The 57,671-nt window shown below is 52.7% G+C and carries 53 protein-coding genes, 1 tRNA gene and 1 riboswitch (1 of these 55 running past the window's edge); of the genes, 24 read left to right on the top strand and 30 right to left on the bottom strand.

Annotated features, from left to right (window positions below; all coding sequences use genetic code 11):
- The 6 genes from rsxE to GX441_04710 form a co-directional block, all read right to left on the bottom strand.
- A protein-coding gene (rsxE, locus tag GX441_04735) for an electron transport complex subunit RsxE (GenBank protein ID NLI97949.1) crosses the window boundary here: on the bottom strand, positions 1-185 show its beginning. 457 nt of this gene lie to the left of the window's left edge; the window shows 185 of its 642 coding nt (coding positions 1-185); its start codon is at positions 183-185; its stop codon lies beyond the left edge, outside the window.
- Positions 182-799 carry an FMN-binding protein gene (locus tag GX441_04730; protein NLI97948.1) on the bottom strand — a complete coding sequence of 206 codons (618 nt, stop codon included), beginning with the start codon at positions 797-799 and terminating at the stop codon, positions 182-184. Before GX441_04730 ends, rsxE begins: the two co-directional genes overlap by 4 nt.
- Positions 796-1,815, bottom strand: coding sequence for an RnfABCDGE type electron transport complex subunit D (locus GX441_04725; GenBank protein ID NLI97947.1), 1,020 nt, complete (start codon positions 1,813-1,815; stop codon positions 796-798). Before GX441_04725 ends, GX441_04730 begins: the two co-directional genes overlap by 4 nt.
- A 279-nt stretch (positions 1,816-2,094) precedes the next feature.
- Positions 2,095-2,622 carry a GAF domain-containing protein gene (locus GX441_04720; protein ID NLI97946.1) on the bottom strand — a complete coding sequence of 176 codons (528 nt, stop codon included), beginning with the start codon at positions 2,620-2,622 and terminating at the stop codon, positions 2,095-2,097.
- On the bottom strand, positions 2,589-2,939 hold the full coding sequence (locus tag GX441_04715; protein ID NLI97945.1) for a carboxymuconolactone decarboxylase family protein: 351 nt from the start codon (positions 2,937-2,939) through the stop codon (positions 2,589-2,591). Before GX441_04715 ends, GX441_04720 begins: the two co-directional genes overlap by 34 nt.
- A 106-nt stretch (positions 2,940-3,045) precedes the next feature.
- The gene (locus GX441_04710; GenBank protein NLI97944.1) at positions 3,046-3,558 is read right to left on the bottom strand and encodes a hypothetical protein; all 513 of its coding nucleotides are present in this window, start codon (positions 3,556-3,558) and stop codon (positions 3,046-3,048) included.
- A 137-nt stretch (positions 3,559-3,695) separates the two neighbouring features.
- Here GX441_04710 and GX441_04705 point away from each other — a divergent pair, with 137 nt between their 5' ends.
- The 6 genes from GX441_04705 to GX441_04680 are packed head-to-tail and all read left to right on the top strand — an operon-like array spanning position 3,696 to position 6,798.
- Positions 3,696-4,067, top strand: coding sequence for a DUF134 domain-containing protein (locus tag GX441_04705; protein ID NLI97943.1), 372 nt, complete (start codon positions 3,696-3,698; stop codon positions 4,065-4,067).
- A gap of 2 nt (positions 4,068-4,069) precedes the next feature.
- Complete coding sequence (locus GX441_04700; protein NLI97942.1) at positions 4,070-4,291, top strand: DUF5320 domain-containing protein; 222 nt, start codon at positions 4,070-4,072, stop codon at positions 4,289-4,291.
- A gap of 20 nt (positions 4,292-4,311) precedes the next feature.
- A complete protein-coding gene (locus tag GX441_04695) occupies positions 4,312-4,515 on the top strand; it encodes a hypothetical protein (protein NLI97941.1) in 204 nt (67 codons plus the stop codon).
- A 12-nt stretch (positions 4,516-4,527) separates the two neighbouring features.
- Positions 4,528-4,908 (top strand): hypothetical protein, encoded by a 381-nt coding sequence (locus GX441_04690; protein NLI97940.1) that lies wholly within the window; start codon positions 4,528-4,530, stop codon positions 4,906-4,908.
- Between the two features lie 52 nt (positions 4,909-4,960).
- Complete coding sequence (locus tag GX441_04685) at positions 4,961-5,785, top strand: Mrp/NBP35 family ATP-binding protein (protein NLI97939.1); 825 nt, start codon at positions 4,961-4,963, stop codon at positions 5,783-5,785.
- Positions 5,786-5,829: 44 nt separating this feature from the next.
- Complete coding sequence (locus tag GX441_04680) at positions 5,830-6,798, top strand: M23 family metallopeptidase (protein ID NLI97938.1); 969 nt, start codon at positions 5,830-5,832, stop codon at positions 6,796-6,798.
- 35 nt (positions 6,799-6,833) lie between these two features.
- Here GX441_04680 and GX441_04675 read toward each other — a convergent pair whose 3' ends face one another.
- The 11 genes from GX441_04675 to GX441_04625 all read right to left on the bottom strand — a co-directional run bounded on the left by GX441_04675 (position 6,834) and on the right by GX441_04625 (position 14,195).
- A complete protein-coding gene (locus GX441_04675) occupies positions 6,834-7,298 on the bottom strand; it encodes an arsenate reductase ArsC (protein NLI97937.1) in 465 nt (154 codons plus the stop codon).
- A gap of 98 nt (positions 7,299-7,396) precedes the next feature.
- Entirely contained in the window at positions 7,397-9,655 is a 2,259-nt protein-coding gene (gene cadA, locus GX441_04670) for a cadmium-translocating P-type ATPase (protein NLI97936.1), read from the bottom strand.
- Positions 9,656-9,768: 113 nt separating this feature from the next.
- Positions 9,769-9,981 (bottom strand): heavy-metal-associated domain-containing protein, encoded by a 213-nt coding sequence (locus GX441_04665; GenBank protein ID NLI97935.1) that lies wholly within the window; start codon positions 9,979-9,981, stop codon positions 9,769-9,771.
- A 21-nt stretch (positions 9,982-10,002) separates the two neighbouring features.
- A complete protein-coding gene (locus GX441_04660) occupies positions 10,003-10,209 on the bottom strand; it encodes a heavy-metal-associated domain-containing protein (protein ID NLI97934.1) in 207 nt (68 codons plus the stop codon).
- A gap of 3 nt (positions 10,210-10,212) precedes the next feature.
- Positions 10,213-10,521 carry a heavy-metal-associated domain-containing protein gene (locus GX441_04655; GenBank protein NLI97933.1) on the bottom strand — a complete coding sequence of 103 codons (309 nt, stop codon included), beginning with the start codon at positions 10,519-10,521 and terminating at the stop codon, positions 10,213-10,215.
- Positions 10,508-10,960, bottom strand: a complete 453-nt coding sequence (locus tag GX441_04650) for a PAS domain-containing protein (protein NLI97932.1) — start codon at positions 10,958-10,960, stop codon at positions 10,508-10,510. The genes GX441_04655 and GX441_04650 overlap by 14 nt, the downstream gene beginning before the upstream one ends.
- Positions 10,960-12,462, bottom strand: a complete 1,503-nt coding sequence (locus tag GX441_04645; GenBank protein NLI97931.1) for a DUF438 domain-containing protein — start codon at positions 12,460-12,462, stop codon at positions 10,960-10,962. The genes GX441_04650 and GX441_04645 overlap by 1 nt, the downstream gene beginning before the upstream one ends.
- An 87-nt stretch (positions 12,463-12,549) precedes the next feature.
- Entirely contained in the window at positions 12,550-13,044 is a 495-nt protein-coding gene (locus GX441_04640) for a ferritin family protein (protein NLI97930.1), read from the bottom strand.
- A 1-nt stretch (position 13,045) separates the two neighbouring features.
- Positions 13,046-13,600, bottom strand: coding sequence for a ferritin (locus tag GX441_04635; GenBank protein NLI97929.1), 555 nt, complete (start codon positions 13,598-13,600; stop codon positions 13,046-13,048).
- Position 13,601: 1 nt separating this feature from the next.
- On the bottom strand, positions 13,602-13,985 hold the full coding sequence (locus GX441_04630) for a desulfoferrodoxin (GenBank protein ID NLI97928.1): 384 nt from the start codon (positions 13,983-13,985) through the stop codon (positions 13,602-13,604).
- Between the two features lie 15 nt (positions 13,986-14,000).
- Positions 14,001-14,195: a hypothetical protein gene (locus GX441_04625; protein NLI97927.1), complete on the bottom strand. Its 195-nt coding sequence runs from the start codon at positions 14,193-14,195 to the stop codon at positions 14,001-14,003.
- 375 nt (positions 14,196-14,570) lie between these two features.
- Here GX441_04625 and GX441_04620 point away from each other — a divergent pair, with 375 nt between their 5' ends.
- The 7 genes from GX441_04620 (at position 14,571) to GX441_04590 (ending at position 23,414) form a co-directional block, all read left to right on the top strand.
- Positions 14,571-16,109: a response regulator gene (locus GX441_04620; protein NLI97926.1), complete on the top strand. Its 1,539-nt coding sequence runs from the start codon at positions 14,571-14,573 to the stop codon at positions 16,107-16,109.
- A complete protein-coding gene (locus GX441_04615; GenBank protein ID NLI97925.1) occupies positions 16,106-16,492 on the top strand; it encodes a response regulator in 387 nt (128 codons plus the stop codon). Before GX441_04620 ends, GX441_04615 begins: the two co-directional genes overlap by 4 nt.
- Positions 16,489-17,961 (top strand): response regulator, encoded by a 1,473-nt coding sequence (locus GX441_04610; GenBank protein NLI97924.1) that lies wholly within the window; start codon positions 16,489-16,491, stop codon positions 17,959-17,961. The genes GX441_04615 and GX441_04610 overlap by 4 nt, the downstream gene beginning before the upstream one ends.
- Positions 17,962-17,968: 7 nt before the next feature.
- Complete coding sequence (gene fusA, locus GX441_04605) at positions 17,969-20,035, top strand: elongation factor G (GenBank protein NLI97923.1); 2,067 nt, start codon at positions 17,969-17,971, stop codon at positions 20,033-20,035.
- Positions 20,036-20,377: 342 nt separating this feature from the next.
- Positions 20,378-21,382, top strand: a complete 1,005-nt coding sequence (locus tag GX441_04600; GenBank protein ID NLI97922.1) for a radical SAM protein — start codon at positions 20,378-20,380, stop codon at positions 21,380-21,382.
- A gap of 239 nt (positions 21,383-21,621) precedes the next feature.
- Complete coding sequence (locus tag GX441_04595; protein ID NLI97921.1) at positions 21,622-22,398, top strand: hypothetical protein; 777 nt, start codon at positions 21,622-21,624, stop codon at positions 22,396-22,398.
- 260 nt (positions 22,399-22,658) lie between these two features.
- Positions 22,659-23,414 carry a hypothetical protein gene (locus GX441_04590; GenBank protein ID NLI97920.1) on the top strand — a complete coding sequence of 252 codons (756 nt, stop codon included), beginning with the start codon at positions 22,659-22,661 and terminating at the stop codon, positions 23,412-23,414.
- A 706-nt stretch (positions 23,415-24,120) separates the two neighbouring features.
- Here GX441_04590 and GX441_04585 read toward each other — a convergent pair.
- Positions 24,121-26,109, bottom strand: a complete 1,989-nt coding sequence (locus GX441_04585; protein NLI97919.1) for a TonB-dependent receptor — start codon at positions 26,107-26,109, stop codon at positions 24,121-24,123.
- 81 nt (positions 26,110-26,190) lie between these two features.
- Positions 26,191-26,379: riboswitch (cobalamin riboswitch) on the bottom strand.
- A gap of 229 nt (positions 26,380-26,608) precedes the next feature.
- On the opposite strand from GX441_04585, the gene GX441_04580 reads away from it, so the two are divergent.
- Positions 26,609-27,763, top strand: a complete 1,155-nt coding sequence (locus GX441_04580) for a Fic family protein (GenBank protein ID NLI97918.1) — start codon at positions 26,609-26,611, stop codon at positions 27,761-27,763.
- 87 nt (positions 27,764-27,850) lie between these two features.
- Here GX441_04580 and GX441_04575 read toward each other — a convergent pair whose 3' ends face one another.
- Complete coding sequence (locus tag GX441_04575; GenBank protein ID NLI97917.1) at positions 27,851-28,411, bottom strand: hypothetical protein; 561 nt, start codon at positions 28,409-28,411, stop codon at positions 27,851-27,853.
- A 302-nt stretch (positions 28,412-28,713) separates the two neighbouring features.
- Between GX441_04575 and GX441_04570 the strand changes: the two genes are divergently transcribed.
- From GX441_04570 to GX441_04535, 8 genes are all read left to right on the top strand, one after another.
- The gene (locus tag GX441_04570) at positions 28,714-29,073 is read left to right on the top strand and encodes a hypothetical protein (protein NLI97916.1); all 360 of its coding nucleotides are present in this window, start codon (positions 28,714-28,716) and stop codon (positions 29,071-29,073) included.
- Positions 29,074-29,190: 117 nt separating this feature from the next.
- On the top strand, positions 29,191-29,952 hold the full coding sequence (locus GX441_04565; GenBank protein ID NLI97915.1) for a hypothetical protein: 762 nt from the start codon (positions 29,191-29,193) through the stop codon (positions 29,950-29,952).
- Between the two features lie 20 nt (positions 29,953-29,972).
- Entirely contained in the window at positions 29,973-31,733 is a 1,761-nt protein-coding gene (locus tag GX441_04560) for a hypothetical protein (protein ID NLI97914.1), read from the top strand.
- 15 nt (positions 31,734-31,748) lie between these two features.
- Positions 31,749-33,509: a hypothetical protein gene (locus GX441_04555; protein NLI97913.1), complete on the top strand. Its 1,761-nt coding sequence runs from the start codon at positions 31,749-31,751 to the stop codon at positions 33,507-33,509.
- Positions 33,510-33,655: 146 nt separating this feature from the next.
- Entirely contained in the window at positions 33,656-34,972 is a 1,317-nt protein-coding gene (locus tag GX441_04550) for a radical SAM protein (protein ID NLI97912.1), read from the top strand.
- A gap of 3 nt (positions 34,973-34,975) precedes the next feature.
- Positions 34,976-36,304, top strand: coding sequence for a radical SAM protein (locus GX441_04545; GenBank protein ID NLI97911.1), 1,329 nt, complete (start codon positions 34,976-34,978; stop codon positions 36,302-36,304).
- A 99-nt stretch (positions 36,305-36,403) separates the two neighbouring features.
- The gene (locus tag GX441_04540) at positions 36,404-37,762 is read left to right on the top strand and encodes a radical SAM protein (GenBank protein NLI97910.1); all 1,359 of its coding nucleotides are present in this window, start codon (positions 36,404-36,406) and stop codon (positions 37,760-37,762) included.
- 214 nt (positions 37,763-37,976) lie between these two features.
- Complete coding sequence (locus GX441_04535) at positions 37,977-39,332, top strand: radical SAM protein (protein ID NLI97909.1); 1,356 nt, start codon at positions 37,977-37,979, stop codon at positions 39,330-39,332.
- A 149-nt stretch (positions 39,333-39,481) separates the two neighbouring features.
- Here GX441_04535 and GX441_04530 read toward each other — a convergent pair whose 3' ends face one another.
- From GX441_04530 to GX441_04480, 11 genes are all read right to left on the bottom strand, one after another.
- Complete coding sequence (locus tag GX441_04530; GenBank protein ID NLI97908.1) at positions 39,482-40,663, bottom strand: tetratricopeptide repeat protein; 1,182 nt, start codon at positions 40,661-40,663, stop codon at positions 39,482-39,484.
- Positions 40,660-42,042 carry a hypothetical protein gene (locus tag GX441_04525; protein NLI97907.1) on the bottom strand — a complete coding sequence of 461 codons (1,383 nt, stop codon included), beginning with the start codon at positions 42,040-42,042 and terminating at the stop codon, positions 40,660-40,662. Before GX441_04525 ends, GX441_04530 begins: the two co-directional genes overlap by 4 nt.
- Before the next feature lie 175 nt (positions 42,043-42,217).
- Complete coding sequence (locus GX441_04520) at positions 42,218-43,732, bottom strand: sigma-70 family RNA polymerase sigma factor (GenBank protein ID NLI97906.1); 1,515 nt, start codon at positions 43,730-43,732, stop codon at positions 42,218-42,220.
- Between the two features lie 37 nt (positions 43,733-43,769).
- Positions 43,770-45,254 carry a DegQ family serine endoprotease gene (locus GX441_04515; protein NLI97905.1) on the bottom strand — a complete coding sequence of 495 codons (1,485 nt, stop codon included), beginning with the start codon at positions 45,252-45,254 and terminating at the stop codon, positions 43,770-43,772.
- Between the two features lie 295 nt (positions 45,255-45,549).
- Entirely contained in the window at positions 45,550-46,284 is a 735-nt protein-coding gene (locus GX441_04510) for a TlpA family protein disulfide reductase (GenBank protein NLI97904.1), read from the bottom strand.
- A gap of 833 nt (positions 46,285-47,117) precedes the next feature.
- Positions 47,118-47,783 (bottom strand): glutaredoxin, encoded by a 666-nt coding sequence (locus GX441_04505; GenBank protein NLI97903.1) that lies wholly within the window; start codon positions 47,781-47,783, stop codon positions 47,118-47,120.
- 75 nt (positions 47,784-47,858) lie between these two features.
- Positions 47,859-47,942, bottom strand: a tRNA-Leu gene (locus tag GX441_04500).
- Between the two features lie 112 nt (positions 47,943-48,054).
- Positions 48,055-49,158 (bottom strand): DNA polymerase III subunit beta, encoded by a 1,104-nt coding sequence (dnaN, locus tag GX441_04495; GenBank protein ID NLI97902.1) that lies wholly within the window; start codon positions 49,156-49,158, stop codon positions 48,055-48,057.
- A 231-nt stretch (positions 49,159-49,389) separates the two neighbouring features.
- Complete coding sequence (dnaA, locus tag GX441_04490; protein NLI97901.1) at positions 49,390-50,712, bottom strand: chromosomal replication initiator protein DnaA; 1,323 nt, start codon at positions 50,710-50,712, stop codon at positions 49,390-49,392.
- Positions 50,713-50,878: 166 nt separating this feature from the next.
- Positions 50,879-53,422 carry a carbamoyltransferase HypF gene (locus GX441_04485; GenBank protein ID NLI97900.1) on the bottom strand — a complete coding sequence of 848 codons (2,544 nt, stop codon included), beginning with the start codon at positions 53,420-53,422 and terminating at the stop codon, positions 50,879-50,881.
- A gap of 60 nt (positions 53,423-53,482) precedes the next feature.
- Positions 53,483-54,781, bottom strand: a complete 1,299-nt coding sequence (locus GX441_04480; GenBank protein ID NLI97899.1) for a hypothetical protein — start codon at positions 54,779-54,781, stop codon at positions 53,483-53,485.
- Between the two features lie 490 nt (positions 54,782-55,271).
- On the opposite strand from GX441_04480, the gene GX441_04475 reads away from it, so the two are divergent.
- The gene (locus GX441_04475) at positions 55,272-55,820 is read left to right on the top strand and encodes a hypothetical protein (protein NLI97898.1); all 549 of its coding nucleotides are present in this window, start codon (positions 55,272-55,274) and stop codon (positions 55,818-55,820) included.
- Positions 55,821-55,900: 80 nt separating this feature from the next.
- Positions 55,901-57,436 carry a T9SS type A sorting domain-containing protein gene (locus tag GX441_04470; GenBank protein NLI97897.1) on the top strand — a complete coding sequence of 512 codons (1,536 nt, stop codon included), beginning with the start codon at positions 55,901-55,903 and terminating at the stop codon, positions 57,434-57,436.
- Positions 57,437-57,671 lie beyond the last annotated feature (235 nt).

The raw sequence follows: 57,671 nt of genomic DNA, 5'->3' as shown, positions 1-57,671 counted from the left end.
AGCGAAACCGTTATGCTCGAAAGCCCCAGCGTCAGGGTGAGCGCGAAACCCATGACAAGCGTGTTGAGAACGAGGTTGGTTACCGCGAGCGAGCTGCATATACCGAGAATCTGGCGGAAAACCGGGTTGTCGCCCCACAAACCGTCGGATATTATCTTGGACGCGCTCTTGGGAGACGAGTTCACTTTGCGCTCCTTCTCCAGGCGTCGAGCCTTGCGTTGACGAACTTCATGAGTCTGGTGGAGGTTTGCGTGGCGCCCGTTATAGCTTCAACCGAGCTTGAGTCCAGAGGCGCTCCGACCGGTCTTAGCTCGATAGGGATTCCGCTTTCCGCAAGCTTCTTCCCCTTGAACTGGTTCTTGAAATAGGGCTTCATTATTTCGCCGCCCAGTCCGGGCGTTTCGTTCTGCTGGTAGAAGGAGATGCCGATAACCGTTCTCCTGTCCGGGGCGAGCGCGATGACGCCCGAAATCTTGTCCCAGAAACCTGCGCCTGAGAGCGGAATGATGTATGAAAGTGTTGAATCGCTGGCATGATACACGAGGAATGTGTCTTTAGCGACCACGGTATCTTTAACGCGTAAGTTGTAAATCTTGTTAACCTCGATTCCGGATGCTCCCTTAGGAACCGTCTCGCCGACAGCTTCCAGCACCGACCGCTCAAAGGAAAGCTTCTGGTTTGCATCGACCCTTTGCCTGGTGAGGCCGGCGAGCATGATGAGGATTGCGCTCGCTATAGCGGTAAGGCTGAACATGAAGACTATAGAGAACCAGCCCCTCTCCTTTAAGGGTGTGCTCATGACGGTCCCCCTGCCGGCTGCTCTGCGGGCTTTGCTTCTGATTTCTGGCGTTCCTTTTTTCGCTTTGCGCGTTCCTTGAAGACGTAATCGATTATGGGGCCTAACATGTTTCCCAAAAGGAGCGCGAACATGAAGCCGCCGTTGAATACGGAGAGTGTTCCGATCACGGATGCCGCGGTTCCCACTATCGCGGCGTAGATAATCTTTGCCTGGGTGGTCTGCGGAGCGGATACGGGATCAGTAACCATGAAGAATGCGCCGAAAAGGAAGCCGCCGCCCAGCAGGGCAGGCAGTACGGGCATGGCTGTCTTGACTCCCAGAAGGACGAACAGGAAGTCGAACCCGGCGTACGCCGCGATGGTTGCGAGCGTAAGCCAGCGGTTTGCAGTGCCGGAGATGAAAAGGTAGAGCCCTCCTGCAAGAATGGCGATAACGCTGGTAACACCCATCGTGCCGGCAATGTTGCCGAATAAAAGGTCGAGGAGGGGCGGAGGGGGGGCGGCGCCGGCTTTGACGAGTGCGAGAGGGGTTGCTGCAGTAATTGCATCGGGAAGGGATGATGTGCTCCACATCTTGAGCGCACCCCAGGGGAAAGCGGCTGGCCTTGCCCACTGCGAAGTGAGAGCCACAGGAAAGCAGATGTAGACGAACGCCCTGCCTGCCATGGCCGGATTGAATATGTTGCGGCCGAAACCTCCGAAAACCATCTTGCCGAAGAGGATAGCGAATGAGATTCCTATCACGAGAACGTGCCAGGGCACGGTCGGCGGCATGATAAGGGCGTAGATGATTCCCGAGACGAAAACAGCCTCTGAGACTGGCTCCTGCGGTTTGCGCACCCGGGTGAATATGAACTCGACAAGGAAGGCGGTAACGCACGAAACTACAACCATGACGAGCGAGCGCCACCCGAAGAAATAAATGGATGCAAGCACGCATGGGATAATGGCGATAATAACTCGCCTCATGAGCACCTGTTTCGTAAGCAGCCTTACTTTCTTCTTTGTCTCATCCATATATATCCTTTCGGGTTGTTAGGATACCTAGCCTTTCCCAGTTGTCAAGATACGCACCCAATGTTAACAAGCGTTCGCTTCAGATCATCCTTCTCGTGATTACCCTGCATTCATGGGCTGTTCCGCAGACCTTTACAACGACTGAGCGTGCAGCTTTGAGATGGATTCGCAGGACCATTCCAGGCTGCTCGCCCGGACTCAGGGGAAAGTGCTTCCCTTTTAGTATTTCTTCGCTTCGCCATACACAGGAAGGAGTCAGGGAAAGGTGAAATAACCTTTCTATCCCCGAGCGCGGTAAAGGAGCCTGGACGCCGCAAGGCAGACCTTCAGGAGAAACGCCCTGTCCTCCTCGGAGAAGGCGTCAACAGTATGGGAGTCTATGTCAAGCTCGCCCATTACCTCGCCTTCTTTGAGGATAGGCAGTACTATCTCGGATTTGACTGTCGGACTGCATGAAAGATAGTTGGTTTCTTTTGAGACGTCGGGCACGACGTAGGTCTGCTTGCGTTCGGCAGCCTGTCCGCATATCCCCTGACCGAAAGAGATGCGCACGTGTTCTGTGGGTGCGCCAGCAAAAGGGCCGAGAACAAGCTCTCTTTCAGCGTCCGGATTGGTCAGGTAGAATCCTACCCAGTCGTAGTACGGAACTTTGTCCTTGAGAAGATCGCAAACTGACTTCAATACTACTCTGGGGTCTTCTGAGCTCCGCGCCGCGGAGCTAACTTCGTGGATAAGGGTTGAGAAAAGCATTTTCTTTTCTTCTTCGGTGAGCTTCAACTTTCCTCCTCTGGATTCATTTCGTACCATTCATCAACCGCTTTACGGAGATGAGGAATAACGATAGAACCGCCTACCATAAGCGCTATCATCATTGCCTCCTCAAGCTCCTTAGAGGATACCTTCTCCTCCTTGCACCTTGAGAGGTGGTAGGTTATGCAGTCCTCGCAACGAAGAACAAGCGAGGCAACCAGCCCCATCATCTCCTTGGTCTTCGCGTCCAGCGCTCCCGGACCGTAGGTCTCGAAATCCAGATGATGGAACGCCTTCATGTTCTTTCCGGCGAACTCCATTACCTTCTTGTGAAGCCGCTCACGTTCTTTCTTGAAATCTTCGATGTCATTCATCTCAACAGATCTCTACAGCTTGCTTGTTTCCAAGGGCATGGCTGAATCACAAACTCATATACTTATTCGGGGTCTCCAAGAAATTCCCGTGGAATTTCTTGGAGTATTATTTATCCCCATAGAGATCGAACTCTCTTAGGCCGAACCAGTAGCTCATTCTGCCTACGGAGTCCAGCTCCGCTTGCACGAGCGCCAGATGGCCTTCTTCTATCTCGACGAAGTGCGCGAACATCTTCTGCGCCTCGCCTGCAAGTTCGGAGACCATCTTGCGGTAGAAAGCGGAGGTTACCTTCTCGGCCTCGAGCGCCTCCTCGAGCATGTTAATCTCTTCTCCGTAGTCCCTCTTGCTTACCTGGGCTTGCATGGCCTTTGCGCCCTCTTCGATTCTCTTTCTGGACGGCAGGGCCGTTCTGAGGCCCTCAATGGTCAATTCTCCGGATGCTTGCCACTTCGCGAGTTTCGCGTAGAGGTAGTCGAGATGATGCTGTTCCTCTGACGCCATCAACGAAAAGATACGTTTGCCGTCCGGATCGGTCGCTTTAGACAAAGCCTCGTTGTAAAGATCCCGGACTTTGGTCTCGTATTCAATAGCCGTCTTGATTGCTTCTTCAACAGTCATTCATTCTCCTTTAGTTTTGGGATATTCTAACCCATATAAACGATAACGCAAGACCAGGAGATCTCCTGGATTTAGTGAACCTTGACTTCGCGTTCTTGATTGTTATAATGAACATATGTTCATAATGAGAATTTGCGATGCCCCGCCCCTGTAAATGCAGAAGAATAGCTAGCGAGTACGGAATAGGTTTCTTCGGGCCCAAGGGAATCCCGATGAGGGAACTCGAGGTTGTGATAGTAACACATGATGAGCTCGAGGCCTTGCGCCTGGTCGATATGGAGGCAATGTATCTTGAGGAAGCGGCCTCGAGGATGGAGATATCGAGGCCCACCTTGTCGAGACTTCTGGAGATTGCACGCAAGAAAATCGTTAGTGCGGTAATAGATGGCAAGGGCATCGAGGTAAACGGCGGCAATTACCTTGTAGAATCGGCCGCTTCGGGTTTTCACGGTCGGCGCAGATGCTGGGGAAGGAATGCGGTTAAAAGTTCAGAAGAAAGAAAGGAGTAGCTATGCCTTGTGGAGATGGAACAGGTCCTTTATGGGGCAGGAGATTATCAAGATCGAATATGGGATATCGCATGAGAGGATACAGGTGCCTCGGTTGGGGAATCAAAGGATTTAGTGGGGAGACATCAGGAGAAACCGACACGGAACTGCTTAGAGAGCGTTTACGTTTTGTCGAAGCCCAGGCCCGCAGACTAAAGAAGTTAATAGAGGAGTTGCAGGCCTGACAAAATGAAGGAGATGGATCATGCAATCGGAAAGGCTGCATCTGAAAATAAAAGCGCTTTTCGCGATGGGCGAGGCTGTCAAAGCCGCAGAGGAAGTTCTGAACCGGGAGCGTATAGCGGGAACCGCAGGTCACAAACTCGATTGCATAGTAGAACACGTCGAAAAGATGCAAGCGCTCTACGATGAATGCATAGAGTGCTGTCTCGATGACATAAACGAATAACAAGGAGAACATGTGAAAATAGCGCTACCTTCGGATGACGGAGCAACGATTGCCCCCCATTTCGGCAGGGCCAGGTATTTTATTATATTCGAAGCGGAAAAAGGTAAAATACTTCAAAAGGAACTTGTCGAGAACAACCCGTACCACAACGATCACGGTCACGATTCCGCTCACGAGCACGGCGTCCACCACAGTCACGAAAGATTCGTTGCCCTCCTCGCTGGTTCAGAGGTCATAATCGCCCGCGGGATGGGCAGAAGAGCTGTAGCGGACCTGGTTGGAGCCGGAATCAAGCCGGTTTTCACCGAGACGGAAAACGCCGAAGAGGCCGCTCGCGCCTATTCGAACGGCACGCTTAAGGAGTGCAGTCAGCCAGACTGCGGACACCACTAGAAACAGGAAACTTCTCCGAAAAAAGCTGATCAGGAGCCAAGGAGATATTCAAATGATACAATCCGAAGAACAGATGAGGAGACAGGAGGAGCTTGACCGCAAACTCGAGGCGAATCTCGGACGCATCAAAAGGAAGCTGCTCGTGCTTTCGAACAAGGGCGGGGTCGGTAAGAGCTTCGTGGCTACGAGCATCGCGCTCATTGCTGCGGAAAAAGGGCTTAAGACCGGGATTCTGGATGCCGACATCCACGGACCGTCCGTAGCGCACCTTCTTGGGTTCGAGGGAATGCCTTTGGGCGTATCGGAGGACAATACCATAGAACCCATAACCGTAATGGATAACCTGGTTGCCGTAAGCACCGCATCTCTCTTGAAATCCAGGGACGATTCGGTGATATGGCGGGGACCGTTAAAGATGGGCCTCTTGAAGCAGTTTCTTGCCGAGGTGCGCTGGGGAGAACTCGATGTTCTTGTGATTGACTCTCCGCCTGGAACAGGCGACGAACCGCTGTCGATTGCCCAGCTTATCCCCGATATATCTGGCGCGGTGGTAGTAACGACTCCCCAGGACGTGGCTCTTCTTGACTCACGCAAATGTCTGAGCTTCCTGAATCAGTTGAACGTGCCGACACTCGGAATTGTGGAGAACATGAGCGGACTCGTTTGCCCGCATTGCGGGAAGGTGATAGACGTCTTCAAGCAGGGAGGCGGCAAGCAAGCGTCTCTGGACCTGGCGGTTCCTTTCCTTGGAGCAATACCCCTTGATCCTGAGATAGTTAAGGCTTCCGACGGCGGAAAGCCCTACGTGCTGGAGCACCCGCAAAGCGATGCGGCGAGGATTTTGAATCTTGTAGTCGAGGATGTAGCCAGGCTTTAGTTTCCTGATCGCCTTTGACAGCCGTCCGGTTAGATGTATAATTTATGATGGTGAAGCGTGTTAAAGATATAATAAAAAGAAAGATAACGATTATAGTCGATGCCGGACCAAGGTTAAGGTCCTTAAGATTTTCCGCTCCGATGTGGGCTCTCTTTTGCGGAGCTTTATTCCTGTTTTCGTTCTTTGTGGGAGGCGGCGAATCCATTCTAAGCTGCGCCAGCAAACAAATAGCTGGTTCTCAACTGAAACATCTTGAAGAGGAGAATCTCGAACTCATGGACCGCTTCTCTTGTCTCAGAGAGTACGCGGATTCTATGTCTATTATGCTTGCCTTCATGGAGTTCCACGATGCCCAGATTCGCACATACAAAGGCATGGATATCGCATTACCGGATGAACGTTTGCTGGGCGTCGGCGGTCCCGCTGTAGAGAAACCTTCTATGGAGGAGCTGCGCATGATGGGCAGCAAGCGTTACGAGGAAGTTTTCGATATCGAGCAGTCAATAGATAAGCTTTCCCGCAGGGCCCTTTTCCTTGAGAAAAGCTTCGGAGAAGTCGATGGCAGGCTTACCACAGACCAGAATCTGCTGGATCATACGCCTTCGATTAAACCTACTGAGGGTTACGTCTCGAGCGGATTCGGATTCCGCATAGACCCATTCCTGCACACGCCGGCTTTTCATCCGGGAATCGACATTGCCAATAAAAAAGGCACGCCTGTAATGGCAAGCGCCGACGGAACCGTTACGCAAGCAGGCGAGCTGTCGGGATACGGAAACGCCGTCGTAGTCGCACACGGAAACGGCATCGAAACCGTTTACGGTCATCTTGATGCATTCTTAGTAAAGCCAGGTCAGAAAGTACGCCGGAATGAAGCCATAGGCGTGATGGGTGAAACCGGACGAACGACAGGGGTCCATCTGCATTACGAGGTAAGGATCGCCGGCATTCCCGTCAATCCTAAAGGATATTTCCTGGAAAACGAGTGGCCCACAGAGTGGTCGACGGAATAGGCCTTACCGAGATCAATTATTCGAGGAATTCCCGACTAATCCGGACGTTTAACAAAGAAATCGGGGCTGCGTGATACAAAAGATTCGGGGTTTCCGACGAACTCCTCGATCTTCGCTTTAATAGCATCCCTGACTCTGCGGAACCCTTTGAGCACGTCGTAATCGCTTCCTGCGGCACCAACCGGGTCAGGAAAGGGCCAGTGAAGGCTTGTACCTGTCTTGCCGATAAAGGATGGGCAGTTCGACTCGCCGCATAAGGATATTACGAAATCGAAAGTCTCGCCCGCGAACTCCGAAACGTGCTTTGAGCGATGCTGGGAGATGTCAATCCCGAGTTCAGCCATGACCTCTACCGCTCTCGGGTGGACGAAGGATGGAATTGTTCCCGCCGAGCGGGCTTCGAACTTTTCTCCGCCGAGACGGCGCAGCAGTCCCTCGGCCATCTGCGAGCGGCAGGAGTTGCCCGTGCAGAGAAATAGAACGCGCATTTTTTCAGGCATCAGATTCTCCTTTTTAGAAAGCCTTAAGACGATTTGCTCCCTTTTTGGAGCGCAACAACCGCGTTGTTGCTTTGCTATGTTTTTTGGCAGCGAGACGCTCATTGTGGTTCATACTCTACCTTCTTTCTTGAGAGTCTGAGGCTGTTCAGTACTACCGTGACGGAGGAGAATGCCATTGCCGCGGCAGCAAGCACGGGATGCAGGTCGCGTATTAGGGATGGCAGCCACGCGAACCAGTGCAGCGCGCCCGCAGCAACGGGAACGAGGAGGATGTTGTAAAAGAAGGCCCAGAAAAGGTTCTGCCTTATGGCGCTCATGGTGGCTTTGGAAAGTGCTATCGCCCGCACGACATCCCGGAGGTCGCCCTTCACAAGCGTAACATCAGATGCCTCCAAGGCGATATCCGACCCTGTGCCTATCGCTATGCCTACGTCGGCTCGAGTTAGCGCAGGCGCGTCGTTAATCCCGTCTCCGACCATGGCAACCTTCCTTCCCTTATCCAGTTCTTCGTGCACGAGTCTTTCCTTGTCACCGGGCAGAACGCCGGCCCTCACTTCGTCTATCCCTACCTTTGAGGCTATTGCATGGGCAGCCTCGCGGCTGTCGCCTGTGAGCATAACGGTCTTGAGACCGAGGGCGTGCAGGGCCGAAATAGCCTGCCTTGAGGTTTTCTTCTCCGAGTCTGCTACGGCAAGAAGCCCGGCGATTCGACCGTCTATCTCGGCGATCATGACCGTCTTGCCCAGAGAGGCAAGTTCGTCCGACATTTCCTTTGCATCCTCACTCAGCTCGAACCAGGCGCGCTTGCCCACGCGCACCTTCCTGTCCGCGATTAGAGCCTTTATCCCGAATCCTGGTTCCGCCTTGAAATCCTGAGGCTCCTTGAGATGCAAGCCTCTTGCACGGGCTCCCTCGACAACCGCTTTTGCAATCGGGTGCTCGGAGCCCTGCTCGGCGGATGCGGCTAAAACAAGACCTTCATCGCCGGAGTCAAGCGGAATCCAGTCCGTAAGAACTGGCTTGCCCTCTGTGATTGTGCCCGTCTTATCGAACATGACGATATCGAGTTTGTGAACGGTCTCCAGCACCTCACTCGACTTGAAGAGTATGCCCATTCCGGCTCCTCGGCCGGTTCCGACCATTATGGCCGTTGGCGTGGCGAGGCCGAGGGCGCAGGGGCACGCTATAACGAGAACGGCAACAAGGCGCAGCATGGCAGGCGCGAACTGGCCTCCTGCGAGCCACCACAGGATAAAGGTAACGAAGGCCGTTGCGATTATGACCGGGACGAATACGGCTGAAACCCTGTCCGCCAGCCTCTGGATTGGCGCCCTTGAAGCCTGAGCGGCCAGAACAAGCCTGACGATTTGCGCAAGAGCCGTATCGGAGCCGATGCTTTCGGCTTTGATTTTTACGAGGCCCTCCAGATTGATAGTCGCTCCGAACACCTTTGCTCCAACGTTCTTGTCCTGGGGCATTGACTCGCCGGTAAGCATGCTTTCATCGACCGAGGATGAACCCGATACCACCTCGCCGTCCACCGGTATGCGCTCTCCAGGTCTGACAACAACTATATCTCCTGGCCTGACCTGCTCTGCCGGCACCTCGCGTTCGAGTCCGTCGGACATCACAATGTGCGCAACCTTCGGAGCCAGATCCATGAGCTTGCGGATAGCCCCTGAAGCGCGACCCTTAGCTCGTGCCTCGAGCATCTTGCCGAGCTTGATGAGAGTGATTATTAAAGCCGAGGTCTCGAAGTAAACGTGATTACCTGCCTGGGGAAAGATGGTGACGGCGGCGGAGTAGATGAACGCGACCGAGGAACCCATGGCCACGAGGACGTCCATATTCGCAGAACCCGAACGCAGCGACTTAAACCCTCCTTTGTAGAAACCAAAACCCGTATAGAACTGAACAGGCAAAGCAAGGCCGAGGAAAACCCAGTTAAACCATAATGCGTGCGACCAGTGCCCCAGCGCCCCGAAATCGCGAAGCATGCTCAGGACGAAGAGCGGAGCGGCAAAGGCAACGCCTGTCCAGAAAGCCTGCCTCTCCTTTCTTTCTTCCCTGTCGCGGGCGCGCTCTTCCTCGTCCCTGGATTTCTCGGTCGGAAGTATCGCCTTGTAACCCGCACTATCTATGACTTCTGCAATGAGTTTCGGGCTCGCGAGTCGGGGATCGAACTCGACCGATGCTCGTTGGGTGGCAAGGTTGACTGTGGCGGATATTAAGCCGGGAACTTTTTTTCGAAGATTACGCTCGATTGTAAGCACACAGTTGGCGCACGTCATACCTATAATGGGTAGTTCAATGCGCTCCTTCACGGTTTCTGTTTTGCCTGGAACTTTCTCTCCCATTGCCCGATTATCCGGATTCTTTTTATCCAACTTCATTTCTTTCACATTTTACTATTCATTCCCTGTCCTTCCACTCTTCCTTCGGTTCAAGGCTCCTCTTCTTACGAAGTCCTTCAATCTAAAAAGACAGGCTGGTAACCCATCCGTGTCAGCTCAAGCTCGAAATCGTTCCATGTCGCCGGAGCGTCCCATAAAACCCTTATCTGTTTTGTCGTGATATCGACCTTTACGTCCTTGAATCCTTCTATCTTAGAGAATTCGTTCTTGAGTTCAAGGTACGTGGAGAAGCCTTCAACTTTTTTCACCTTGAATATCTTCTTTTCCATAATTACCTCCTCGGTAATCTTCTATGCTTCGGGCGGATATCCAATCTCCGCAAGTGTCTGGGCTATCAGCTCCCACGTAAGTGGGGCATCCCAGACGATGAGTGCGGTCTTTGCCTGTTCATCGACTTCGACGGAGCGAATGCCCGCAAGCTCCGAAAGCGCGCGCTCTATGGTCATCTTGCAGTGATGACAGCTGATTGCAGGTATCTTTATTTTTCTTTCTTCCATAAATCAGTTCTCCTTCGGCGGATACTCTATTTCCTTGAGCATTCGCACAATTGCCTCCCACGTAGCGGGAGGCTGCCATTCAACAACGACCTCTCTCAAAGGCAGGTTAACGACAACTACCTTGACCCCCTCTATGGTTTCAAGCTCTCTTTTGATGAGCCTGGAACAGTAGGTGCAGCTTATAGCTGGAATGGTAACCCTGCGGGCGCTACGGGCGCTACCGGCGCTGCTGGGGCTGCTGGGGCTGCTGGCGCTGCTGGCGCTGCGGGTGTTACGGGTGTTACGGGTGTTACGGGTGTTACGGGTGTTCATTGTTCCTCCTTGACTGCTCAAGGAGCTCCCCGAACTCCGGCGGGACATACGGGGTCTTGATGTTGCAGGCCTCGGTGATATCCTGAGAGAGTTCAAGGATTCCTTTATAGTCTCCCTTTTCATCACGTAAAGGGATATACCGCACTTCCAGCCAGCGGCCTTCTTTTAAGTTAACGAACCTGTAGGGTTCGTTTCTTCCTTTCCTGAACGCGCCTGTAATCTCCTTGACCATTGGCATTGATTTTTCTGAATGACACTCCTCAAGGTTCTTGCCGAGCTCGTCTGTCGATAGCTTGAATAGCCTGTCGCCGTTGGAATAGTAGCGAAAGGCGTCATTCTCATCGACGTAGTCGATATTGAGGGGCAGGGAGCGAAGCATCATTCTCAGCTCTTCGAGAGTGAGCGTTCCCGAACCAAGGTCTAAGGCGGCTTTGTCCACTATTCCTTCCAATCCAGAAGCCTTTTCTGTCCCTCGAGTTTGCGGATTCCTGTCACGTCCTGCGACACCTCCAGGGTGCCGCGGTAGCGACCATTACTGTCCCTCATTGCGAAGTAGCGTATATGGATGAACTTGCCTGAAAGCTCAATCCAGAACTCGGCGACATCTTTTGTCCCCTTGCGGAATTCGTCTATAATCTTTTGAACCACGTGCACGCTCTTGGGCGGATGGCAGTTTTGCACCTTGCGGCCTATGACTCCGGGCGTGCGCGTGAAGATGCGTTCGGGCGTGTCGGAGTAGTAGCGAAGCTCGTCGTGCTCATCGACGAACGATATGTCAACGGGAAGATTTTTGAGCATGAGGTCTATCTGTTCAAGCGTAAGACCGCCGACGCTGAGCGGCAGTCTCGCATTTTTCTTGAGATTTTCTGCAAACTCGTTAAGCTCCATTGTTTCTCCTTGTTCTCCCAGATCTTTTTTTATTGAGCCGTCTTGAGCGCCGGGCTCAGGGGAAGTTTGAGGATTCCAATCCGCGCCCGGGGTTACAAGGCTGTAGCCGATCTCATCCTCCCCCCTCTTTATCTCGAGCCACTCCTGGGACGACAGGTGCTCAAGCGCCATAGGGAAAAGAATCTGCTCCTCTTTATATATCATATCGAGCACTGTTGCGGAAAGTTTTCTCGCTTTCTCGGAAAACTCTTTGACACTGGTTTTTTCGAGCAATCCCTTCGTTTCTTTTAATAGCGCGCGCACCTGGTCGTGAACGGCCCACATCACTTGAGGAGGAGCTGTCACGCCGTGTTTCTCAAGGCGCGGGAACAGCTCGTGCTCCTTCCTCAGGTAGTGCTTTTCAACAAGGCTGAGCGAAGAAAGCGTCTTTTCGAGCGCGGGCGCTTTTTCTTTAAGCGATGCCTTGCCCAGTTCCCTTGCAAGCCCGGAGAGCGTCCTTGCAAGCTTTTCGAACTCGCGGTTTTCAAGCCTTGCCGTATGCACGGGGTGTCCGGCAGGCATGTCGGGTGACGATTCAAGACCGGAGCGCATCACGGCAACGTGAAGGTCGCACATGGAGGTTATATCTTCGGGCGTCATTCCTTCCCGTACGAGCTCCTGCTCTATCTCGCCAATCTCGCCCGGGGTTATGTCCTTTATCTCTTCCGCGAAACGGCGCTCAAGCGACTCTCGTGAGGATGGGCCCTTCTCGTGCAGTTCGGCAAGAATGGACTTTATCTTTTTTGCTCTCGCTCTCAGCTCTTCGTCGGACATGATTACAAGCTCTTCGCCCGTGTTTTCGAGTATCGCTGTTCTTAAATCCTCAAGAAACCTTTTCAAATCGAGATTGTTGTTCTGGGCGGCCATCTCCAGAGTGGCGACCTTCGCAATGGTCGCGCGCGCCACCGGGTTAAGGAGCTTCTCAAAATGTTTATTATAGTCAGGCAGGAAGTCGAGGAGAAACGGGTAGGCGTCAAGAAGTTCGCCCACTCTCGTCTTGGGACTTAGTTTCACTCGTTGCCCCCGGATGAGGGGGAGGAGCCTGGGTGCTCCTCCCTTTCTCTTTCATGCAGGTCGTAGCGAGGCTTCATTCTGGCCTCGTTACTTCCCTACGGCTATGAGCTCTCGGGACAGGAGGCTGATGTGCGAGAGCTCTTCTTTTATTATCTCGTCGATGCGCTCCGAGCCCATATGCTCGGGGACCATCTGCCTGATTCCTGAGTAGAAGACCACCGATTCCTTCTCCATGCCGATTGCCGTTCTGAGAATATCGTCTATGGATTCGATACCCTTGAGGAGTTCTGTTGGGTCCTTGCGGTAGTCGAATACGTTGCCGTCGGCCACGTTCTTGAGGTATCCTGCGGCTTCGTTATCGAGGTCGTAGTCCTTGGTGCCGCGCTCGTCAGGGGAGAGAGAGTTGAGCATCCCTGAAAAATATTTCTCGTGCGCGACTTCCATCGCGGCAAGCTCCTCAAGAAGCTTTTTGTGTTCTTCGTTAGCGATGTTGGACGCCGCCTGTTTGTAGAACTTCTGGCCGTTGCGCTCTATCTGCACCGCTATTCCGAGTATCTCTTCCGCATTGAAGCTGATACCCATCTTACGCTCCTGCGTCGGCTGCAGCGCCGGCAGCGTTGGGGTTTATAATGAAAGCGGTCGTGACAAGAGGCCGGGCACCGTACTCCTTGTCTAGGAGGTAGAGCGCCTGCTTGTCGTCTCCGAGCATCTTGAGCCGGTCCACGGCGACCATGGTCTGCTCCTCTTCTTCGATTTGCTCGTTTACGAACCAGTCGAGGATTCCCCGCAGCGCGGCGTTGTCTTTTTCAGCCTGAGCAAGGTCAACGAGGTCGTTTATCATCTTCGTGACCTTTACTTCGTGCTCGTATGCTGCAGCAAACGCCTCTTGAGGCGTGTTCCAGGCGCCCTCGGGCTTTGCTATAGCCGAGAACGTGGGATGCCCGCCGCGGTTCAGAACATGCTTGTAGAAGCGCATGGCATGGCTCGTCTCCTCGAACGCCTGAGCCTTCATCCAATGTGCAAAACCGTCGAGGTTGCGCTCCTCGAACCACGCTCCTATGGCGAAATAGAGGTACGCCGCGTAAAGCTCGGCGTTAAGCTGCTTGTTGAAGCCTTCTTCTATCTTCTTCGAGATCATCTTATTCCCCTTTCCAGAGACCGTGAATGTTGCAGTGTTCGCGTGCGGTGACGGAGGACGAGGCAGGCATCAGGAACTCGGCCTCGGGCGCATCGCCCGGCCTGAGCTGTTTGCGGTAAACACGGCCCTCGGAGTCGGAGAGTTCAACCCATTCTATAAAGTGTTTTTCTTCCATAGGATGTGCCACGCTGCCTATCTTGACCTTGTATCCCGACGCGATCTTCTCGATGACGGGTACGTGTTTCTCCTTTGCCGCGTCGGTGGTGTTCTCCACCAGAAGCATCATGGGTTGCCCGTGGCAGGTGTAGTTGCCGCAACCTTCCTTTATGACCTCGATCATGTCTCCGCATTCCTCGCACTTGTATATCTTTGAGTGTTGAGCCATTATTCCTCCTTTGGCCTAAAAAGGGATTTTTTGACAAATTTTTACCTGAACACGCCGCTCCTTCAATCCTAGTATAGGATGGATATACGGCATGTCAAGGCGCATGTCAAGCTTTAATATGCGCTTATCGCTAAGTCCATTAATCTCGTCATCATATATCGATGGATTTTGAAACCTTTTAAAGGGACTTGCGCTTCTCTTTGAAATCATCAAGCTAATTATAGAAAAATACTAGGGTATGTCAAGACCCCGGAGGTCAATCTCGCTTTTTATAAACGACTAATGAGTCTAAGGCCTTATATTCAAGTCCTTAGATCATCATGCAACGGTTTCAGGGTTCCGGGCGATGGCGCGCTGACAAACGCATTTTATCGCGATGCCTACACGTTTATGAGATAGCGGCGACATCTGGAGGCCAGCGTAAGGCGATAGAAAATCCTTTGATTTCTGCAGAAGGTGCGGATGCAGATGTTCGCGTATCCGCGTTTTTTGCTGATCTTACAGCGCAAATCCTGCTTGACTTTTTGAAAAGACGGCTTAAACTTTAATTTCACGCAGGCTGTATGCATTCGGCAAGGAGGCCAGTTGAAACAGGACGAAAACAAGAAGGCGCAGGAAATAATAGAAGCCGCAAGGCTTAAGTCGCAGTTTCTTGCGAGCATGAGTCACGAGCTGCGCACGCCCCTGAACTCCGTAATCGGGTTCAGCGAACTGTTGATGGACGGTCTTGTGGGCGACCTTAATGAAAAGCAGCGCCACTACATAAGTATAATCCATTCCTCGGGCTCTCACCTGCTGAGGCTGGTAAACGACATCCTTGACTACTCCCGTCTCGAGGCGGGCATGCTTGAGATATTCAACGAGCCTACTGAGATCTCGACCGTCATCTGGGAAGTGCTTAAGGCATACAACGTTATCTCCGAACGAAAGGGAATAGAGCTCAAGGTCGAGGTTGAGCCTCTCGAAACGATTCTTACCGACCGCCGCAAGCTTGCGCAGATAGTGGATAATCTCCTCTCCAACGCCGTTAAGTTCACTGAAAAGGGAACCATAGTGATTAAGGCAGGTAAGGTGGGCGATAAATTGCTTGTTTCGGTATCTGATACCGGGATAGGGATAGAGGAGGAGGAGGTAAAGAAGGTTTTCGAGGCTTTCCACCAGGTGGACGGCACTACTACCAGGAGGTATGAGGGAACCGGGCTCGGTCTGGCGCTCGTGAAGAAGCTTCTTGAGATACAGGGAGGCTCCATTGACGTCAAGAGCGCTCCAGGAGCCGGTTCTACATTCACCGTAAAGCTTCCGTACGTACGCTTCGAGCAGCCCGCGCATCCAAAGGATAAGGAGGAGCTTAAAGGAAAGCTTCCGCCTGTCACGGATAAACCTATTCTAGTCGTTGAGGATAATCCCCTCGCAGCCAACCTAATGTCCGTGTGGCTGGGCGAAGCTGGCTACAAGGTGGAGGTCGCAACAACAGGAGAGGAGGCCTTGAGCAAGGCTTTGACCCTTATACCAGCGGCCATTACACTGGATATTCTGCTTCCGGAGATGGATGGCTGGAGGGTTCTGCACAGGCTGAAGGAGATTCCCGAGACAAAGGACATTCCGATTATCGTCGTTTCAATCGTGGAGGACAAGAGCTTCGGACTTTCTCTGGGCGCCGTCGACTACATGGTCAAACCTGTTGCCAGGGTAGAGCTTCTTTCAAAGATTGAAAAGCTAGCCAGATCGGGCCGGCGGACAAAGCGGGTGCTTGTTATTGACGATAACCCTGCCGATATAAGCCTTATAGAGGAGATGCTGAAGCTGGACGGCTACGAGGTCCTCAAAGCGGCAAGCGGGGTTGAGGGACTTAAAAAGGCTCGCGCAGACAAGCCCGATCTGGTTGTTCTTGATTTGATGATGCCCGATCTGGACGGGTTCGACGTAATGAGGCTCATGGAGTCGGATGAGGTAACGAAAGGCCTGCCCGTCATCCTTTTTACCGCAAAAGACCTGACCGAGATAGACAGGGCGAACCTTAGCCACAACATCCGCGATATATTCACAAAGGCCCAGCTCGACCGCACCTCGCTGCGCAAGAAGATTGGAGACCTTCTCGGTCATAAGGCGGAGGAAGAAACGTGAGCTCCATTCTCGTGGTTGAAGACAACGAGGGCAACCAGGAGCTCCTGCGGGTGCTTCTGGAGATGGCGGGGCACAAGGTAACGTGCGCTTCGAGCGCGGACGAGGGGCTAAGGCTCGCCCGCTTGATGCATCCTGACCTTATATTGATGGATATGCACCTTCCCGGCATGGACGGATACGAAGCGACGAGGTTATTAAAGCAGGATAAAGAGCTGAAGATGGTGCCGGTCATTGCCGTTACCGCAATCTCGGACAGGCACGACGAGGAGGTTCTTAGGGCATGCGGCTGCGACGGCTATATCTCAAAACCTATTGATACGCGCCAGGTGGCCCAGGACATAGCAGCAGTGCTCGAGCGCCACCTGAAGGAGCAGGGAAAGTGAACGCCAAGCCGCCTCAGCACAAGGTCCTCGTCGTAGACGACGACCCGCATCTCTTGAATCTTCTGGAGATAAGGCTCTCAGAACAGAGTTTTGACGTGACCGTGGCTTCGAGTGCGAACGTCGCGCTCGAGAAGGCGATTGCGAACCCGCCGGACATAGTCATCGCCGATATAATGATGCCGGGCATGGACGGCTACGCCCTGTGCGGAAAGATAAGGGCATCCGAAAACCTGCACAACATCCCCTTCATCTTTCTTTCCGCGCTCGCCGATACTCAGGACAAGGTTAAAGGTTTAAGATTGGGCGCCGATGACTATCTCACGAAGCCGTTCGAGTTCCGCGAGCTTCTTGCGCGAATCGAGATACTGCTCGACCGCTATTCCCGCTACCGCGAGACGTTCAAGCGCGAAGAGGAGTCCGAAGTTGCGACATCTGGAAGGATTGAGGATCTGGGAGTCATCGATCTCCTGCAGATGCTTTCCTTCGGCCAGAAGACCGGCGAGGTGAGCCTTGAATCGTCGGGCGAACAGGGAGCGCTCTATCTCGCGGCCGGGAGGCTGATAGCCGCCAACTACAGGAACAAGCACGGCCTAGCGGCGCTTCCTACGCTCCTTTCATGGTCGGACGGAACCTTCAAGGTCAAGCTTACGGAGAGCCTTTCCGTTATCCCGTCCATTGAGAACCAGACCGACGAAGCGATATTCGAGTCCTTAAGGGAGCTTGACGAGGCGGAGCGGATAAAGCAGGAGCTCGATATCGATGCTGTTCCCGCGCTCAAGCCCGGAAGCGAGCCGTCTACAGACGGAGAGCGAGTCGTTTGCGAACTGGCGGACGGAAAGATTAGCGTAAGAGAGATGCTTCTTGAGAGTCCCTTATCGGATTTCGATACGCTTGAGGCGCTGAAATCGATGATCGCATCGGGCGCGGTCGAGCTTGCAGGCAAGGCGGCGCATGAGAAGACCGAGGCGAAGGAAGAGGAAGAAGAGTCGTTCGACACGAAGCCGCAGCCCGTTACACACGTATTCAACCTCGTCGTGATAGGAACCGACCGCGATTCCCGCAACATCTTCATTCATACCATTTCGGGCGAGGAAGAGGCCGAAAGGCCGGAGGACAAGGTACTGAACTTCGGGAAGGTGATTATAGGCCCTTACCAGTTCAACATGTACGGCCTGCCAGGAGCCAAGCGCTTTGCTCCCCTGTGGCAGACATTCGTGGCTAAAGTCCAGGGGATGATCCTTCTTGCCAACTCCGCAGTCGAGGAGGAGGTGTCCAATCTCAAGTTCGCCCTCGCTCTCTTGAGGGAGCGCGTCTCAGGACCTGCCGTAATAATTAACACCGATCCGACAAAACCCGAAATAGAGCTGGGCAACGAATTCCGCGGCACCCGCACAATGACCTGCCTGCCTTCGGATCGCATCAAATCCGCAGGAATCCTTAAGGATTTAGCCAAGGAAATCGCCCGTTAACCTTACAATGGATCTGTCGAAGCTTCGCAACATAGGTATAGCCGCACATATAGATGCGGGAAAAACCACCACTACGGAGAGGATTCTTTTTTACGCTAAGAGGATACACCGCATGGGAGAGGTCGACGACGGCGCCGCTACAATGGACTGGATGCAGCAGGAACGCGAGAGGGGCATTACTATAACTTCAGCTGCGACAGTTGTTTACTGGAAGGACATAAGGATAAATGTAATCGATACGCCGGGTCATGTGGACTTCACGATAGAGGTTGAGCGCTCGCTCAAGGTGCTGGACGGAGCAGTAGTCGTCTTCTGCGCTGTAGGAGGCGTTGAGCCTCAGTCTGAAACCGTGTGGCATCAGGCGGACCGCTACCATATCCCGAGGATCGCATTCGTGAACAAGATGGACCGCACGGGCGCCGACTTCGAGCGGGTCATTGACATGATGGAGGCTCGCTTCAGCCAGCTCCCCGTCCCGGTGCAGATACCGCTCGGCTCGGAGCAGGGCTTCAAGGGCGTCATAGACCTGGTGGAGTGGAAGGCTATCAGGTGGAGGGACGAGGCCCAGGGTTCGGAGTTCATCGTGGAAGAGATGCCGGCCGAGCACGTCGCCGTTGCAAAGCACTGGCGCGAGAGGCTCGTGAACGTCGCATCAGAGGTGGAGGATGAGATTCTAGAAGATTACATGGCCGGTCGCAAGAGCGAGCCGGGACCACTCAGAGCAGCGCTGCGCTCGCTCACGCTTGAAGGAAAGATTGTGCCCGTCTTGTGCGGCTCGGCGCTCAAGAACAAGGGCGTTCAGCCGCTCCTGGATGCGGTCATCCATTACCTGCCATCGCCGCTGGACGTTGCAGCGCTCGAGGGTTCTGATCCTGAGCGCGAGGAGCGAAAGATTAAATTCAAACCCCTGCCCGACGAGCCATTATCCGCGCTCGTGTTCAAGCTCGCATACGACCAGCATATGGGTCCTCTTGCATTCACTCGTCTTTACTCCGGAACCGTAAAGCAGGGCGAGACCGTACTCGGTTTTCCGGGAGGCAAGCGCTCGAGGGTGCAAAAGCTCTTTCTCCCCCACTCCAATCACTTCGAGGAGGTTGCGAAGCTCGAGGCAGGCGAGATAGGTCTTTTGTCCGGTCTGCGGCACATAACCACAGGCTCAACGCTTTCTGACCAGAAGCACCCAATAGTGTACGAGGCAATGCGCTTTCCGGAGCCCGTCATCCACCAGGCAGTTGAACCGCACACGAAAGCGGACGAGGCAAAGCTCGGCCGCGCGCTAGAGATAATGCAGCTCGAGGACCCTACATTCGGCGTCCGAATAGACCCCGAGACCGGACAGACGCTCGTTTCGGGAATGGGCGAGCTTCATCTGGAGATTATCGTTGACCGGATTCAGAAGGAGTTCCGGGTCCCCGTGCGCGTGGGCAAGCCGCAGGTATCGTACAGGGAGACCGTAACGGAGAAGGTGGAGCGCAAGGCTACATTCGCGAAGGTCATTGGTACAAAGAGCCACTATGCCGCAGTCACGGTGAGGGTGGAGCCTCACGAGGGTGGAAAGGACGCGAGGGTCAAGCTGAAGGATGAGATTCCGCGCGAGTTCCTGCAGGCGATTGAGACGACGCTTTCAGAATCCTTCTCTGCAGGACAGCTTCTCGGCTTTCCTGTCGCGAACGTGCGCGCTACAGTCACCGAGGTCGAGTTCAGGGAGGAGGAAGCGTCCGACATCGCATTCAAGGCCGCGACATCGCAGGCGTTCCGGGAGGCGTACGAGCAGGCGTCGCCCGCGCTTCTCGAGCCGATAATGGACCTCGAGATAATAACGCCCGAGGAGTATCTGGGCGACGTCATCTCCGACCTGGGCTCGCGCCGCGGCAAGATTGAGCTTTTAGAGAACATTAAGGAGCAGAAGCTTGTTAAAGCGTTTCTGCCCCTTTCGCAGAGCTTCGGCTACGCGACCGCGCTGCGCTCCGTAAGCCAGGGCCGCGCCTCCTTCGCCATGCACTTCTCGCACTACAGCCTCCTGCCCGAGGAGGAGCGCAGAAAACTCTTCCAGTACCTGATACTAACCCCGTAAAAACACGGAGTATTTTTACGGGGCCCGCTTTTCGTCACAGCAATAACTAGTTCAATAATTCTTCTCCCCTCCCCCCGGGGGAGGGAGAAAGGGAGAGGGAGGGGGCTTGCTTAGTCATTCTGAGGACTGACGGTCGTATGACCGGAAGGACGTGAGAATCTCATGAAGGATGGGAAATCCCCCTTAATAATAAGTGGGACTTTTTTCGGCCCCCCCTTTCTATAAGGGGGGAGGGGTTCCCCGGATAAAGTCGGCCTGCGAATTTTTCAGGTAAAGGTATTGACAATCCACCGCTCCGCATGGATAATAGAAACAAGTGCTTGAAAAAAGGCGGAACCAGATATGGATTTTATCGACCAGTTGAGGGAACGCGTCAAGATGTCTGCGGTTTCTCGTGAGCTCTTTTACAAATTACTGAAGACGAAATCGCTTAACGGAAATTCCTTCTACAATTACTTTTACCGCCGCCGAATAAAACGGATCATCTCCGCGCACGAGGAATTTCCCGAAACGGTGGCCGTTGAATCATCCGCATACTGCAATTCCAGATGCATCATGTGCCCCTCCTCCACAATGAGTCGCACAAAAGGAATAATGTCATGGTCCCGCTTCGCCGATATCGCGGATGAATGCGCCGAGCACGGGGTCCAAAAGCTCTATCTTTCGGGGTTCGGCGAGTCGCTCCTCGACAAAGGGCTGGAGCAGAAGGTTTCCTACGCTCATTCCAAGGGGGTAAAAACCTCTATCGTTACGAACGCTTCTCTCCTCGACCGTTCGCGGGCGCTGGGGCTTATCGAAGCCGGCCTGGACGAGGTAAACATCTCGTTGGACGGCGCGAGCACCGAGGTTTACAACCGTATCCGCACGGGACTTGACTTTGATTCGGTCGTGGAGAATGTGCGAACATTGGCGTTTGCAAGACGAGGCGGAAGGCCAAGGATTCAAATCGAGATGGTGCTCCTGGGATCCAACTCATCCCAGATACCCGCTCTCCGAAGAGAGTGGGCTCGGGTTGCCGATTCAATCCTGGTTCGCCAGCCGCAGGACTGGCTTAAAAGCGTAAGTCTTGACCCCGTGGTTTACACCCCTCATCGCGGACGAGAGGGCGCGTGGCCGCCGTGTATCTACCCTTTTACGCAGCTCAGCGTCTACTGGGACGGCACCGTTCCCGTGTGTTGTCTTGATTACGATGCTGAGGGCAGCGTGGGCGTGCAAGGCAGCGAAAGCCTTTACGCGATCTGGCACGGCAAAAAAATGAAGTTCTATAGAGAAAGGCACCTGGCTGCCCGCAAGGTGGGCCTTTCCCCGCCCTGCGACCGCTGCTCGTATTTCTCCGTCTGGTGGTAGTTTCATCCCCGTAAAGATATCGAGTATTTCTGTGAGGACCCCATCTATGCGTCACTGCAATGACTATCTCCTGAGAGGAAATTGAATTCTCCCTCTCCTGGTGGGAGGAATCGAGGGAGCGCAGTATAAGGGGGACCCGTAATACCCCTCGCCCTTCAGGCGTCCTCCTTGATAAGGGGGGATTGACATCCGCAACCTAAATTATACTATAACTGAACCGTAAAAGAGGAGGAAAATTCATGCTTAAACCAGCTATTCCCGATATCCTAGAAAGGGTATTGACCAACGGAGTACCATTAGTGCAAAGTTCCCGTGAAATGATATACTCTCACATTAAAGAATTTGGTGATCATTTCAGTTCAATCGAAAATTCAATGCTCTTAATAAAAGCTATATCAACAATCCACAAACATAACAACGAAGACGATATTACTCTCTTAGGCCTAGGAACTAGCTTGTACAACGATTGTGCAACCGCATGGCTTCTAATGATGCAAGGATTTTATCAAATGTCTTTCATGCCTCAGCGGCATATGCTTGAATGCTCAATTCTTTTTGAGTTTTTTTCAATGGAACGTTCTGCGATCCAAGCTTGGAAAAAAGCAATCTATTCAACTAGGAGGGGGCTACTTTCCGATGCGTTAAGAAAAGTCAAAGACCGCTTAAGAATAAAGGAACATCCTATCGAAGCCACCCATGCACTTCTGTGTGATATGAACGTACACCCCACTTATCGCGGAATCGCGTTGATGTTAGGTGATCCTCACGGAAACTTACATCTAGGTCCTTATGTCGAGCAAATACCTCTGCAAAATGGTTTAACTTGGCTGGCCCGGATTTCATCGTATGCGACAAAACAACTGGTTAAGGCATACGGGGAAGAAAACCTAAAAAACGCCAATGAAGACTTTGGCATCGCTTATTCAAAATTCAATTCTTGGCTTTCAAAATGGTTGAAACTCTACAGGGATTTTCCATCATTTGGAGCTTTAAGAAATGAAGGGCACGATTTGTAAAAGCGGGCCGACCTGAAGGTTGGCCCCTACGTTGGCTATCCTCCCCCTCCGGGGGAGGGAGAAAGGGAGAGGGAGGGGGCTTGCTTAGTCATTCTGAGGACTGACGGTCGTATGACCGGAAGGACGTGAGTCCGCAGGGCGAACGAAGGGAGCCATCTCACGCTGACTGGATGAAGGTCCTTCCTGCGAGAGGGGGGAGGGGGGATTGACATCCGCAACCTAAATTATACTATAACTGAACCGTAAAAGAGGAGGAAGAAATGAGTATTGTGCTGCCCTTGCCGGAAAACCTTGCGAACATGCTGGAAGCCGAGAAAAAGATGCGCGAGCAAATCCTTATGGCTACTGGCGCGGATGATGAGTGCCAAGACCACTTGAAGATTCTGAGTGAATCCGTGGAATGGATTTGGAAGATTGGAATTGATCGGAAACACAAAACGGACGACGAGCTCGTTGTTTTGGGATTAATCGTAAGAACTTATAATGATGTCTCGGTCGCTTTTGGGTTGATTATATCAGGCTTTTACCAGGCTTCGTTAATGATTACAAGGGACATCCAGGAAAGTTCTTTGCTTATTAGAAGATTTGCCTTAGATACGTCAGCAATTCAAAGATGGAAAAACGGAAAAGAATTTTCAGCAGGCGATAATCGAAAGTTTTTGAAAGAGTATGAAAATGTGGTTACGAAAGGAAACGCCGATGATGAAAGAATCTTATACGGGCATTTTTCCACTTTAGGCTCCCACCCCACATGGAAAGGAATTCTAAGAATGCTTGTGGGCCAAAAGAATAATCTTATCTACTCTGAACCTTTCTTGGATATAGACAAATTGCATTTGGCGCTCATGACACTAACTTCTATGACTTTCAGTGCAAGCAACTCAATTGTCACCTGTTTTCATAACATAAACGCCCTTGATCTTGCGTTGGAAAAAGATTTCAGTCTTCGGTTCATTCAAACCGCCTTAGCTTGGCTCCAAAAATACGGAGCTAAAGGGAACTTTATTGACGAATGAAGCGGGTCGACTCGTTGAGCACCGAACACCAAAGGTGTTGGCAGATCATAAAGGCGATTCTCACGTCGCAACTACGTTGCTCCTCAGAATGACAGGCGGAGGAGCGAAGCACCTGACGCGCAGCGAACGCCAGAGGCGTTAAAGCTGGCCCCTACGTTTGTTCTCCCCATAGTCATTGCGAGACTTCCAAAGGAAGTCGTGGCAATCTCCTAGCACTATTTTAAAACACATGAGTCGATTCCACATGTTTTCAGATACTGCCTTGAGATGGTTCCCTCCGCTCACCCTTCGGAGCTTCATCCCGTCACCTTGGTTGCCTGCCGAACGGGAGTGCTAACAGCGCGAGTTCAGCCAAAGACATTTTTCTTTCTCCGACCCCTCTCCTCTGGCGATGGTGGGTAACATGCAACATGTTATCCTGAGGTTGCAGAGCATCCGAAAGGATTGCATTCCATTTGGGCGATTGCTTCGGTTGCTCGAAACAACCTCGCAATGACATTTTCGATTTTCCTTGCGTACTTCTCGAAATCTGGCCTTCTTCCATTAATCCTGACTCTTTTGAGGGTGAAATTTGTCCAAGTTTTGACCAACTTCTGACCAGCTTTTGTCCCACTTTTGACCAGCTTTTGACCAGCTTTTGTCACCCCACAAAGCTGCTCCGCAGCTTTGTGGGGACCCCGAGGGTTAACGGGGTCCCCAGGAAATCTTATCGATATTGAATGGACAGCTTGGCGTACAAGTTTCGTGAAGGCGTGGGATAGTTGAGGTCGGTATATTCCGTACCGAACTGCTCTGGCGTGCGGTCATCGGTGATGTTGCGCACGCCAGCCTCTATCGTAAGCATCTTGAAAAGCGTCTGCGAGATGGATGCGTTGAGTTTAAGCGACGGATTTATGCGCTTTGTGAGTACACCGACAACCGGGGAGGCGGAGTAGTCGGAGTAGTAGTTGACGCGTCCGGCGGTCCACGCGGCGTTGGCCGCTATCCTGCCGCCCTTCCACAGTCGAAGCGCCAGGTTAGCCTTAAGCACAAGTGGCGGAATAAATGCAGCTTGCCGCGTTACTGTGGAATCGCGGGTCTCGCCCGATATCCAGTCCGAATAGACCACAATGGTGCGAGTCTCCGCGGCGAAGTTGTACGCCGCACCGAGTGATGCGTTAACTACGCTGTCTGCGATCCTAAGTTTAACATCTGCGTCTGTTCCAAAGATCTGAACCCTGTCCACGTTCGTCGCCTTCCAGATGCCCTGCGAATCGGGCAACCACGAGATCATATCCTTTATATCCTTCCAGAAACCGGAAACATTAAGTTTAAGAAAATCGAGGGGTTGTGCATCTGCGGAAAGCGATGCGGACTGGCCTCGCTCGGGTTCCAGAGTGGAGTCGCCCATATAAGGCCAGTAGAGGTCGTTGAAAGACGGCGCGCGGAATGCCCTTCCGTAAGCGGCGGAGAGTTTAAGGCGCTCAGGTATGATAGTTACAGCAAGTCCGGCTTCAGGAGAAAGCGCCAGGTTGTACTGTGGCGAATAGTCGAGTCTTACGGCAATTGTCGGCGCAAACATTCCCAGCTCCGCAATGCCTTCAGCCCAGGCGCCCAGGTGGAGGTCTTCGGCGTTCCACGCCGAACGTGACACAGTATCGCCGGTTGCGCTGTCCTGTGCAAGGGTCAGGACGCCTACGGCCTCGTGCTCGAGATTAACCCCTCCTGCAAGATTGAGCCAGTTGAGTCTTCCCGATACAAGCAGGTCGGCTCCGAGCTTGGCGTCTTGATAATCGTCAATCTCCCTGATGACGTTCATCGAGTAGTCAAGGTATCTCCAGTCGAAAAAGGTTATCTGAGAAAGTCCGTAAAGCTTGAGCAAGGAGGAGAAGTTAGCTACAGGGTTCCAGCCTGCTTTGATATTAAAGGAGTAGAGATCGTCGAGTTCCCGGTCGTACAGGGAGGTGCAGGTGGAGTCTCCGAACCTAGGAAGTCCGGATGAAACATCGGGCAGAGGACCGGGCACGCCCATATCGCGTGATACTATCTCCAAACCGCCGCCAAGCATGAAGCCTTTTTTGAGGTTGAATTCAATACCCGCATGAGCGCTGTATCTTTTTGTAGAATCGTTGCTTCTGAGACCTGGAGACGTCAGGTAGGAACCACCAAGCCTGAGACCGGTGTTCTTGATCCGATTCGAGGTCGCAACAGCGGCGGAAAGACCCAGATGCTGATCGAGTTCGAGTCCTGCAGCGATACCGTTTTCGTAGGAGGGAATTATGTTCACCACGCCGCCTATCGCTGTGGAACCGTATAAGGCTGAAAGCGGACCGCGCACGATTTCTATCCGTGAACCCGGGGACAAAGGAAGCATGCCGAGATCGATGACGCCGTTTGTACGCGAGTTCATAGGAACGCCGTCCGAGAGAACGAGCACGCGCGTCGAAGTAACTCCTGCGAGAAAGAAGTAGGCCGGCTGGCCCGTAAGACCGTAGGAGCGTACGTCCGTTGCAGGGCTCTTCTCCTCAAGCACCGCCGCAAGATCGGGTTCATCGTCTGTTTCTATGACTTCAACAGGCCATAGCGATAGATTGGCAGGCAGCGAGAGCCTCGTCGCGGTCACGACGACCTCCGGCAGCCTTACGGCTCCAGTTGTCGATGTATCTGCCAGAGGCGCCTGCCCGAAAAGAAATGATATGATAAGGGCCTTGACCATTGTAAACCTCCAAGTTGTAAGAGTTAGGATAACCACACCCCCATCCTGGCCCGGAATGGGTGGTGCGGGATAGTGGCGGATAGGTCTCCTGGCTTACTGGTCTCGTTGCGTCTCCAGCCTTCCCATCTGCTTCCTGCAGATAGTGACTTGAGAAACGAGGACGCATCCTTGTTTCAATCTACCCGGAAGTTTTTTCGATGAAAACCCCGGAGGAAACGCAGTTTCCAGATCACAGTGGCGGCACCGCGGCCGATTCTCACGGCCTTCCCTGGCCTCCGCCTTTACACGCAAGTTGTTAGAAGATTATAGGGGAGGAGGTGGAGGTTGTCAAGGAGAATAGCGGAGAGTGAATCGTTACTTGACAATACCCAAAACGAGGACTATAATAGGGATATATTGTTAGACAAAAAAAGGGGATCATAAGATTACTTGTTGTTGTAACTTTTTATATTTACATATATATAATAATCAAATCAATTGGACATCTTTGAGGACATAAGTGCGGACATTTGAAAAGACACATCCGTGGTTGACATTTACACTCGACCTCGGCCGAGCTAGGCATGATTTGTGGTTAATGCTTGGTGAAGCGCAAGCCAAGTGCGAATATCTAGCAAACTTGCCGCTACGTCCAGCAACGGCTAAAAGATTGCATGAGTTATATCTAGCCAAGGGGGCTTTAGCTACAACTGCTATTGAGGGGAATACACTTACAGAGGAAGATGCCTTAAAACTTGTTGAAGGGAGGCTTAGCCTTCCTCCTTCCAAAGAGTATCTTTCTCAAGAAATAAACAATATAATTGAAGCCTGCAATATCATTGGAACTGAACTATTAACGGGGACCAATCGCGGGCTTCTATCTGTTAAGAAAATCAACGAGTTTAATGATCTGGTCCTAAAGAATTTAGAATTGCCCGAACAAATAGTTCCTGGTAAGATAAGAAACTATTCTGTCGGGGTTGAACTTGTCCGTTACCGTGCTGCGCCCCCAGATGATTGCGAATACTTGTTAAAACGCCTGTGTGATTGGCTCAATCAAGAACGTTCCAGGGCGCCCAAGGGGCACAAACTCGCATTTGCTTTGATAAGAGCTGTCCTCGCGCATCTTTATCTGGCGTGGATACATCCTTACGGTGACGGAAACGGCCGAACCGCAAGATTGGTGGAGTTTCAGATATTATTAGATGCTGGTATACCGACAATTGCTGCACATCTTCTAAGCAACCACTACAATCAAACCCGAAATGAGTATTACAAACATCTTGACCAAGCTTCAAAATCCGGCGGAAACGTAATACCCTTCATCCAGTATGCAATAGAAGGGTTTCTGGATGGGTTGGGCGAACAGATGCAAAAGGTTTCTATAGAGGTTTTAGATATCGCATGGAAGGATTATGTACACGAAGCATTCAGAGATAAGAAGGGGAAAACGGCTAGAAGGCAACGACAATTGGCTTTGGCTATTTCAAATAAGGGACAAATCATTCCGAAATCCGAAATTCGCGAACTCAGCCCCAGAGTGGCCGAATCCTATGCAAGTAAGACCGCAAAAACTATTTCTCGCGATCTTAATTCGCTTGTCAAAATGGACATCATCGAAATTAGAATAGAAGGGGTAAGAGCTAAGAAGGAAAAGATGCTCTCCTTCCGTTGAGAAAAAGATCTTAGTCTCAGGTCTTTTGCTAAAATTTCAATTCGTTACGAACATTAAAAAAAGTGGAGCGTTTGCGTGGGTATTTTGCTATTCCCAGCTCACTTCCCAGTGACAGGCGTTGCCGCCGTTGGCGTAGCGACAAGAGGTTTCTTCAACGCTGACCTTGCCGCCGCTCATAAGCTCGAACGTGCGCTCGAGCCAAGCGCGGATGAGCGCGCAGTGCATGGGTCCTCCGTCGTATCCTGAAAGACAGATAGAAGCCTTGTTCTCCGATTCCGAAACGAGAAGGATATTGAAATCGCCGCAGTCCATTGACCTTGACCAGAGAAAGGGAACCCGGGGAAGCACCCTCGGCATCGGCATAAAGGATGTTGTTGTCTTTGGCGCGCCGCCCATGTCCTCATCGGCCAGGAACCTTCCAAGCTGGTCTAGCGTTTCGCCGTTGCGGAGATTTTTGGAATCCTTCAGACTGAGGAGGATCTCTGATAGATACTCAAGGGGATACCACGACCACCCCTCAGGTTTCGTCAGAATGCGCGTTACTGGAGGCCTCATCGATGAGATTAACTCACGGTAATCCTCAACGCTCAGATTCTGACCCAGCCACCTGTTTATGGTGGCGAAGGAATTGCCTCTGACTCCAGGCAATTTGCCCTCCTTCCAGATAGTAATTTCACTAAAACACCACCGAAGACGATTTTTTTTATTGTCTTAGCAGGTCAGACAATCAGCCTTTTTAATTATAATCCTTGTAATTGTTTTAAAGGGGAAACCCGTCCACATGCTCCATTAAAGAAAGGTTCTTGTGTTCGGGCAGGACGCCCTCTTTAAAACAACTCCTGTTAAAATCTATTATTAATGATAGTAAATAATTCCTTTGTGTCAACCCCTCTTGCTCTTGGGATTCATGGTTTCTTTGACCTCGGGAACAAAATGCCTATAATAACGGCATGAGCTTGCCCGAACGCAGGAACAGGCTTATGCGCCTGAGTTTTTTTCAAGGACCAGTGCTTATAGCTGCGGCAGTGCTTCTGGCATTGGTTGTAACCATGAAGATACTCCAGAACCAATCGAAAGAGAAGCTGGAACAGGATACGCTGCGCGTGACCAAAGCTGGTCTGGCGCTTAACGACAGCGCCATAGATGTTGATTTTTTATGGAAACGTTACTCGGGCCAGAAAAAAGGTGCCATAGCCGTAATAATCGACACAAACCTTGCCTGGGGTAAAACCTGGGAAGTTTTAGATACTTTGAAAAAGCTCGCTGCAAAAAACCCAGGCCTCAAAATAGAAGGCCTAGAGGCATATTAGACTCTCTAAGCATACATTTTTAATAATCTTAAGGCAAGGATCCCGGCTTGACATATCTCGAGGCTCTTCTATAATTGTTCTTTTAAGCATTCACGACTCGTTTTTAGGAGGATAATAATGAATCAAAGTTTCAAGTTCAAGGCAGCCACAATACTATTCGGGCTGCTTCTTGCATTCACGATAGTAAACGCCGCGGCGGACATGCCCAAGGAGTTGCAGTTCCTAACAAGTGAAAAACCGCCCGACTACCTCTCAATAATGGGCACCCTGGAGGCAAAAGACAGCTCAGGAGTTTCGCAGATGCTCCTCCCCTATTTTTTTTACTGGGAAAAGGGCTCGTTCATATTCGATATTCGCTCGGCTGGCGGAGGTCCTGCGGGATTCTTCAAGGGCGTAGCCGATACCATATGGATCTGCGACTTCATCAGGGGCGTTAAGCTTACTACACTCCTGAATCAGAAGAGCGGCTACGGTGTCTCGATTCCTTTTTCTCCGGAAGATATACTTTCTGTTTTTAATCTCCTGCCCGGAGGCGTAGGCGACATCGACACATTTTACAATCAGGAAAACAAACTTGTCATTAAGGCCAAGTCCGGAAACGTTTACGAATACGACGCCGCGACCCATCAGCCTATAAGCATTCAAAATGAAGCCTCGAGGATCGTTTTCAAGGAGTTTGCCGAGTCGGGCAGTAAGACCTGGCCTAAGGAGATAGAGCTTTATGCCGGTTCCATCATTCCGGGCACGAATTTGACGGTCATCAAGACTACGGATGTAAATTTTAAGAGAAATAAAAACCGGGAATTACTTGAAAAACCTCTTCCATTCAGGATGAACAGGGAGTTCGACATTCGCAGTCAATTTATCCAGAATCAATAACATACACAGGTAACCCAAACATGTCGGTTCTCTTGCTTCTGCCTCTCTTGGGCAATGTCGAATACGAAACCGGTTTGGTTGTCGGCGGCGAATTCTCGTCCTCCGTAATGGATGGCGAGGCTATTTACATGGCTGACGGAAGAGGCTTTACCGCTTTCAGATTATCGGACATGCTTCGCCTTTCTGATAGACTCCTTCCAGGCAGGAATCATACCATTGTCCGCTACGACGGCACATTTTATGTCGCAGGTTCGAGAGGCATAACGGCTTTAACGCTAGACCCAGCCGATAAACAGGTCACAGATGCGGCAACAATCTTTGACGAAGCGGTGTCAGCAATGTCTCTTGATGGAGATACGCTGTGGTTCGCGGATGATTCACTGAGACTTTACGGAATAGACCTTTCATCGGGAGCGCAGATTGAGCCGTCTCCCGTGATGCTTGCTGCTCCGCCCGCGAGAATTGTCCCCTCGGGCGCAACGCTTTATCTCGCATCCGACACCGCAGGTCTTTATGCCGTCGACTTCTCTCAAAAAAAGGTTGAGTGCGTGAAGCTGTCTGTAGACGGCGACCCGGCCGTTCTCGACGTTTTTCCCGCGAACAATATCATCTATCTTGCAGCAGGAGACGAAGGACTGTGGGTAGTTGAACCCAAACGAAACTCCGCGAAGGTAGTCGCGAAGGTTGAAGCGAAAGGAGAGATAAGAAGGCTGGATGCTTACAAGGACAGACTTGCCGCCGCGGCCGGCACGGCCGATCTCTTGATTTTTTCCATTGCGGAACCTCGCAAACCCCTTCTTTCCCAGGAAATGGATATGTACGGCTTGGCAACCAGCCTCGCGCTTAAGGACTCTCTTCTCCTGGTCATGACCACCCAGGGCTTCGGAAAGGTTGACCTTTCCATAGGCCCGCCTTTCCTGAACGGAATCTTCTACAAGAGTGTCGGCGACGGTTACGAGCTTCTTTGCGTGGGAGATATCGCCGTAGCCGCGGTAGGACAGGGCGGGATAAGGACGATAAACATAGGCGATACGCTCGCTTATCTCGGAGCCTATAAGGATATTGATGACGCGAGGATTTTGTACCTTTTCGGAACGCAGATATATGCAGTTACCGCAACCAACCTGCTCAAGATAGTCGATATAAAAGACCCCTCTCGGCCCGAAAGGCGCTCGTTCATTCAGTACGAGTCCATGCTTTCTGGTCTTGATGCCGAAGGAGAAATCGTTCTCACCGCCGAGGATACAAGAGGCGTCGGTTCGTACTGGCGCTGCCCGTGCGGCCCATTCAAGGAGCTGGGCAGGCTTGGGATTGAAGGCCGCGCGCTCGACGTAAAGATTATACCCGATACAAGGCTCGTACTTGTCTCGGGTTCAGGCAATAAGATTTATACGGTTTCCTGGAAGGACAGCACAAAACTCGAAACCGTATCAAGCGCTGATCTTTCCAGAACGTACGACAGGCTTTACCTTGAAGGGAATCTTCTTGTCGGTCTTGACAAGAAGGGCGGTCTGGGATTGATTAACGCATCGAGACCTTCAAAACTCAAGGAAGAGGCTGCATTGGAGCTTGACGGCACGCCTTCGGCGCTTGCGATTAAAGGCGATACGCTTTATGTGGCTGCGGGCAAGGAGGGTGTATACGTTCTCGATATCAGCGACAGGGCAAAACCCAGGATTATCTCGAGGATAGACGTATACGGCGCAAGAGGCGTAGGCTTAACCGGACAGCGTTTGCTGGTTTCGACTCCGTACGCCGTTGAACTGTATTCAATCAATTGATTCAGGAGAAGAAAGATGCTGTTTTCGATACTTACGTTCCTTTTCGGGGTCCAGGAAGGCAAAAGTATCCTGCCCGAGGGAGCCGCCAGTCATTTTATATCGGGTGATTATTGGAATCTGGTCGAGATGGGCGGCAGGCTGTATGCCGCTTCCGGATACGGTCTTGCAGCGATGGATACGGAGCTTAAAGCGGTCGGACATTTCCCTACCCTCGGTTATTCGAGAAAAGTCCGCTCGTGCGACGACGGCAAGCTCTGTCTTTCTGACGCAGAATCAGTCGCCTTGTTCGACGCGTCAGGCTCTAATCTTGGAAGTTATGAGATAGGTTCAGAAGTAACGGCGCTTTCTTGCGGCCAGGGTTTCGTTGCCGCAGGAACAGAATCCGGCTTATTCGCCGTTATCTACTTGTCTTCAAAGAACGATGCACCGGCAAGTGTCAATCTCGGTTCAAAGGTTGAAAGCATCGTCTTCTGGAATGGTTATTTTTACGCCGCCGCAGGCGGGAGCATATATGTAATTACCTGCGAAAAAGCACCGAAAATCATTAAGGAGACTTCTCTTCCGGGAGTAAAAACCCTTGCCGCAGGCGATTCAAGGCTCTATGCGGGATTAAGCGAGTCAAAGATAGCGGTCTTTTCGCTGAAGGACCCTAAGGAGCCAAAAGAGGAAAGTGTTTTTGATGCGCCCGCTTCACCAGTGGCGCTTTGTTTTCAGTCGAAGAAACTGTTTGCGGCGCTGGGTTATCAAGGATATGCCGTATTCGATGCCAAAGGAAAAAGGCTTGACGCTTCCCGAGGCTTTGCTGAAGGATATGTGGCCGATATCCTGCCCTCAAAGAAAGGCTTTTATCTTGCGCTCAGGGACAAAGGAATCGTATTCCTTGAGGGAAAGAATTTCGCGAACATGGAGATCACGAAGAGACTTCCCAAGAATGCTCCCTCCGTTCACACGGCAAGGGGCGGCGAGTTCTGGGCTATCGCGCAGGGCAGGGACGGTGCAAAGGTTGTAAAGCCCGAGCCCGAAAAGCTCGTCGTCGGTTTCGCTGACCCGAAGCCCGATAACGCCGCCGGCGTGCTTCTCTCCGGAACCAATCTTTACGTGGTTGATCCCGGACGCTCCCTGCTAAGCATCTTTTCCTTGAAGGAGTTCCCTGTTACGAAACCGGATTTCACCATAAACCAGGCAGGAGACCTTTCGAGAATCGCGCTCTCCAATGAACTCATTCTTGATGCGGCGGGCGAAAAAGGGCTGCGGGTGCTCTGGATATGCCCTTGCGGGCCCCTGAAGGAGAAGGGCAAGCTTGAAGGAATCAAGGCGGTTGACGTTGCCGTTAAGGATTCCATCGTCTACGTGGCAGATCCGGATTCTGGACTGTGGGTAGTGGCTTTAAGGAAGGAGGGCGAAACGCCGGTAACGCTTTCCCTGTATCCCGGGACAGTAAGCCCCCGGTCGCTTTTGGTTGAACAGGACAGGCTGTACGTTGCCGACTCGATAGGCGCTCTGGCGGCGCTCGATATAAGCAATCCGAAAGAGCCCGGACAGCTTTCTTTCACCATGCTTGGTTCAAGACCTTATGGTCTCGCGCTCTCTGGCTCCACATTGTATCTGGCTTGCGGCGAGAAGGGCGTGCTGAAGGTTGACGTGAGTGATCCTCATTCGCCACGGATTCTCGGCTACATAGATACACCCGGAAAAGCCCTCTCCGTTGCCGCATCAGAAGCCTACCTGGGAGTCGCGGATTACACCTCATGGCTTCTTCTGCCCATTGATAAGTAGGGTGTCTGATTTGAGGGCTGTAAAATCATCGGGAATAACCGGGTATTTTGAGTCCATCGCGAGAGGGAGTCTCGGCTGAAATGCCCCCAAGCTCCTCGCCCTCCTTGCCCTCCCCGCGCCCCTTGACTTCCTCGCCAAGAATCTTATTGACAACCGCCTACAGGCACAGCCCCCGTGATTATTACGATGCCGTTGGCGCTAACTTTTTCCGCACCCCGCGCTTCGGTTTCATAAGAACGGTTTCAACCTCTCTCAGGTTCATGAAGCAGAACGTGCCTGAACTCGAGATTATGGAGTTTCCCCTGTGGCATGAGTACGTGGCAAAGCTCAGGGAAGGGTGGGATGTCGTGGGCTTCTCGTTCTTCCAGCACGATCTGGCAGAGATTTTGGAGATGGTGGAGGAGGCGCGCAGGCAGGGGGTCGGGGAGATATGGGCGGGCGGCTACGGCGGGTTATCGGAGGAGGCGGAGGGGTTTGCAGACAGAATCTGGTACGGGTACGTAGAGGCAGAGGTTCTTGAGGAATGCTTCGGCAGGAAGCTTGAAAGAACCCTGCACCCTCCGGTTGTTATACCTGTCAGGGTTGTCCTGCCCCCAGCCGTGCCTTACAAGAAGATAGGGCTCCTCTTCACCCAGCGCGGATGTCCCTATAGGTGCACGTTCTGCCAGACTCCCGTACACTCGCCTCATCCGGCAAGACTGCCTCTTGAGTCGATAGAGGAGGTTTTAAGATACTACCGCTCCCACGGTATAAATGAGCTTTTTATACTCGACGAGACCTTTTATACGTTCCCTTCTCATTCGGAACAGGTGCTCGATATGCTTGCCCGCTACGGGTTTCACTGGTGGGTGCAGTCAAGGGCCGACTTGACCTTAAAGCACATAGATTCCTGGACCGAGCGGGGCATGGTCAACGTAGGTTTCGGGGTCGAGAGCGTGAACGACGAGATATTGAAGCGGATTGGCAAGCGGACGAGTCTTGATGTGATGAGGGAGTTCAGGCGCGCCACCAGGGAGCGAAAGGTGTTCACAATGGCTTTCTACATGATAGGCTATGAGGAGGATACGGTCGAGTCCGTGCTTTCGGACTACGAGATTCTTAGGGAGATTGGCTTTGACGCCCACCAGCTCACAGTGCTGACCCCCTACCCGAAGACGCCTCAATGGTTCGAGATTAAGGAGCGCTACGGGATATTCGAGAAGGACTACCGCAAGTTCGACGCTCGGTTTCTCGTCTGGAACCACCCTCGCATCTCTGCCGGGAGCATGGAGTTTCTCAAGCGTGTGGGCATGGCTTCCCTCAACATACCGATGAAGAACTACGGGGCTGGCGTGATAAGAATGGCTCAGAAGAGGATTTACAAGAAAGGCCTCGGTTTCCTGTGGGACGATATTGCCAGACCTTTCCTGCATTCCCTCGCATACGACGAGCGCAAGCAGGTCTTCCTGGATGGACGGGTTTAGAGGATGGCGCTCTCAAGCAACCCGAGGATTCTCATCTGCACCTCATACAGGCGATTCAGGGACGACTTTCTGGATTATGTGGGCGAGAACGTGTATCTTAAACCGAGGGTTTCGCTCAAGCGCAAACAGTCGCCGGCGCTCCGGTTCCTTAAGCGCAACGTGCCCGAACTTGAGATACTCGAGTACCCCTTATGGCGGGACTACGTTAAAAAGCTTAAGGAGGGTTGGGACGTAGTCGGCTTCTCGTTCTTCCAGAACGAGATTGCGGAGGTCTTCGAGATGGTTCGCGAGGCCCGCAGGCATGGAGTGAAGGAGATATGGGCCGGAGGGTACGGAGCGCTGGACGAGGCGGTACCGCGAGAGGTGGACAGGGTCTTCACCGGTGCGTCGGAGGACGCTGTCGCACAGGTCTTCGGTAAAAGGGTAACGGACGTCCTGCATCCGTCGATAATATGGCCTATGGATTTCATACCGGGCAATATCCCTTATCTAAGGATGGGAATTCTCTATACCGAGCGCGGCTGCCCGTACAAATGCACTTTCTGCCAGACGCCCTCCTACGACAAGGTCCGGTTTAACGTCAACATAGACAGCATCGAGAGGGTGTTACGCGAGTACTCAAGGACCGGTGTGACCGACGTCCTGGTGCTCGACGAGCTCTTCGGGATAAGCCCCGGGTTCGCGGACAGGCTGACCCTTCTGTTGGCCCGATACAAGCTCCGCTGGTGGGCGCAGTCGCGCGCGGCGCTCTTCATGAGGCATCTTGATACCTGGCACGAGCGCGGGCTCAGATTCCCTCTGATAGGGGTCGAGGCCATGTCGCAGTCCTCTCTCGATTCAATCGACAAGAAACAGAGGATAGAGGAGATAGTCGAGTTCGAGCGGAGGACGAGTGAAAAGAAAGCCATGTACCGCATGGTCTACTACATGATAGGCTACGAGAGCCAGGACGCCCGGACGCTTTGGGACGACGTCCGCGCGCTCAAGTCAGTCGGGTTCGACGCTTTTCAGGTAAACGTGATAACGCCGTTCCCCCAAACGCCGTTGTGGAGCGAGACCGAATCCAGGTACGGGATAAGAGATAAGTTCTACAGGCACTACGACGCGAAGCATCTGGTCTGGAACCACCCTCATATAAGTCCAGCCGAGATGCATTATCTCTTAAGGCTCGCAATATCCTATCTCAACAATCCCTTCGACATATACGCAAGGGGTTTTGCAAGGCTCGTAAAGGAGAGGTTTACAGCGGAAGGTCTAAGGTTCGTATGGCGAGATATAATTCGAACACCTTTTGAATCCATGGTGAGAAATCTCATGGAGCAAGGCAAGTAAGCATCGGGTCGTTATGAGACGTAAGCAAGGGATGGAATTCAACTCGATTTCTTTTTTCTGTCAGCCTGAGAAGGGTGCATCGTTGAGCAGGTCGGTGCCGTGAAAGGCGCTTTGAGCGCTAACCCCCGGGTTCTTTTGTGTACGGCCTACAGGCGATTCCGCAACGACTACTGGGATGTAATCGGAGGCCAGGTCTTCGGCCTTCCCCGGGTTGCCTCGCCCCGCCGGGTCTCGATGAGCCTGAGGTTCTTAAAGCAGAACGTTCCCGAGGTCGAGATACTCGAGTATCCGATGTGGCCTGAATATGTCGAGAGACTCAGGGAGGGTTGGGACGTGGTGGGCTTCACTTTTTTCGAGAACGAGATAGCGGAGATAGCGAGGATGGCTGAAGAGGCGCGCAGTCATGGAATCCGCGAGCTGTGGGCGGGAGGGTACGGAGCGCTGAATCCTGCAATCCCCCGGATAGTGGACAGGGTTTTTACTGGAGCCTCAGAGGACGCCGTAGCCAGGGTTTTCGGATACCGCATCCCGGACGACTCGATAGAGCATCCGGTAATGTGCTGGCCGGGTACGATAAAACCCGGCAACATACCTCTGTTGACGCTTGGCCTCCTGTACACGCAGCACGGGTGTCCTTTCGAATGCAGCTTTTGCCAGACGCCCGCTCTTGACACCAGACCCCTGCCCATAAATATAGAAAGCATCGAGCGCGTCATTAAGCACTACCGGAGCAAGGGACTTACCGATCTTTTCATCGCGGACGAACTCTTCGGGTACAATCCCCGGCTTTCCGAAAAACTCACCGGGATGTTCGCGAGATACAAGTTTCGATGGTGGGCCCAGTCGCGCATATCCCTTATCCTTGACCATCTCGACGAGTGGTACGAGAAGGGGTTGCGCTTTCCCATGATAGGCCTCGAGTCTACCGTTCAAAAGTCTCTGGATATCATCAAGAAGCGCCAGAAGACCGCGGAGATTGAGGAATATGCTGAAAGAACGAAGGAAAAACCCGGCATCTACAGGATAGTGGACTGGATGATAGGCTACGAGAACATGAGCCGGGATGAGACCATCCAGGACGCAGTACAGCTCAAGCGCATGGGCTTCGATGCGCACGGGGTAAGCGTACTCACTCCCTTTCCCGGGACCCCTCTCTGGAAGGAGCTTGATTCAAAGTACGGGATAATCAAGGATAATTACAGGGATTTCGATACCGGCCACCTCGTATGGAACCATCCCGAGATAACGCCCTCCCAGATGCTTTATCTGCGCGCTTCGCTCATCAATTATCTCAACAATCCATTCGATGCATACATACGACCCTTCTCCCGGATCGTTCGGGAGAGATTGCGCGAAAAAGGCTTCGAGTTCGTGTGGCGCGACCTCATCAAGGGACCTCTTGCAGCCAGCCTGTACGACGACCGCAAGCAGATCTTCTTTAAGAGGCTCGGTTCTTAAAACACGAGAGTGCGAGAGACGGTGGCGAGGTTTTTTACCAATCTAACGTGCAAAGAAGATGATATAAGATCAAATCCCGGACAATCCTCAGCGTAAGTCTTGAGGAATAACCTCAAACAAGGTCTTGACAGCGCAAGCACACGGTGTAGAATGTATAAAGAGCAGGAAGAAGATTAGCATACAGGATTTTTAGACTGATACCGTGAGAGGAGCATTGAAGACTGCACCAAAGGTGCTTTTATGCAACGCCTACAGGCGTTTCGCAGACGATTATCTCGATTACATAGGCGAGAACGTTTACGGGGTTCCACGAATCTCTAATCCAAGACGCATAGGCTTCGGGCTGCGCTTCCTGAAGCAGAACGTGCCTGAGATAGAGATACTCGAGTATCCTATGTGGCCTGAATATGTCGAGAGACTCAAGGAGGGCTGGGACGTTGTAGGCTTCTCCTTTTTTCAGAACGAGATAGCCGAGGTGGAGCGCATGGCGGATGAGGCTCGCAGGCACGGGGTTCGCGAGATATGGGCTGGCGGACACGGCGCGCTTGACGGACACGTTGCCGAATTTTGCGACAGGGTCTTTTCGGGCGCTGCAGAGGATCAGGTGGCGCAGGCGTTCGGATACAGGGTACGGGACGAGGAGGTAGAACATCCCTCCTTGATGATGCCTTTCAGGTTCAAGCCGGGCTCAATTCCTTATCTGATGATGGGTCTTTTGTACACCGAGCGCGGCTGCCCCTTCAGGTGCACGTTCTGCCAGACGCCTGCATATGAGGACAGACGGTTTACAGTCAACTTCGAGAGCGTCGAGCGGGTCGTGAAGCACTATCGCAAGGTTGGAATAAAGGACGTGTTCGTTATGGACGAGCTCTTCGGAACGTTCCCTGCCTACGCGGACAAGCTTTCTGAACTTTTTGCCCGCTACGGCCTGCGCTGGTGGTCGCAATCGCGGGCAGGCATTTACTTGAGAAATCTTGAAACCTGGTACGAGCGGGGGCTGCGTTTTCCTGTTATTGGTCTTGAGACGATGAAGCAGGGCGCCCTGGACAGCATAGACAAGAAGCAGAAGGTTGAGGAGATTATGGAGTTTTCCCGAAAGACGAGGGAGAAGGGCGATATGTACCGCATGGTCTACTATATGATAGGCTACGAGGGCATGACCGCAGAGCAGACGCTGGAGGACGCGGCGCTTGTGAAGAAGGCGGGTTTCGACGCCCATCAGGTTAACGTGCTGACCCCCTTCCCAAAAACGCCCTTATGGGACGACATCCGGATGCGTTACGGGATAACGGACACAAACTACCGTCACTACAGCGCAAAGCACCTCGTATGGAACCATCCGCATATCTCCGCCGCTCAAATGAGATACCTTCTCAATGCGATTATCGCTTACCTTAACAGGCCTAGAGACATCTACTTCAAGGGTTTTGCGAGACTCATAAGGGAGCGGTTCGCCAGGCACGGGCTCGGCTTCATCTGGGACGATATCCTGAAGAGCCCGGTGGTTGCGGCGGTGGTTGACGATCGAAAGCAAGTATTCTTTCCCAAGATGAAACATGACAAAGTGTGAGTGTGTAAATCCAGGTTTTTCCCTGGATGAGTGGGCAATCTAGAGCTATATGTCCCGACTATTCATTGAATATGTGTTGTCTTTGAATTAAGCCTACCGGAGCATTGAAGATGCCGGCTGATGCGTGAACTTATACGGGAGTTCGGCTTTTATCTTGTTCCTTGATCCTGGGGCTTACCTGATCCGAGGATCTGCGCTATCATCTCCCTGGCGGTTGCATCGTTCGGGTCTTTATCAAGCGCCATCCTGAGAATCTCGAGCGCCTCGGTGTTCCTTTTTTCCTGCATTAAGACGTAGGCTAAATTGTAGTAGGACTCCATGAAGCCTGCGTCCGTGTGTATCGACTGCTTGAACGCCATGATAGCCTGACCTGTCTTGCGCTGGTCAGCGTAAACGAATCCCAGGTTGTTGAGTATCATCGCGGCGGCGCGCGGATTGTACCGAACCAAAGCGGAGAGATTGAACCCGTCGAGCAGGATTGACACCGCTTCGTCATTCCTTCCCGTGCGGTGAAGAAGGCTGCCGAGTTTTGCGTATAGCGTGAGGTTCTCGAAGCTTTCCCTTAAGCCTCTCCTGTAGAGCTTCTCCGCTTTTGCGTAGTCCTTGCGGCCTTCGGCTATCCCGCCGAGAAGGGATGAGCATTCCGAGCGCTGGTAGCCTAGAAAGTGCGCGTTTGAAAACATCTCCTCAGCCTTATCGGGGTCCCTCTTGAATGTATAGTAAACGCCCAATTGATAGTAGCAGTACCCTGGATTATAGTTCGACTTTATCGCATCCTTGAATGCATTGGCTCCCTCCTCCTCGAAATTCGACTTGATGCATGCCAGGGCAAAATCCAGCCTGAGCAACTCCTGAGGCACCTTTTGCGGATATTTGTCTACATAGACGAACGTCTCAAACGCTGGCTGGCTCTGACCAAGGTAGTTGTAGCACTTTCCCATCTGGTAGTAAAGCCAGGGGTCTTCTAACCCCGATGAAATGCTTTGCCTGTAAGCGGCAAGGGCGTTTACGTAGTCGGCGCGGAGGTAGTATACGTCGGCTTTTACTACCTGGCCCGTGGAATAAAGGTTCCTTGTTTGCTCCGCGGACAAAGAAAGCGGAAACCTGGCAAGTACGGCAACCAGAGCGGCAAGCTCCAATGTTGCCGAGATGCAAGCGAGCCATGAACGCCGCGCGAACACTCCGGCAAGAAGAAGGAGACCGAGAAAAGGCGTAATAAACCATAAGAATGCGGCCCCGAGAACGAGCGGCGGAAGAACCGCCATGGCAAGCGCGGCCGCTGAACCGATTATCAGAATGAGCGGCGGGATTTTTGTATTCGTTTCGTTCATTGGGCTGCTTCCCCCGTCTGGATACGCTTTGGTTTATGTCTTATTATGAGTTCGCGGACCAGGAAAGAAAGCCACAGTGTAGCAAATACGACTATTGAGAGCTGCCATGGGAAAATACTGAAGGTTCGCTCGGTCGCGAAAAGCGAGTATCCGCAATAGACCAGCATGAAAACGGCCAGTCCGTTGCCAAGGGATGACGGCACGCTCCAGCGTTCGAGACGCAGCGGAGGTACGGCCAGCACCAGCCCGAATACGAGCGAGACGAGCAGTATGAACAGGTTTGCGTACCCCAGACTCCATCCGAGCGCCAGCGTGAGTATGAACATGCCCCACGCCCCGCGCCGGAAGGTTTTCTTATCCTCCTCGGAGTTCTTCTCAGACCAGCTTTGCGAAAGATAAAGCCTTGTAACGGCTGACGCAGCGCCCATAACTAAGAGACCGAAAAGGGCAACGTAGTCGAAAGGGCTTCTCGGAACGCCGGTAAGTATGTCCTTGAGACCGAGCCATGCAAAAAGGAAGCCCGCGCCTGCGGCGACGGCGGCAAGGATTGCGCTGAAAGGGTCTATCGATTTTACAAGCTTTAATGTCTTTTGCTTGTTGTAGAGCAGAAGACCGATGAAGAGAACGATAAGGAAGGGGATTAAGACGATGAGGGCGTATTTGCGCGTTGCGGATGTTATGAGGCCGCCCGTGAAGTATACCGATTTTCCGGTAAGGGGGTCTCCGGGGATATTGGATACGAGCACCTGCGCTCCGCCGGCTATGATTATGGTCGCCGCAAGAATTGCAGGAGTGAGCAGAACGGCTATAATCCTGCGCTTCAGCGAAGGCGTGCGGATCCACGAGTAAACGATTATCAGAATCAACGCGACGAAGACCTCTATTATCATACCGGGGGAGCCTCCGTAAGGGATCTTTGCCGAGTATTCATAGACCATGCGCGGGTTAAAGAGTATCCAGGGCCTCAACATAGACCATATCACCTTTCCGACTATGCTTATATCGGTCGGGTAGGCAAGCCTGAAACCGCCGGGCATAAAGAGGAAATCGATAAACGGCGGTATAAGCACTATGAAGGAGTAGGCCAGGAGTACGCGCGTTATCTTCTTCATATCGTGTCCGGTCGTAAATTTCAGGAGAATGGCTACTATCATGAAGAAATAAAGCCAGGAGAACATGAGATGCAGGAACATCTCCTCGATCCCGAAGAGCGTGATAGAGGAGAGTCCTATGAGGTGAAGGGATTCGAATGCGCCTTCAAAGAGATTGCGCGCGAGTATGTAGCCTGCGGCGATAAGAATGAAGGCGCCGAGGGACATCTTTGATTCCTCGACAGGCTTCACGAAGGTTTTATCTAACCAATTGAAGAACTTCTTCATATGCTGTCTGACTCCTTCCGATTTTATGAATTAAATTTCAAACGAGGACCCGAAGAGTCCTTCAGAATTCAAGGATTGATTATAGATTTACAGAGTCCCATGTCAATAATCGCGGCAGCGACCCGTCTCGGGTCGCCCAGACGTTTGCATAAGCAGCCCGAAAGAAACGCTGTTCTCATATCGCCTCCCGAAAGAAACTGTCGAACGCCTGCGGCCTAAGATACTTCTTTAGTTTTTTAATTGAACGCTCCTTAATCTGGCGTGCGGCTTCGCGGGAGATGCCCAGAAGGTCGCCGATTTCACGAAGATTCAGCTCGGGCTGCGTCGGTCCGAAACTCCAGAACAAAGCCATCACCTCCGACTCAATCAGTTCGAAACCCTCGAACTGATCGGAAAGAATGGCGGGCATGTTTCTCACGACCTTGCTCATTATCTTCAAAACCGCTTTTCTCGAAGCATCATCCGTCTTCTTCAGGAGTTCCGGAAGCATCCCGGACTGCGCTGTCGAGAGCTTGGCGTACTGCCTGAGTCCCTCATCGCCCAGGCTGCGGCGCAGTCTTGAAAGAAGCTTTCTCGATGCAGCGCAGAGTATTTGCTGAATCTGGTCTTTCGGGCGGCCGAATATTTCGGAGATCCTCTTCATGTTGAAGCGGCCCTGGGGCAGAGGGATTCCGAAATGCCTGGTAACGACATACAGCTCCCTGTCCGCAAGGGATTCGTAAAGCGACGAGCGAACGTCTCGCTCTATCTGCTCCTTGCCGGAAAGCTCTGTGGGCAGGGGAGATGTTGTATCCTTTAGAACCTCCTCGAATGTAACCTTCGAGTCGTCAAAGGGCAGGGCGTCAATGGATAGCTCCGCGACACCGCAGTCGAACGCGCATGACACCTCCTCGGGCGAGACCTCGAGCTCGCGGGCGAGCTCTTCAATGGACGGCGTTCTTCCGAACCGCTGAGCGAGTACGCCGTACCTGTCGCGTATCTTCTTGGCAAGATTCCGCATCTTAATGGGCAGCTTTATGAGGTGCCTGGATGCGAGTGCGGTGACTATGTAGTAGCGTATCCACCAGTTTGAATAAGTAGTCAAACGGGTCTTGCGGGCCTCGTCGAACTTCGAGACCGCCTGTATAAGGCCGAGATTTCCTTCGTTTATGAGTTCCGAAAGAGCCAGGCCCCTGTTTTGATACTGCTTTGCGATTGTAACGACCCAGCGCAGATTGTGCACTATCAGCTTATCCCGGGCCTCCATATTGTAGTCTATGAGACCGGCGCTTGACGCCGGGGAATCCGGGGCTATCTCGGTTATGACGAGTCCGGCTTTGATATCTGCAAAAAAGCTTTTTTGAGCCTGGTTCAGCTCTGTGAGTTCAAGCAGCTTCATTCCGAGAATCGGGATTGCCTTGTCGGTATTCGCCATATATGTAGGAATCAAGGCGGGAAGAGAAAGGGTTACTTCCATCCTCTTTCCGCTTCTTTGCACGGCGAGTCTTAAAACGCCTCCGGCGCCTGCCTTTTTTATCGCACGCACGAGGACCGCTCTCGTTTTTGCGGGCTTAGCTTCTACCTCGACTATCAGGTCTCCGAGCTTCGCGCGAATCGCGTATTCCTCTTCCTCCTCGCGCGTTAAGAGCGGATACCGCATTATCTGCTTGAAGTACCTTGATAACGAGCGGTCAGACGCCCATCTGAGCATTGTTTCAACCCCTCCGTTTCATCATTTACATAACTCCTTACTCCTGGCGCATGGTGATGAAGAAGCGCTGTCCGCTGCGGTATACCTGGACAAGCATCACTTCCTTGCCCGATTTCTTTAACTCTTCTGCCGCCTTGGCGAACGAGGAGGCGTCCGTTACCTGGCGGTTGTCTATCTTGAGAATGACGTCGCCCGGCTTTATTCCGGCTCTCTCGGCGGCCGATCCGCTTCGGACGTCAACGACGAGCGCGCCCGAGGAGATTTCAAGATTCTCCATATCGGAGGAGGAGAGCGAACGCACCATTATGCCGAACGGAGCGTCTTCGATGTTGTCTTGCGTGCTCTTCTGGCTGAGTTCCTCTTCGGGATAGGATATGAGCTTGGCTTTAACGCTCATGGTCGAACCGTTGCGCCAGACCTTGAAATCGACCGTCGTCCCTGGAGACATCGCAGCGACACGCTCGCGGAACTCCTCGACCGTTGCGACTTCTTTTCCGTTGAGGGCGAGAATCACGTCGCCGTCGCGTATCCCGGATTTCTCGGCAGGCGTCCCTTGCACAACGTTGCCGACGAGCACGCCGCCCTTTTCCTTGAGACCGAGCCCCTTGCGCATGTCGGACGTGATCTCCTGGGGAAGAATCCCGAGATAACCGCGCTCTACCTTTCCCTTATCTATAAGCTGGGTGGCTACGCTTTTGGCCATGTTGACGGGCACTGCGAAGCCGACGCCCACGTTTCCTCCGTAAGGCGACGTAATTGCTGAGTTTATACCTATCACATCGCCCTTTATGCTGCACAAGGGTCCGCCTGAGTTGCCTGGATTGATTGCAGCGTCGGTCTGGATGAAATTCTGGTAGCGCTGCTGGGAGGGCAGGGGAAGGTTCGTGCGTCCCTTGGCGGAGATGACTCCTACTGTGAGCGTACCCTCCAGTCCGTAAGGATTTCCGATAGCGACTGCCCAGTCTCCGACGCGGATGGAGTCTGAGTTGCCGAGCCTTGCAACGGGCAGCTCTTCTGAGACCTGAATCTTTATTACCGCTATATCGGTCTGCGGGTCCCGGCCTATGAGCTTGACCTGCTTGCCCGCGAATGTCCTGCCGTCGTGCATGGTGACCGTTATATCGTCCGCGCCCTCGACAACGTGGTTGTTGGTTATAATGTAGCCGTCCTGCCTGAAGATGACGCCCGAACCAAGACTCTGCCGAGTCTGTTCGCGGGGAGCATCCGGCATCTCGTCGCCGAAGAAGCGCCTAAAGATGGGATCATCGAAGGGGAAAACGCCGCTGACCTTGACCTTGCGGGTTGTACCAATGTTGACGACAGCCGGGATAACCTCGTCCGCTATCTTCACGAACGGGCTGTCGCCGGCCGCTATGCCTGATAAATTCTGGGGAGGCTGCTCCTGTGCCTGGGCGCGGGGGAATATTCCCAGGACGCCGGCAAGAAGCAGTCCTATTCCGAACGCCGCAACAGCGGCTGAACCGACCATTACTCCTACCCACTTTGGAGATAGTTCCTTCATGTTCTTAAAAACCTCCTTAAATTACATATTCCCGAAAGTTGTTTGCTTCCGAGTCTTTGTTCTTGTCTTGATAACCGGTGGTAAGTGTCTCTCCGGTTTCAAGTCATTAAGACGCAACCTGTATTCAACGGGTTGCCTCAAATAATAATGAGGAGTCCCATTAACCATAACGTGAGGCAATCCTTTTTATGTTTTCCAGTCGGGGGCGTTACAGAACTACCCCCGAATCAATTATCTTCACGCCTGCCCAGGTATCCTCTCACTGATGCGTGATTCAGGAGCGGCTTACGTTCGCCTATTTCTCGCTAAGCAGCTTTTTGACTTCGCCTTCCAGCTCCGATTCCATCCCTTCGGCGAAGCCGGTGTGGTCGGCTGCTATTCTTCCCTTCCTGTCGAGCATGAGCGTTCTCGGAATCCCCTTTACGTCGTAGAGCCTGCCCGTTACGCTCCGGTCGTCAACGAGAACGGTGTAGGTTATTCCGAGTTCCTTTGAGATTGTAGCGAGATTTTCCTTTTTATCAAGCCCTACCCCTAGGATTACGAGTCCGTCGCTCTTATACTTTTCGTAAATCTTTACGAGGTGGGGAATCTCAGCCCTGCACGGCGGGCACCAGGACGCCCAGAAATCGATAAGGACGACCTTGCCCTGGTACTTGGACAGGGTGTGGGCTTTACCGTTCATATCTGCGAGCGTGAAATCCGGAGCAAGTTTTCTTTCCTTCTCCGCATCCCCGGACTGCGAGCCGGACGCGGCATCCGTGACATCGCCCGTGTTTTGAGCGGACTTAGGCTTTCCGTTTACCCCGCATCCTGCGAGTATGACCGCCCCGAGAAGGGAAGCCAGTAAAATGTTGATAAATCTCATGTTTATCCTCTCAATTATTAAGATGTTAACGCGAAGCGAGGTAGTGTTCGACCTCAATCGCTGCCGTTGCACCCGAACCGACTGCCGCGGCAATCTGGCGCGTGGCTCCTGAAACAACGTCGCCTGCGGCCCAAACGCCTTCGATGCTCGTTCTGAGATGTTCATCGGTCTTTATGAAGCCCAATTTATCGAGCTCGAGCGTCTCTTTGAAGGATCCGGTCTCTGGAAGAAGACCTACCCAGATGAATACGCCCGAGCAGGGAATCTTCTCCTCCTCCCCGGACTCCCGCGAACGAATGCGGACGCCCGTCACGCTTTCCGAACCTTCTATTGCTACGACCTCGTGATTGGTGATGAACGAGCCGATGCCTGTGGCAAGAAAACGGTCTACGAGTATGCGCTCGGCCTGTATTGTAGGCAGGAATTCGACTATGGTGATTTTTGATGCGTACTTGGCGAGAAAGACCGATTCCTGCACGCCTGAGTTTCCGGCGCCTACGACAACTATTTCCTTATCCTTGAAGAATGGTCCGTCGCATGTGGCGCAGTAGGAAACACCGCGCCCTGCGAGCTCACGTTCTCCCGGGACCCCTATCTTCTTATGGGTGGTGCCTGTTGCGACTATAACCGCTCTCGCCTTGACGTCCTTTCCGCCTATTTTAAGGAGTTTAGGGCTTGAGGTGAGATCTACAATCCCCGGTTCTCCGTGGAAGACCTCGGCGCCGAATCGTTTAGCCTGAGCTTCCATCGAGCGTCCGAGTTCGGAGCCTTGAACGCCTTCAGGAAATCCGGGGTAGTTCTCAATCAATTCAGTCGCGGTTACAAGACCGCCTGTCACTCCCTTCTCCACGACGAGGGTGGAGAGGCTGGCGCGAGCGGAGTAGATGGCTGCCGTGAGTCCTGTAGGTCCTCCGCCTATTATGACGACGTCGTATGAATCCTTGACGTCAGTTGACTTGGGTGCCTCGACCGAGAACGAAAACTCCATAATGCCTCGCTTATGCGCCCGATACTTTAAGAGCGCTCAGCACATGCTCGACAACGGCCTGGTCAGGCAATGCGCCCTCGAACTGGGTCTTCTCGTTAATTATCGTTTTCGGAACGCCGTACACCGCATAGCGGTTTGCAAGATGAGGGAACTCGACGGATTCTATCATCTCCGCGCGGACGTACCCGGGATTTGCCATTGCAATCTTGTGCGCGGCGCGGACTGCGGCAGGGCAGTAGGGACAGGTCGGAGTCACGAAGACCTTAATGTCCACAGGCGAGGCAACCGATTGTATCTTTGATACGCTCTCGGCATCGAGATCGGATTTTCCGTTCGATACGTCTATTATGTCCGCGAGAAGGGTGGAAAACTCGTAGCCCGAGGGTACGCCGAAAAACCTGATACCGTAATCCTTGTCGCCTTCGCCGAGAAGGATTACGGCAGGCACCTTGTCGACGCCGTAGCTCTTCGCATCCTCGCTTTCTATTGCGAGATTGCGTATATCGAGCGTGAGCTTTTCCGAGAGTGATGCGAGCTCGGTCATTATCTCTTCCGTAGGCTTGCAGTACTCGCATTCAAGATTCTGTGAAAAAAGCAGTATCTTTACTTGACTCGTTAACTTCGCGTTGAATTGTTCAGTGATGTATTTCTTGTCTTCATCTCTAAGAATAGGCATTTATAATCCTCCGGAATATTTATTTCAAGGGTCCCCACGTAAAAACACATAGTGTTTTTACGTGGGATTTTTTTATGCCGAAGGAGGGAGTCGAACCCTCACGGAGCAAGCTCCAACGGATTTTGAGTCCGCCGCGTATGCCAATTCCACCACTTCGGCTATTCAAAACTCAATTGTAGAATAAATTAGTATCGTGTCAAGTTTTTTCTTATTCGTGCTACAATCTCAATGCTTTACTGCGCCCTGCCCGCATCCCGCTCAGGCTTTTCTTTTAATCGAGAAGTATGGGCATCAAGAGATAGAAGCGGACCTGCTCATCTTTTGTGCCCGAACCGTGAATGAGCGCTGCAGAAAGCGCGCCCGTTATGTCGAATACAACGTCTTCCGTCTCGATATGGCGCATTATATCGAGAAGATAGGAGCCATTGTAGGCGACCTCGAAGCTTTCGCCCTTGTAGCTGGCGGTCAACTCCTCGTGCGCCTCCTCTCCCTCTGGAGAGAAGGACGATATCTCAAGAGTCTTCTTTCCTAAAACGAGCTTTATCTGCCGCGTAACCTGGTTAGTGAAGATCATCATCCTGCGGAGAGCGGACGTAAACTCTTCCCGGCTGACAGTGAGAACGTTTTTTATCTCCTTGGGTATGACCTTTTCATAGTCCGGATACGGTCCCTCGATGAGTCTTGAGACGACCTCTGTTGAGTTGAAGGAGAGACCTATCTTCGTGTTGTCCATTGAAACATCTATAGGACCGTCAATCTCCTTGGGGAAGAAGTTGAATATCTTAGTGGGAAGAATCTGCGAGCGCTCCTCTATCTTCGGTACGCTGTTCTTATCCTCGCTCACTGCCATGCGATGGCCGTCGGTGGCGACCATCCTGTTTCGTTCGTTCTTAAGCTCCCAGTAAATGCCTGTCATTGCAGGTCTGTCCTCGCCTTTGGAGACCGCAAACTCGACCGCTTCGAATATTCGCCTCAAATCCTTGCCGTCAACGCTGAATCTTGTTTCCTGAGGCAGCTCAAACATTCTTGGAAACTCCTCGGCGTCGAGGATAGGCATCTTGAATACGCTTCTGCCGGCCTTGACTATTATCTTGTTTTCCTCCCTTGTGAACTCCATCTCGTCGGCGTTGCTTTCTTTGACGATGCCCAGGAGTTTTCTTCCGGGAAGAAGTATCTTTGACTCTTCTTTGGCTTTCAGAACAGTCCATGTCTTGACGTAGATATCAAGATCGGTCGCCAGAAAACTGAGTTTTCCGTGCTCGGTGGAGCAAAGGATGTTTTGAATGATAGGATAGGGTGTACGCGACGGAATGACGGGTACTACCCTTTCGATTAACTCTTCAAGAAGATTTCTTTCAAGTTTAAACCACATCATTCCTCCTCTAATTCAGCAACATTCATAAATTGAATCTTACTCTTGTTGTTGTTGTTGTCAATGTTGAAATAGTGGATTTTATTATAAATAACTTTCATGTGCAACTTACTTTCCTAGAGAATTGTTGAAAAGTTTGTAGAATTCGGGGGATAGATGTTGAAAATATCCTTCTTGCCTGGGCTGCCCACAATAATCGACACATGTTTTTAACAGGTATTTCCACATCGCGGTTCAGCTCCGGTTTATTCTCTGTTCGATTCCGAAGAGCTGGTCTTTGAACTCGGCGTCCTCCTCGGTAAGCCGCCGAACCTTTTCAATGGCGTGAATGACAGTGGTGTGATCCTTGCCGCCGAAGAAGCGGCCTATCTCCTTAAGCGGAAGTCCCAGTATCTTGCGCATGAGGAACATCGCGGACTGTCTTGCAAGCGCAAGATTAGCGGTGCGGCTGCGCGAGAGCATCTCTTCGGTAGAGATATTAAAGGTTCTTGCAACGTGCTTGGCTATTCTTGCAGGCGTGGTCTTAGGCCTGTTCCTCAAAAGCTCGTGAAGGACCTCCTCGGCAAGATTCGTCGTAAGGGAACGTCCTGTCAGCGAGGAGAGCGCAAGAAGCCTTATGAGCGTGCCCTCGAGTTCGCGGATATTGGAGCGAACGCGTGAGGCTATGAAGTATGCGACGTCCTGGGGAAGAACCTGGCCCTCGGTGTCAGCCTTGGAGCGAAGGATCGCTATCCTCGTCTCTATGTCGGGAGGCTGGATATCGACTACAAGACCTCCGGCAAAGCGTGAAGCGAGTCGTTCCTCTAGAGTCGGTATCTCGCGCGGCGGCCGGTCCGATGTCAGCACCACCTGCTTTCCGCCCTCGTACAGGTGATTGAACAGGTGGAAAATCTCCTCCTGGAGAGACTCCTTCCCTCTCAGGAAATGAATGTCGTCTATGAGAAGTATGTCCTTCGAGCGGTAGCGGTTCTTGAACTCCATCCTGGTGTTCTTCTCAACGGCGTCAATGAGTTCTATGAACAGCGTTTCGGCAGGTATGTAGGCCACTGACAGCTTCGGCCTTGTCCTGACGAGATAATTGCCTATCGCCTGCACCAGGTGGGTCTTGCCAAGCCCGACCCCCCCGTAGATGAACAAAGGATTGTAGACATCGGATGGCGCCTCGGCAACTGCCAGGGCAGCGGCGTGGGCAAAACGGTTGTGTTCGCCGACCACGAAGTTCGTGAACGTGTAGCGCTCCTGCAGCCTTGAACCGTCCTGGGCGTAAACGATGCGTCTGCGAACGAACTTCGGCCTTGCCGCACCTGGGTCTACCTTGCGCGCCTGAAAAGCGACCCTTAAGCCGCCCGAGTCGAGATCAGCCAGGGCCTCTGCCAGCGCTTTGCCGTAGTACTCTTCAATCCACTCCACGAAGAACGGATTCGGCACCTCGACAAGTATCGTGTTCTCACGCTTCTCGACGAAGCGCGTCGGTTTGAACCAGGTGTTGAACCCCTCTTCGGGTATTCGCGCCCTGAGCCTTTCCAGTACGTTGTTCCAAAGCGTCGCTTCAGTCACTTGTTCTCCTCCACGGACATCGAAATAAAAAACTTATCCACAAAGTTATCCACACGCATATCAGTCATAAATCACCATTTTTAAAAGCTTGACCCTGGCACTCCCGATGAACGGGACGATTGGGGATAGATGAAATATACTCTTTCTCGGAGCGTTGTCAAGTATATTATTTCTTAATCAGTCCCAGTTGGGCAAGTTTCGCTGCTACTTGAAGTTGTCCGACAGCGATTCCTCCGTCCGTAGACGGCACCAGCTTAGTGGTGTAGAAACGCAGTCCGCGCTCCTGTGCGCCTGCGCCCAGAAACCGCTGCAGCAAGCGGTTCGCCAGCACGCCGCCTGATGCCGCGATGGTGCTTGCGCCCTTCTCCTCTGCGGCCTTAAGCGCCCACAAGACGAGCGCGTCGGCAAAACCCTTGTGGAACCGGGCCGCAATCACGCTCTTGTCCCTTCCCTTCTCTAAATCCGCGAGTATCTCGGAAAGGCACGGCTTCGGGTCAATCAACCGCTCCGGGGTTATATCGAATGGATAGCCCCCCAGGCCATCCTCGAATGCGGAAACCGCCAGCCATTCGAGCGCAACGGCCGCCTGTGCCTCGTACGTTATCTCATCCACCAGGCCGAGGATGCCGGCAACCGTATCGAAGAGCCTGCCAGCGCTCGATGCCCTCACTACTTCCAGCCCTCCTCGCCCTCCTCGCGCTACCCGCGCTACCCGCGCCGTCCGCCCGCCTGCGAGCTGAGCGGACACTATCTCGGCCTCCCTGCCGAAGAGTTCGACTGCCTTGTCGGAGCCGAACAGGTCTGCCACCACGCCTGCGGCCATCCTTCGCGGTCTCCTGATGGCAAGCTCTCCGCCCGCGAGCGCCAGGGGCAAAAGATGACCGAGCCTCTCATATCGTGCGCCTTCGTCTGGGACGTAGAGGAGCTCGCAGCCCCAAATACTGCCTACCCCACTCGGTTCTTCAGACGAAATCACGGCGTTTCTTTGATTGTCAGCATCTGCTCCGCGGTCAATCTCTTTAGCTTGGGTTCCCATAGAAAAGCCTTGCTTTTCTGTGGGTTGCGCTCCGTACCCGGTTCCGTCGAGCGCGAGACCGATGACGGGCTCTGTGAGCGTGTGCTCGAAGATAACGGACGCTATGTGCGCGTGGTGGTGCTGGACTCCCACAAGGGGGATCCCCTTCTCCTGCGAGAAGCGCTCGGCCCAGCGCGTGGAGAGGTAGTCGGGGTGCATGTCGGCCACGACGACGCCGGGCTTAACCCTGAACCATCTCATGTAGGTCTCGAGCGTCTCCTCGAAAAACTCTATCGTTCTGCGGTTCGTCAGCTCGCCTACATGGGGAGAGAGCCAGAGCCTTGAACCCTCAGACAGTGCGAAAGACCCCTTCATCTCGGCGCCCACGGAGAGCATCGGGGGAAACTCGAACGGGGTCCGGAACGGTTGCGGAGCAAACCCTCGCGCCCTGCGCACGAGATAGAAACCATCACCCCAAGCGAATCCTAGAGATTCACTTGGGGACACTATTCCTGACTCAGCCTGGCTCTCTGCCTTCAAGCCCCGGTTGAGAGGCAGAAAGAAACCGACGGAATCGTCTATGCGGTTCTTTATCCTTCTGTTGTGCACGAGTGCCGCGTCGAAGACGCCTGTGAGACGTTCGAAGAGCTCGCGTTCATCCGCTATCAGGGGCTCGTCCCCGCGGTTGGCGCTCGTCGCGACGACTACACCTTTAGCCGTACTCAACGGGTCGACCAAGGTCTGCGTGAACAAGAGGTGATGCAGGGGCGTGTAGGCGAGCATTATTCCGACGCCCGGACTCATGGGCGCTATGGCGTCCTTGAGCTCCTGCGGCATCTGTTCGTTCCACTCAAGGAGCAGTATCGGCGCGGACGATGATTTCAAGACCCTCTCCTCCTCCCAGCTTATGCGGGCGTACGTTCTCGCCGCATCCACATCCCTTGCCATGAGTGCGAGCGCCTTGTGCGGTCTCTTTTTGCGCAGCCGCAGCTCGCGTATCGCCCCGACGCTTGATGCGTCGCAGACCAGGTGGTAGCCTCCAAGCCCTTTTACCGCGACGATTCTACCCCGGGCGATGAGGGCTGCGGTCTCCTCAATAGGGTTCCTGCATGCAACCGCTCTGCCTGAGGAATCGAGCAGCGCCACATCAGGACCGCATACGCTACAGGCGTTGGGCTGCGCATGAAAGCGCCTGTCCAGAGGATTTTCGTACTCGCTGCGGCAGTCCGAACACATCCTGAACTCCTCCATCGTAGTCATGGGTCTGTCGTAGGGAAGGTCCTTGATTATCGTGTATCGTGGACCGCAGTCCGTGCAGTTGGTGAAGGCGTACCCGTATCTGCGGTCGCCCGGGTCAAAAATCTCGCGCCTGCACTCCTCGCATGTTGCAAGGTCTGCCGATACCTCTAGCCCCTGCGAAGCGTTGCCCCGCTCGCTTGCGATAATCTTGAAACCCGCGAATCCCTGTGCGCGTGCCTCCTCGACCACTATCCCCGATATCCTTGATGCAGGAGGCGGCTTGCTCCTCAACGCTTCTATGAACCCCTCAATCCCCGATCTATCACCCTCGAGCGCTATCTCGACGCCCGAAAGGTCGTTCTTAACGAAACCAGCCAGACCGTGTTTTACGGCCTGGCTGTAACAGAATGGTCTGAAGCCTACCCCTTGAACCGCCCCGGTTACCCGTATGCGCACGCAGTACATATCGAGTGCGGGTGTTACGGCGCGCTCGGGCGTTCAGGGGCCGGGCTTAGCCTAACCCCTTTTAGGCTTTTTTGCAGCCGGTTTCTTTGCCGGAGCCTTCTTGGCTTTTGCCGTGCGTTTGGGCTTGGCTTCCGGAGCGGGCGTCTCGGCCTCAAGCTTTTCGGGTATCTCGACCTCTTCGTCCTTTATCTCAAGAAGGTTGCGGTCGTCCTTTTTGCGCACGAGGATGAGGTAGACGAGGGTGTTTCCCGAATACCATATGGCGGACCCGAAACCGAGCACGAAGAGAATCAGGCAGTGGTAGGTTATGGCCAAAAGAATGGTGCCTACGGTAACCGACCAGTTGCCGACTGCACCTACAACGTTCTCGGTGTGGATGAGGCTTGGCAGATTGACCGTTTCCTTTATCCAGCCGAAGGCGTTCTGAACCTGCACCGGCAGCCAGAACAAGACGTTCTGGAGCCAGGCGGGCAGAACGAGTCTTACGTAGTCCGCTGCGCCGTTTATCATGAGGTCGAGCTTGAAGAGCACCTGCGCCGAGCTCTTCGCCGCCGAGACGTTCATGAGTATGCCGACTATCCAGCGGCCCAGCTGCAGAGCCTTCACGCTCGCGAACGCGAGGAACGCCATTCCGACTACGGCGAATATCCCCAGAAGCAGCTGATACCAGATGAGACGCCACGGCTGGTCGTTCACGCACGAGAATACCTCGAACAGGTTATCGAACGCGTCGGACTTGGTGGTGCCTATTACGGCCGGACCTATTGAGAATGTGAATACGAAAACGACCGCGAGGTAGACGATGAAGAGCGATACGGCGAATGCCGGTATCGCAAGCACGCCTACTATTATCTCGCCCGCATAGGGAATGCGGCCTATGAGTCCAAGAAGAAGACCTGCGCACAAAAGCAGGACAATGAAAAGACCGAGCAGGATGGGCGTGGCGATAAGGGCGCCCGCGCTCTTGATTCCCTGCTTCCAGGCCTCCTTGACCTCGTAGAACTCGTCGCCGCGAAGCTGCTCGTACGTGAGCTTCGATATGACTATCCCCGAGATCATCGCAACGAGCACGAGCCACGCAACGCCTACAGCCCACAAGAGCCAGAAGAGCCAGGCGAGTCCTGCCGCAGGACCTATTCCTGCGACCGCATTAGGCATCGGGAAGAGCCTGAAGGTCTCCCAGATGGCGGCAAGCTTGGTTCCTGTGGCAAAGTAGGCAACGTAGCCCATCAGCGAGTAGCCCAGCCAGCCGAACAGAAGACCTACGAATCCGACCCAGATCTTCTTGGCTGAAAAGCCTAGCCTGAAGGCGCGGAACAGGTCTTTATAGTTGAAATGAAGTTTTGTCATCTCTCAAGCCTCCATCGGTTCAATCCATCCTTGAGGGAGGATCTCTCCTCGGATGAAAATTAACATTTCGGTTTACCTAACCCTTGCACACGGGCATTATGTACGCTAACACAAGAACAATAACAATAGCCATAGTGACGAGCGCCGCAATCATAATCAAACGATAAGGGATGCGGTGCTGGCGGCGCGGAAAGAGTGTGCGCCTCACTCAAGCATCTCCTATTGAAGCGCCCGTCGATATGCGACCCTGTGCAGGGGCTTCCATGATTATATCTTACTCCTTTTAGGGGAGTTGTCAAGAGTCTAAGCGGGCATAAAAATCGATGTTACGGATATAAGACCCTTCACGCCTTCACCCAAGATAGTAAATGTTTTTTGGCGTAAAAAGATTTGACATGCGTTTTTTTTCTATAATTATGCTGCCGAGGGCAAGACAGGAACACAGGATTCCTGAGATTATTAACAAACAATCGAAAGTTTAGGAGAAACAATGGGCAGGAATAAAGCCCTAATCCTTGCCGCCGTGGTAGCAGTGCTTGCAACGGCAACAACGGCGCAGGCCTACTACGAGAAGTGGTCAATGCCATGGAACAACGGTTACATCTATTACAACAGCAGGTATTACTATTACATCACCCATCAGACAGCAGGATATACCGTCTGCGTCTCAGGCATGTCAACAGACGCTTTCATAAGCGACTCTACATGGTTCACGATTTGTTTTGCGACCAACGACGGCAGGCCTGGAGACACCCTCTTTCTCGACGATTCGACGTACAGCACGCACAACAATTTTGACGGAACAAAGCAGACAGGTCAGTCTGGCACAAAAGAAGGTTCAGGAACCTGGTGCACTTACTGCACAAATAAGGATTTTTACGTCTGGGGAACCTGGAATACATATGATGATCCCAACAACAATAAATTCGACTACGGTTATACGCCTCCCATTGTGACTGGAGACTGGGCAGTAGTTAACGGAACTGTTTCCGTTTCCGGCGGCGGCACGTTTGCAGGCACCAGCAGGTCGACCTGGTAAGGACTATTCAAGAGAGGAGGCTTCCTCCTCTCTTGACACTTAACTTGATTGAACTAATATAAAACAATGTAGGAGGCTGTATGTTTGTTTTGGGTTTGTTTCTTTTCACAGGTATTCTTGTAGAGCCGTTCAAGATAGCCGAACCTGAGTCGGAACATCACCAGAGGAAGGTAAGCGCTGCAATGGCTCCTGATGGGCGATTTGCAGTGGCGTGGATTGACAGTACAACAATAGGAGCGGATAAGTATTGGTCCAAACAAGATGTTTTTGTCCGTTTCTTTGGAAAGGAAGGTTCACCTTTAACACCGGCTCAAAAGATAATTAAGCTGGCAGATACAACCAGAATGCCCTATGTATCGCTTTGTGTAGACTCCTCAGGGAACTATGTACTTGCTTTGCAGGAATCCCCTGTCCAGTATTCCGACAGCGATTTCGTGCGGATTGGGTTTTTCGACAAGGACGGCAGTATGTTAACCATTCAAACGGCTTTTCTTGCTCCACTGACTTATTTAACTAGATGTCTGGATATATCTTGTAACACTCAAGGGAACTTTGCATTAACCTATGGAGGAGGCAATATCTGGGTAAGGAGATTTCTTGCAGACGGTACGCCTTCAGGCGAAACCTTTTTGGCTCATGCGGACTTTGGAGACTCGATTACCCATTTTAGATATCCGAGCATCGCAATGAACGACACCGGCGACATCGTTGTCAGCTGGCTGAAATATTTACATACTGATAACGCATGGCCGTACTTTCAGGTATTCGACTCAAAGGATTCATCGGCTATACCATGGGAACCAGGCGGCCATCTCTTCTTCGAGGCCGATACCGAGTATACCACTCGGCCTGAGGTTCGCTGGTTGGACAACGACCGCTTCGTGGCGTTCTGGATAGACCATTTTCATACTTGGACCCTTAAGGGCAGGATATTTTCAAAAAAAGGCGCAGAACCACACTCAATACAGAACCTTGTTGAAGACAATACAGGAGACTCCATCTTTGCGGCATGGGCGAATCCCGCAGGCAACTACATGACCGCGGTCAATAGTGAGCGGTACGTTGCAGCATACCCTCGCATACACGTAAGAAAGTCGGACAATGTCATGTGGGTTCACGCGGCAGGTTCGCGCGGCGAGATAGTTGGCGACGAGCCTTTACCTAGTACCGGCGTATTCGAGATCTCGCCGCCATTCGGCCCTGACACGTTGCTGGATGCGAACCCGCAGACCCCGGCTGTGGCGTGCAATGATGACCGCATCGTATGGGTCTACCCTCGGATGGAACCGGACGGCCTATTCAAGGTCTACGCAGTCGTCACGGACTGGAACATGGTCGGCATCTCCGAACCCGTAACACCCGCAACACCCCCTCCCCACGTAACGCACCTCGAGATAGCCAACCCGATAGGAAGTTCGATCACCCTGCGCTACTCCAACTGCCCGAACGGTTTCTCCGCATCCGTCTACGACGCTTCGGGCAGGAAAATCGATGAGCTTTCAACCCCGAACCAATCCGGGGTCCTGGTTTGGGGATCAAGCCAGAGGCCAGGAGTTTATTTTATCGTGCCGCAGGTAGAGAAGGCTAGTCCTTCAAAAGTCGTGCTGGTAAAGTGAAGTTTGCCCTTATCATTTTTGAATTGAAGGCAAACTTCTGAACGACTTTGCGAGAAAGTCGTCGGGGTCCCCAAGAAGGCGCGAAGCGGCTTCCTGGGGTACAGACACCCCCACCCTACCCTCCCCCATCGAGGGGGAGGAAACGGTTTCTCCCTCCCCTGGTGGGAGGGAATTGAAGGGAGGGGGATGGAGAGGCCTCATCGGGCCAAATCCCTCTCCCGAAGGGAGAAGGATA

This window comes from bacterium (genome assembly GCA_012517375.1).
Taxonomy (GTDB): domain Bacteria; phylum Hydrothermota; class Tepidihabitantia; order B3-TA06; family B3-TA06; genus JAAYVC01.
This window is presented reverse-complemented; position numbering and strand designations above follow the sequence as displayed.

Excerpts from the sequence above, each read along its gene's own strand:
- GX441_04720 (NLI97946.1), bottom strand. The coding sequence starts at position 2,622 with ATGGTACGAAATGAATCCAGAGGAGGAAAGTTGAAGCTCACCGAAGAA.
- GX441_04665 (NLI97935.1), bottom strand. The coding sequence starts at position 9,981 with ATGGAAAAGAAGATATTCAAGGTGAAAAAAGTTGAAGGCTTCTCCACG.
- cadA (NLI97936.1), bottom strand. The coding sequence starts at position 9,655 with ATGGGAGAGAAAGTTCCAGGCAAAACAGAAACCGTGAAGGAGCGCATT.
- GX441_04600 (NLI97922.1), top strand. The coding sequence starts at position 20,378 with ATGGATTTTATCGACCAGTTGAGGGAACGCGTCAAGATGTCTGCGGTT.
- GX441_04480 (NLI97899.1), bottom strand. The coding sequence starts at position 54,781 with ATGACAAAACTTCATTTCAACTATAAAGACCTGTTCCGCGCCTTCAGG.
- GX441_04640 (NLI97930.1), bottom strand. The coding sequence starts at position 13,044 with ATGGGTATCAGCTTCAATGCGGAAGAGATACTCGGAATAGCGGTGCAG.
- GX441_04545 (NLI97911.1), top strand. The coding sequence starts at position 34,976 with ATGGCGCTCTCAAGCAACCCGAGGATTCTCATCTGCACCTCATACAGG.
- GX441_04710 (NLI97944.1), bottom strand. The coding sequence starts at position 3,558 with ATGACTGTTGAAGAAGCAATCAAGACGGCTATTGAATACGAGACCAAA.
- GX441_04475 (NLI97898.1), top strand. The coding sequence starts at position 55,272 with ATGGGCAGGAATAAAGCCCTAATCCTTGCCGCCGTGGTAGCAGTGCTT.
- GX441_04705 (NLI97943.1), top strand. The coding sequence starts at position 3,696 with ATGCCCCGCCCCTGTAAATGCAGAAGAATAGCTAGCGAGTACGGAATA.
- GX441_04555 (NLI97913.1), top strand. The coding sequence starts at position 31,749 with ATGCTGTTTTCGATACTTACGTTCCTTTTCGGGGTCCAGGAAGGCAAA.
- GX441_04515 (NLI97905.1), bottom strand. The coding sequence starts at position 45,254 with ATGAAGGAACTATCTCCAAAGTGGGTAGGAGTAATGGTCGGTTCAGCC.
- GX441_04700 (NLI97942.1), top strand. The coding sequence starts at position 4,070 with ATGCCTTGTGGAGATGGAACAGGTCCTTTATGGGGCAGGAGATTATCA.
- GX441_04520 (NLI97906.1), bottom strand. The coding sequence starts at position 43,732 with ATGCTCAGATGGGCGTCTGACCGCTCGTTATCAAGGTACTTCAAGCAG.
- GX441_04560 (NLI97914.1), top strand. The coding sequence starts at position 29,973 with ATGTCGGTTCTCTTGCTTCTGCCTCTCTTGGGCAATGTCGAATACGAA.
- GX441_04730 (NLI97948.1), bottom strand. The coding sequence starts at position 799 with ATGAGCACACCCTTAAAGGAGAGGGGCTGGTTCTCTATAGTCTTCATG.
- GX441_04470 (NLI97897.1), top strand. The coding sequence starts at position 55,901 with ATGTTTGTTTTGGGTTTGTTTCTTTTCACAGGTATTCTTGTAGAGCCG.
- GX441_04625 (NLI97927.1), bottom strand. The coding sequence starts at position 14,195 with ATGATTTCAAAGAGAAGCGCAAGTCCCTTTAAAAGGTTTCAAAATCCA.
- GX441_04590 (NLI97920.1), top strand. The coding sequence starts at position 22,659 with ATGAGTATTGTGCTGCCCTTGCCGGAAAACCTTGCGAACATGCTGGAA.
- GX441_04655 (NLI97933.1), bottom strand. The coding sequence starts at position 10,521 with ATGAACACCCGTAACACCCGTAACACCCGTAACACCCGTAACACCCGC.
- dnaN (NLI97902.1), bottom strand. The coding sequence starts at position 49,158 with ATGATGTGGTTTAAACTTGAAAGAAATCTTCTTGAAGAGTTAATCGAA.
- GX441_04660 (NLI97934.1), bottom strand. The coding sequence starts at position 10,209 with ATGGAAGAAAGAAAAATAAAGATACCTGCAATCAGCTGTCATCACTGC.
- GX441_04725 (NLI97947.1), bottom strand. The coding sequence starts at position 1,815 with ATGGATGAGACAAAGAAGAAAGTAAGGCTGCTTACGAAACAGGTGCTC.
- GX441_04565 (NLI97915.1), top strand. The coding sequence starts at position 29,191 with ATGAATCAAAGTTTCAAGTTCAAGGCAGCCACAATACTATTCGGGCTG.
- GX441_04715 (NLI97945.1), bottom strand. The coding sequence starts at position 2,939 with ATGAATGACATCGAAGATTTCAAGAAAGAACGTGAGCGGCTTCACAAG.
- GX441_04525 (NLI97907.1), bottom strand. The coding sequence starts at position 42,042 with ATGAAGAAGTTCTTCAATTGGTTAGATAAAACCTTCGTGAAGCCTGTC.
- GX441_04695 (NLI97941.1), top strand. The coding sequence starts at position 4,312 with ATGCAATCGGAAAGGCTGCATCTGAAAATAAAAGCGCTTTTCGCGATG.
- GX441_04680 (NLI97938.1), top strand. The coding sequence starts at position 5,830 with ATGATGGTGAAGCGTGTTAAAGATATAATAAAAAGAAAGATAACGATT.
- GX441_04570 (NLI97916.1), top strand. The coding sequence starts at position 28,714 with ATGAGCTTGCCCGAACGCAGGAACAGGCTTATGCGCCTGAGTTTTTTT.
- GX441_04595 (NLI97921.1), top strand. The coding sequence starts at position 21,622 with ATGCTTAAACCAGCTATTCCCGATATCCTAGAAAGGGTATTGACCAAC.
- GX441_04505 (NLI97903.1), bottom strand. The coding sequence starts at position 47,783 with ATGCCTATTCTTAGAGATGAAGACAAGAAATACATCACTGAACAATTC.
- fusA (NLI97923.1), top strand. The coding sequence starts at position 17,969 with ATGGATCTGTCGAAGCTTCGCAACATAGGTATAGCCGCACATATAGAT.
- GX441_04510 (NLI97904.1), bottom strand. The coding sequence starts at position 46,284 with ATGAACATCTCAGAACGAGCATCGAAGGCGTTTGGGCCGCAGGCGACG.
- GX441_04675 (NLI97937.1), bottom strand. The coding sequence starts at position 7,298 with ATGCCTGAAAAAATGCGCGTTCTATTTCTCTGCACGGGCAACTCCTGC.
- GX441_04530 (NLI97908.1), bottom strand. The coding sequence starts at position 40,663 with ATGAACGAAACGAATACAAAAATCCCGCCGCTCATTCTGATAATCGGT.
- GX441_04630 (NLI97928.1), bottom strand. The coding sequence starts at position 13,985 with ATGGCTCAACACTCAAAGATATACAAGTGCGAGGAATGCGGAGACATG.
- GX441_04685 (NLI97939.1), top strand. The coding sequence starts at position 4,961 with ATGATACAATCCGAAGAACAGATGAGGAGACAGGAGGAGCTTGACCGC.
- GX441_04635 (NLI97929.1), bottom strand. The coding sequence starts at position 13,600 with ATGATCTCGAAGAAGATAGAAGAAGGCTTCAACAAGCAGCTTAACGCC.
- GX441_04585 (NLI97919.1), bottom strand. The coding sequence starts at position 26,109 with ATGGTCAAGGCCCTTATCATATCATTTCTTTTCGGGCAGGCGCCTCTG.